Annotated in this window: 40 protein-coding genes and 2 pseudogenes; 5 read left to right on the top strand and 37 right to left on the bottom strand. The window is 42.5% G+C overall.

What is annotated here, in order from left to right; translation table 11 throughout:
• A partial coding sequence (locus tag ADIAL_RS11520) for a hypothetical protein (RefSeq protein ID WP_034300174.1) occupies positions 1-349 on the top strand: 349 nt, incomplete at its 5' end.
• A gap of 11 nt (positions 350-360) precedes the next feature.
• On the opposite strand, the gene ADIAL_RS03635 is transcribed toward ADIAL_RS11520, so the two are convergent.
• The 9 genes from ADIAL_RS03635 to ADIAL_RS11435 all read right to left on the bottom strand — a co-directional run bounded on the left by ADIAL_RS03635 (position 361) and on the right by ADIAL_RS11435 (position 11,653).
• On the bottom strand, positions 361-1,038 hold the full coding sequence (locus tag ADIAL_RS03635; protein ID WP_034300176.1) for an N-acetylmannosamine-6-phosphate 2-epimerase: 678 nt from the start codon (positions 1,036-1,038) through the stop codon (positions 361-363).
• A 933-nt stretch (positions 1,039-1,971) separates the two neighbouring features.
• A complete protein-coding gene (locus ADIAL_RS03640; RefSeq protein ID WP_034300179.1) occupies positions 1,972-3,120 on the bottom strand; it encodes a plasmid pRiA4b ORF-3 family protein in 1,149 nt (382 codons plus the stop codon).
• Between the two features lie 245 nt (positions 3,121-3,365).
• Entirely contained in the window at positions 3,366-4,430 is a 1,065-nt protein-coding gene (locus ADIAL_RS03645; protein ID WP_034300181.1) for a bifunctional glycosyltransferase family 2/GtrA family protein, read from the bottom strand.
• Between the two features lie 277 nt (positions 4,431-4,707).
• Complete coding sequence (locus ADIAL_RS03650) at positions 4,708-7,047, bottom strand: glycoside hydrolase family 31 protein (RefSeq protein ID WP_231492074.1); 2,340 nt, start codon at positions 7,045-7,047, stop codon at positions 4,708-4,710.
• Positions 7,048-7,064: 17 nt separating this feature from the next.
• On the bottom strand, positions 7,065-7,748 hold the full coding sequence (locus ADIAL_RS03655; protein WP_034300183.1) for a DUF624 domain-containing protein: 684 nt from the start codon (positions 7,746-7,748) through the stop codon (positions 7,065-7,067).
• A gap of 118 nt (positions 7,749-7,866) precedes the next feature.
• On the bottom strand, positions 7,867-8,712 hold the full coding sequence (locus tag ADIAL_RS03660; RefSeq protein WP_034300186.1) for a carbohydrate ABC transporter permease: 846 nt from the start codon (positions 8,710-8,712) through the stop codon (positions 7,867-7,869).
• Entirely contained in the window at positions 8,712-9,572 is an 861-nt protein-coding gene (locus ADIAL_RS03665) for a carbohydrate ABC transporter permease (RefSeq protein WP_034300188.1), read from the bottom strand. Before ADIAL_RS03665 ends, ADIAL_RS03660 begins: the two co-directional genes overlap by 1 nt.
• 102 nt (positions 9,573-9,674) lie before the next feature.
• On the bottom strand, positions 9,675-11,009 hold the full coding sequence (locus ADIAL_RS03670; RefSeq protein ID WP_034300191.1) for an ABC transporter substrate-binding protein: 1,335 nt from the start codon (positions 11,007-11,009) through the stop codon (positions 9,675-9,677).
• A 188-nt stretch (positions 11,010-11,197) separates the two neighbouring features.
• A complete protein-coding gene (locus ADIAL_RS11435; protein WP_197017754.1) occupies positions 11,198-11,653 on the bottom strand; it encodes an alpha-amylase family glycosyl hydrolase in 456 nt (151 codons plus the stop codon).
• Between ADIAL_RS11435 and ADIAL_RS03680 the strand changes: the two genes are divergently transcribed.
• Entirely contained in the window at positions 11,609-12,412 is an 804-nt protein-coding gene (locus ADIAL_RS03680) for a substrate-binding domain-containing protein (protein ID WP_197017755.1), read from the top strand. The genes ADIAL_RS11435 and ADIAL_RS03680 overlap by 45 nt on opposite strands.
• A gap of 111 nt (positions 12,413-12,523) precedes the next feature.
• Here the strand turns inward: ADIAL_RS03680 and ADIAL_RS03685 are convergent, their stop codons facing one another.
• The 21 genes and pseudogenes from ADIAL_RS03685 to ADIAL_RS03785 form a co-directional block, all read right to left on the bottom strand.
• The gene (locus ADIAL_RS03685; RefSeq protein WP_034300196.1) at positions 12,524-13,450 is read right to left on the bottom strand and encodes a nuclease-related domain-containing protein; all 927 of its coding nucleotides are present in this window, start codon (positions 13,448-13,450) and stop codon (positions 12,524-12,526) included.
• A 670-nt stretch (positions 13,451-14,120) separates the two neighbouring features.
• On the bottom strand, positions 14,121-14,684 hold the full coding sequence (locus ADIAL_RS03690; RefSeq protein WP_034300198.1) for a D-sedoheptulose-7-phosphate isomerase: 564 nt from the start codon (positions 14,682-14,684) through the stop codon (positions 14,121-14,123).
• An 11-nt stretch (positions 14,685-14,695) separates the two neighbouring features.
• Positions 14,696-16,684: pseudogene (gene tkt / locus ADIAL_RS03695) on the bottom strand (transketolase).
• A 15-nt stretch (positions 16,685-16,699) separates the two neighbouring features.
• Positions 16,700-18,055 carry a PTS ascorbate transporter subunit IIC gene (locus tag ADIAL_RS03700; protein WP_034300200.1) on the bottom strand — a complete coding sequence of 452 codons (1,356 nt, stop codon included), beginning with the start codon at positions 18,053-18,055 and terminating at the stop codon, positions 16,700-16,702.
• Positions 18,056-18,093: 38 nt separating this feature from the next.
• Positions 18,094-18,360, bottom strand: a complete 267-nt coding sequence (locus tag ADIAL_RS03705) for a PTS sugar transporter subunit IIB (RefSeq protein WP_034300203.1) — start codon at positions 18,358-18,360, stop codon at positions 18,094-18,096.
• A gap of 20 nt (positions 18,361-18,380) precedes the next feature.
• The gene (locus tag ADIAL_RS03710) at positions 18,381-18,959 is read right to left on the bottom strand and encodes a D-sedoheptulose-7-phosphate isomerase (RefSeq protein WP_034300206.1); all 579 of its coding nucleotides are present in this window, start codon (positions 18,957-18,959) and stop codon (positions 18,381-18,383) included.
• Positions 18,956-20,935: a BglG family transcription antiterminator gene (locus ADIAL_RS03715; protein ID WP_034300208.1), complete on the bottom strand. Its 1,980-nt coding sequence runs from the start codon at positions 20,933-20,935 to the stop codon at positions 18,956-18,958. The genes ADIAL_RS03710 and ADIAL_RS03715 overlap by 4 nt, the downstream gene beginning before the upstream one ends.
• Positions 20,936-21,415: 480 nt before the next feature.
• Positions 21,416-22,636: an MFS transporter gene (locus tag ADIAL_RS03720; RefSeq protein WP_034300211.1), complete on the bottom strand. Its 1,221-nt coding sequence runs from the start codon at positions 22,634-22,636 to the stop codon at positions 21,416-21,418.
• Between the two features lie 201 nt (positions 22,637-22,837).
• Positions 22,838-24,871: a bifunctional metallophosphatase/5'-nucleotidase gene (locus ADIAL_RS03725; protein ID WP_051503689.1), complete on the bottom strand. Its 2,034-nt coding sequence runs from the start codon at positions 24,869-24,871 to the stop codon at positions 22,838-22,840.
• A 242-nt stretch (positions 24,872-25,113) separates the two neighbouring features.
• Positions 25,114-27,102 (bottom strand): 5'-nucleotidase C-terminal domain-containing protein, encoded by a 1,989-nt coding sequence (locus ADIAL_RS03730; RefSeq protein ID WP_051503690.1) that lies wholly within the window; start codon positions 27,100-27,102, stop codon positions 25,114-25,116.
• 503 nt (positions 27,103-27,605) lie between these two features.
• Positions 27,606-27,890: pseudogene (locus ADIAL_RS03735) on the bottom strand (transposase); the annotation flags it as partial.
• 57 nt (positions 27,891-27,947) lie between these two features.
• Positions 27,948-29,837, bottom strand: a complete 1,890-nt coding sequence (locus tag ADIAL_RS03740; RefSeq protein ID WP_051503696.1) for a nucleoside-diphosphate sugar epimerase/dehydratase — start codon at positions 29,835-29,837, stop codon at positions 27,948-27,950.
• Positions 29,838-29,900: 63 nt separating this feature from the next.
• Positions 29,901-31,079, bottom strand: a complete 1,179-nt coding sequence (locus ADIAL_RS03745) for a glycosyltransferase family 4 protein (RefSeq protein ID WP_034300216.1) — start codon at positions 31,077-31,079, stop codon at positions 29,901-29,903.
• 31 nt (positions 31,080-31,110) lie between these two features.
• Positions 31,111-32,331: a DegT/DnrJ/EryC1/StrS family aminotransferase gene (locus tag ADIAL_RS03750; RefSeq protein WP_081757639.1), complete on the bottom strand. Its 1,221-nt coding sequence runs from the start codon at positions 32,329-32,331 to the stop codon at positions 31,111-31,113.
• Positions 32,332-33,448: 1,117 nt separating this feature from the next.
• Positions 33,449-34,063, bottom strand: coding sequence for a sugar transferase (locus ADIAL_RS03755; protein ID WP_034300219.1), 615 nt, complete (start codon positions 34,061-34,063; stop codon positions 33,449-33,451).
• 76 nt (positions 34,064-34,139) lie between these two features.
• Complete coding sequence (locus tag ADIAL_RS03760; protein ID WP_034300221.1) at positions 34,140-35,258, bottom strand: GNAT family N-acetyltransferase; 1,119 nt, start codon at positions 35,256-35,258, stop codon at positions 34,140-34,142.
• Positions 35,259-35,270: 12 nt separating this feature from the next.
• The gene (locus ADIAL_RS03765; protein ID WP_034300223.1) at positions 35,271-36,224 is read right to left on the bottom strand and encodes an ATP-grasp domain-containing protein; all 954 of its coding nucleotides are present in this window, start codon (positions 36,222-36,224) and stop codon (positions 35,271-35,273) included.
• A 1-nt stretch (position 36,225) separates the two neighbouring features.
• A complete protein-coding gene (locus ADIAL_RS03770; protein WP_051503691.1) occupies positions 36,226-36,951 on the bottom strand; it encodes a PHP domain-containing protein in 726 nt (241 codons plus the stop codon).
• A gap of 336 nt (positions 36,952-37,287) precedes the next feature.
• Positions 37,288-38,154, bottom strand: coding sequence for a metallophosphoesterase (locus tag ADIAL_RS03775; protein WP_034300224.1), 867 nt, complete (start codon positions 38,152-38,154; stop codon positions 37,288-37,290).
• Positions 38,155-39,025: 871 nt separating this feature from the next.
• Positions 39,026-40,078: an ATP-binding protein gene (locus ADIAL_RS03780; protein WP_034300226.1), complete on the bottom strand. Its 1,053-nt coding sequence runs from the start codon at positions 40,076-40,078 to the stop codon at positions 39,026-39,028.
• Between the two features lie 93 nt (positions 40,079-40,171).
• Positions 40,172-41,149 carry a polyprenyl synthetase family protein gene (locus ADIAL_RS03785; RefSeq protein WP_034300260.1) on the bottom strand — a complete coding sequence of 326 codons (978 nt, stop codon included), beginning with the start codon at positions 41,147-41,149 and terminating at the stop codon, positions 40,172-40,174.
• Positions 41,150-41,438: 289 nt separating this feature from the next.
• Between ADIAL_RS03785 and ADIAL_RS03790 the strand changes: the two genes are divergently transcribed.
• Positions 41,439-42,389: a 1,4-dihydroxy-2-naphthoate polyprenyltransferase gene (locus ADIAL_RS03790; RefSeq protein ID WP_034300227.1), complete on the top strand. Its 951-nt coding sequence runs from the start codon at positions 41,439-41,441 to the stop codon at positions 42,387-42,389.
• 307 nt (positions 42,390-42,696) lie between these two features.
• On the opposite strand, the gene celB is transcribed toward ADIAL_RS03790, so the two are convergent.
• Genes celB through ADIAL_RS03815 form a run of 5 tightly spaced genes read right to left on the bottom strand, consistent with a single transcriptional unit; the run spans position 42,697 to position 47,251 of the window.
• Entirely contained in the window at positions 42,697-44,061 is a 1,365-nt protein-coding gene (gene celB / locus ADIAL_RS03795) for a PTS cellobiose transporter subunit IIC (RefSeq protein WP_197017758.1), read from the bottom strand.
• Positions 44,062-44,071: 10 nt separating this feature from the next.
• On the bottom strand, positions 44,072-44,572 hold the full coding sequence (locus ADIAL_RS03800; RefSeq protein ID WP_051503693.1) for a hypothetical protein: 501 nt from the start codon (positions 44,570-44,572) through the stop codon (positions 44,072-44,074).
• Between the two features lie 3 nt (positions 44,573-44,575).
• Positions 44,576-44,899: a PTS cellobiose transporter subunit IIA gene (locus ADIAL_RS03805; RefSeq protein WP_034300230.1), complete on the bottom strand. Its 324-nt coding sequence runs from the start codon at positions 44,897-44,899 to the stop codon at positions 44,576-44,578.
• A gap of 15 nt (positions 44,900-44,914) precedes the next feature.
• On the bottom strand, positions 44,915-46,912 hold the full coding sequence (locus tag ADIAL_RS03810) for a BglG family transcription antiterminator (protein WP_034300232.1): 1,998 nt from the start codon (positions 46,910-46,912) through the stop codon (positions 44,915-44,917).
• A 21-nt stretch (positions 46,913-46,933) separates the two neighbouring features.
• Positions 46,934-47,251, bottom strand: coding sequence for a PTS cellobiose transporter subunit IIB (locus tag ADIAL_RS03815; RefSeq protein WP_197017759.1), 318 nt, complete (start codon positions 47,249-47,251; stop codon positions 46,934-46,936).
• A 522-nt stretch (positions 47,252-47,773) separates the two neighbouring features.
• Between ADIAL_RS03815 and ADIAL_RS03820 the strand changes: the two genes are divergently transcribed.
• The gene (locus ADIAL_RS03820) at positions 47,774-50,020 is read left to right on the top strand and encodes a glycosyltransferase family 2 protein (RefSeq protein ID WP_051503694.1); all 2,247 of its coding nucleotides are present in this window, start codon (positions 47,774-47,776) and stop codon (positions 50,018-50,020) included.
• Positions 49,995-51,812: a hypothetical protein gene (locus ADIAL_RS03825; protein WP_034300239.1), complete on the top strand. Its 1,818-nt coding sequence runs from the start codon at positions 49,995-49,997 to the stop codon at positions 51,810-51,812. Before ADIAL_RS03820 ends, ADIAL_RS03825 begins: the two co-directional genes overlap by 26 nt.
• Before the next feature lie 133 nt (positions 51,813-51,945).
• Here the strand turns inward: ADIAL_RS03825 and ADIAL_RS03830 are convergent, their stop codons facing one another.
• Both ADIAL_RS03830 and ADIAL_RS03835 read right to left on the bottom strand, forming a co-directional pair.
• A complete protein-coding gene (locus ADIAL_RS03830) occupies positions 51,946-52,569 on the bottom strand; it encodes a class A sortase (RefSeq protein WP_197017757.1) in 624 nt (207 codons plus the stop codon).
• Positions 52,570-52,621: 52 nt separating this feature from the next.
• Positions 52,622-54,035 (bottom strand): MSCRAMM family protein (locus ADIAL_RS03835; protein ID WP_034300242.1); only part of this gene is annotated, 1,414 nt, incomplete at its 5' end.

A 54,035-nucleotide genomic window follows, 5' to 3' on the forward strand; every position in this document is an offset into this window, starting at 1 on the left:
CTCTCGAGGTGCCGCGCAAACTCCTTTTCCGGCGCAACTCGTAGCCACTTTCTCTCGAGGTGCCGCGCAAACTCCTTTTCCGGCGCAACTCGTGACCACTTTCTCTCGAGGTGCCGCGCAAACTCCTTTTCCGGCGCAACTCGTGGCCATTTTCTCTCAAGGTGCCGCGCAAACTCCTTTTCCGGCGCAACTCGTGGCCATTTTCTCTCAAGGTGCCGCGCAAACCCTTTTTCCAGCGCAACTCGTGGCCTATTCTTCTCGAGATGCCGCGCAAACCCTTTTTCCAGTGCAACTCACGCACAGTTCCTCTGGAGTTAAACAATATTCTCTCGTTACGAAACCTGTTTAATCCGATGCTAATTAGTCTATGAAATCAGTGAAAGCCTGTGTGATCCTTTGAGGACGGGTAATTGCGCTACCTACCACTACAGCATGAGCTCCCAGATTCAGGCACACCCTCATTTTTTCAGGACTGTCTATCTTCCCTTCTGCTATGACCGGAACATTGATATGAGTCAGGTATTGCTTCATCAGTCTATAATCATCCTGGAAAATATCACGGCTTCTTGTATAATTTGTGTAGCCAACTAAAGTTGTTGATATAACATCAAATCCAAGCTGCTCTGCCTTTATCGCTTCATCTAAAGTAGCGGTATCTGCCATTAGAAGGATTTTACCATATTTCTCTCGTATGGCTTCAACAAATTCAGCTAGTGTCTGATTTGAAGGACGATTTTGACTGGTTGCATCCAAAGCAATCATATCACAGCCAGCGGTCATCAGTTCATCGATTTCTTTCATCGTTGGAGTAATATAGACAGACGAGTTTGTATAGTCTCTTTTGACAATACCTATAATCGGCAAAGAGACCTCTTTTTTTATTGCCAGTATATCTTCTTGGGAATTCGCTCGTATCCCTACAGCTCCTCCCATTTCAGCGGCTTTGGCCATCTTACCCATTATGAAAGAACTATGCAGTGGTTCGTCTTCAAGAGCCTGACAGGAAACCACAAGCCCGCCTTTAATTTTATCCAGCATCCTCATGCTTCCTCCCCTATGTGTTATGTATAAACTATTTAAAAGTTAACATAAAAAACTGCCCGGTCAAAGGCTTACGCCTCCCTATTTCCTAGGCAGTTAATAAACTAATACAATGAAAGATGACCCTTGCATGGAAGAGGATTCTTGACCAGTAAACAAGGGTCGAAGTTCCTTCAGTAAACTTGGGGGATTTCTTGAAGTTTATAAACGGGTAAAACAGAAAATAAACAAGGATGATTAAGCGGGTAAGCTGTCTGGTGGGTTCAGTGTCGATAAAAACGAATGTCCCTAGTTCATTTACTTAGTCACCTAAGGTTAAAATAACGACATTTAATATTCATTAATATCCACTACTGACTGTTTTAAAGTGCAGCTGCGAGGAGTGATTGGTTGTTTTTGAATTAACCATATTCTAATCCTAATCAAGTAAAAATGCAATCAAAATACTTATATTTTTACTAGAAATATTATTAAAAAATTATAGATTAAAACAAAAAAATAAACTTAGTAACTATTTTTTATTTAAATAAGATATTTTTGTACTAATATATAAGCTTTACTTACTTTACAATAGTATTTCAAACTAAAACATATGTATTAATAATCGAAAAATAAATTAAAATACTCTCATATATTACGGCAGATCACTTTTTTATTTGATCTGTTCTCTATACTCAGCTAAAATATATATACTTATTACTGAATTTTATTCATAATTTTATTCAATATAAAATAATACATTAACTCTAAATTAACTTGATTGTCTCTGAATCATTCAAATGAGCCGAATTCAGGATAAACAAATTAGACCTATTATAAACAAGCGTTATAAAGTATCACTACAAAGCGAATTTTATTCATGTCTCCTTCACATTTTTTTCATAATTTGGGAGCAGAACCCTTTACAGTGTCTGCCCCCTTTAACTATATTCAGCCCAACCCGAATGTGCTTAGACGACTGTTCAGTACGTCTACGCTATTAAAGAGCTGCTTTTTCTTGCTGAAAGCCTTATTCCAAAGCGCAAACTGCTCATGATCGGTGTGGTCTGGACTACTAAGGGCTTCCATAAAGTACGCATACCCTGCTTCTCCACCAATGTCTTCAGGTACTGGGTCTCCAATCATCATCTTCAGTTTCGGTTGTGCGGGAGTTTCTTGAGTCCACATTCTTCTCACATACACCTGATGTTCCCAGTAGTCACCAAAATCATAGACATAAGAAAAATGTCTGTTGTCATCATAACCAATCAGATCAGCCAGAAGATACGCTTCTTCTGGCTCACTGTCTTCTTCGATATCATAGTACAGCTGCCTTGCCAAATACAGCTGCTCTGAGTCAGTCAATTGCAGGCCATCTTCCATGATAAACTGGTGTCGATGGTTGTTTTCCCACATGAAAACGGTCTGAATAATTGAATGTAGAGCCTTGTACGAAACGTGCATGGGGATGTCAATTATTCGGATAATATCATTTTGACCAGTCAGTTTGAGGCGCACTTCAATCTCCGCCATCCAAATATTCAACTTCAATGCAGTCAAGTGCTCATGACACTGATATTTAAATAACCCCAATGCATTAGTACTCTTCCTTTTGCCAGCATAAAGGGTGTTGACCTCAAAAGACCAGGCATCCTGAAAGCAGTCATCATCGTTCAGCAAGTAGGCATAGTCTTTTACTCGCTGTGCTGAAGCAATATTTTTACCTATAAGTGTCAAGTCTTTCCCGGCACTGGCGCTATAGTTCTCGAAGGCAGCAAAAAACAAATGGGTTGACTGGTCAGAAAAGCCTAAGCGCTGCATCGTCCGGTCCAGAGCCTCTGATATATGATCTCCAAATTCGTTATAATCTTCGTCGTAGGGATTAAGAAAAATCAGTGTCAGCCCGTGACTGTCATTTGTCAAAACAACGCATTCATTCTGATCAATTTCAAACACATTACCGTGCCAGCAGTAAAAAGGGGATAGTGGTTTTTCTTCCTCCAGATGAGCATTGAACTGCACCGTGCTGTTCGCTTCATTTGTAGTCTTCTCCGCATTTCTAAATTTCTTTAACAATTTTTTTGTTAGAAAAAAATGCACGTCCTCACTCCTCCGAAATAATCTGTACCGATAGTATAACATGCAGCAGGATGAAAAAACTGCGGAATTCTAAGTCCAGACAGATACTGGTGTGCAACAACTGGCTTTAACCATAAGAGAGCCCTTATGCCTACCTTTATACTGGAAGGCAACAAAAAAGTCTGAAGCCAAACAGGCGACAGACTTTTCGTCATCAAAAAATAAGTTATCCGGCACGGCAGTTGAAACGTACCAAATAAAGGGGATCAGTCCCTAAAAATCAAAAATTTCTGTATCCGGTAGCTGACAAAAAAGATACAGGCATCCGTCAATATCTTCAAATACAGCTCACGTAAGCCAGTCAACCCAAATAACAGGCTGACTCCATATGCTGACACAAGCGCTTCGACAGCGACCAAAGCATAATAAAAGAAAAGTGTCTGTTTAAAGCTCTGCTTGCTTTTAAACACAATAGACCGGTTCATCAGATAATTGTACAAGGAAGACCCTGCTCGAGCTATTATAGTAGCCAGTAGAATACGGCGGCTAGAGGGCAGTATACCCAGAAGAAGAATAAATACTTGGAAAAGTGAAATGTCGATTAAAAACGAAGATAAAGACACACTCATGAAAGCAACAAAATTTTTTACAAGGAGCCAGTAGATCTCTAGAGAATCTTTCAAAGGTCTGAAATGAGTTCCTTGATTGTCATTAATATAAATCGTCTCGATTGTACATTCAGATATGGTCATTTTTTTCCGCACTGCTTCAATCAGCATATTTGTTTCATAACTAAAGCGTTCGCCTTCTAAACTCACAAAATACTGCAGAATATCCAGAGTCAGCCCTCGCAAACCTGTCTGAGTATCCTTGAGCTTGCGGTTGTAGAAAAGTTGAAATACTTTACTCGTCAGCGTATTACCCAGTCGACTCTTGAAGGGGACCTGACTGCCTGAAAAAGAGCGGCTGCCGAGGATCAAAGTTTCTTGCCTGCTTCTCAGTTCCTCACAAATATGTATAACATCATTTAGTCGGTGCTGACCATCTGCATCTACAGTAATAACTCCCTCTGCCTGAGACAACTCTTCGTTTTTTAATATGTAGTCAAAAGCCGTTTTGAGCGCCCGCCCTTTTCCTTGATTAACCACATGCTGAAGAAGCCTAACGCTTTTGAGTCCTGCACACTGAGTGAATAGCTCTGCACTTTCTTCGCTGCTGCCGTCGTTGATGATGATGACCGATAGGAATTCTTCGCTGACTAAAGATTTGACATATTCAAAAAAGCTTTCTTCCGGATCAAGTACCGGAATAACGATAACACAGTTTTTCATAAAGGACCTCTCAACTGTCTGTTGTATTTTGTCAATGATTTTAGCTTATTTATCAACTTACTGGTTATATTTATCATCATAGCATATTTTACTGGGTTAAAACATAGAGAACACTCATGTTTTAAACCCAATTTGGGACGTTTTGCTTGCACAAAAAAACCTCCTAACCACTGAATCAAACAAGTGGTCAGGAGTCAGAGGGTCATAACTCCCAACTGCCGGGCATGTCAGGCACAGAGGGCTCTAAATTTATATTGTCTGTATCGATTCAAGGTACTTAACTATTTTTTATATAGAGCAGTTCAAACAATGACCGGCTGAGGTTTTCTTCCTCTAGCTCGTTGATCATAGCCAGTAAGCTGTATTCTTCCAGATCCTTATTAAACTCTTCATACAAGTGATCTTTTAGAAAATAGCCAACTTGGGCAATGTTCAAACGCTCAAAAAGTTCCTGATTGATGTCCTGCTCTCCCACAGCACTGAATCCTTCGAAAAAGATTTCCAGGTTGCAGTTAAGGCGACACTCTACCGTAATCGATGTCCGATTGAGCTCCTTTGAATAGGTTTTATTAATCAACTTTCCGTTTTTTATGTGTAGAATCGTGACCGGCTCTGAAGCATTAAAATGAATCGTATGCCGGCGTCCTTTAGGCATGATTTGACGGTCTCCAAATATGTTCATACAGATTGACTGCTCATTAATGTTCATACTAAAGTCCGAATTCATACGAAAACCGTTCTGATCTTCAACCATACTATACCCATTGGACTTTCCAGGGTAGACCAACCATTCGATTTCTTCCGGAAGTTCGCCGTTGACCGTTTCTGTCGGCCTGGCATCCAGCGGGATAATTGCACCTTCCTTAGCGAAGACTGGCATGTCCTCAGGCTTTCTGAAAATCTGAAGTTTGGCATTTCCTTTATAGCGACGATTGGAAAAAATATCAAACCAGTACCCTTCAGGGAAGAATATAACATCGCTGCCGTATAGAGTCTCATCATCTTTTTTAGAAGTGATCGGTAGGACTAGCAGTTCACTTCCAAAGAAATATTCGTTCTTGATATCGTAACTCTGCTGTTCAAAAGGATAGTGATAGTAGACAGGCTGGACTAGCGGAATGCCTTTTTCATGGGTCAGAACATTCGCTGTATACAAGTAAGGCAGCAGCGCATGTCTCAGACGTAAAAATTTAGTCATATTGGCTTTGACCGGGTCACTGTAATTCCAAGGTTCTTTGCTTGAAAAAGCACTGTTCGAGCTATGAAGGCGATTGATTGGACTAAAGACACCGAACTGGAACCAGCGCTGGACCAGCTCTTCGTCTTTGTAGCCTCGATAATGCCCCCCAATGTCGTGACTCCACCAGGTATAACCGATATTGGACGAGGTTGAAGTCAGGTACGGCTGGAAATTTAAAGAGTCCCAGGTTATCATGGAATCTCCCGAAAAGCCAATCGGATAACGGTGGCTGCCTGGGCCAGCATAGCGGGATAAAATCAATGCCTTCTCCCCACGGTCTTTTAAATCATGAAAATGATAATGATTCAGAAGCCAGAGCGGATCAATGTCGCTGGAGCTGTACTCTCCCTGCTGCCAGTCAATCCACCAGAAATCGATACCTTCCTCTTCAAGGGGATGATGGACATCCTCAAAGTATGCTGCTCTAAAATCCGCATCCATCAGATCAAACTGGGCCGGTTCCTCAATTACCTGATTCAAATCAAGACGCCTCGCTACGGTTTCGTACGGGTCTTCAAACGCTCGAATTCCATCTGCCGGGTGAACGTTCAAGGTCACCGCCAGGCCCCGTTCATGAAGGTTAGACAGAAAACGCTTAGGATCAGGGAAAAAATCCCGATTCCAGGAATAACCCGTCCAGCCACTGCCGTACCTGCTTGGAACATCGGTTTTGTGCCATTCCATGTCGATGACACTCACCGACAGTGGAATCTTTTCCGCCTCAAAGCGATCAATCAGTTTCAAGTAAGACTCTTCCGTATATTTCCAGTAACGACTCCACCAGTTCCCCAAAGCATATCTGGGCAGGAGTGGCGGAAAACCGGACAGGCGGTAAAAATCCTGAATAGCCTCTAAGTAGTTACGTCCATAGGCAAAAAAGTATACATCTGTGTGAGGATTGTCTTTAACCCCAATTACCTCTTTTTCGTCAAAAATAAAGGATTTAGAATCATTCAAAGCAGCATAGCCGAACTCGGAAATGATACTTTCCTCCAGCTTAGCATGGCCGTCAACACGGTCCAGGGTTCTTAACGTTCCTTTAAGTGTATCGACTGACTGCCCGTAATACCAGCGGTTCGTGTAATTGGAGTAGTTATAGCGCACATCGATGTGCAGATTTCTTGGCGAGAACTCTTTTTCCTTGATGTATTTAAGGTGGAAAGTCCTTGTTGTGATTTCAAGTGTATGCTCTGTTTCTTTAAGCTCATACTCGACTTCTCCCAGTCCCCGATGCTTGACGAGCTGCGTCGCCCGGTCCTCAAAATAGCCGGTCTGAGAATATTCCATGCGGATCAGTTTTTCTGTGATTAGGGTGAAGCGGTAGTACTTCCCTTGTATGATTTGTTCCTTTCCTGGCATTAATGCTTCTTTTTTCATATGTATCCCCTCTTCTATTAGTGTGTTTGCTGGTTCTTGATTTTTTTCAGTTTCCATAAAAACAGATAGTAGGTAGAATAAATTGTTACTGCGGTGCCGAACAGGATGAAGATAATGACGCTCAAAGAAAATATGATGTACTGAATACCGATGAAGAAAACAAAATTCAGCAAAGAGAAAACCGGCTTTGTCAAAATGAGGACCATCACCTGTTTGAATTTCCAGCTAAGTGGCATGTCATAATGGGCGTCAAAGTACAGCAGATTGAATGCTGCCAGATTAAGATAAAAAATGACCACGACGGGCAGTAACCAGAAAATAAAATGACTGTCCCTTAGACTATAGACCAGGCTACCGGCAAGCGTCATTAGTCCAGCATAAAACATCCCAATGACAAAGCTGTTTTTATACCCAGAAAAGAAGCTTCGGAAGAAATCAGAAAAACTGAAACTGCCGTCATTCTTGACCAGCTTTCTAGTACTGGAAATCAGTGCCTGCAAGCTGGGGAAAAATAGGACAGGTAAAAGCAGACTTACTAAAGTCAGTAGAATATAAAGCTGACTGGTTTCAGTTGACAGCCCGATTTGAATCATGGTCGCCATAAAAGGCATATTTATGACAAACCAGACAACATTTAAAACAATCAGCTGCAGCAGCAACTTGGAAAATTCATTAATGGCCAGATATACTTTTCCGCCCAATGGCCTCGACTCCTTTGTATATAAAGTAATAATAGCATAACTGTCTCAATAAAAAGATTAAGACCGCTCGCCTGCTCAAAAGCTGAACAGAAAAGCAGTCTTTGCAACAGATGTCAGCTTACTTGACTGCTCCTTCAGTCACCCCTTCAACAATGGTCTTCTGAGCACTAAAGTAAAAAATGATGACTGGAAGAATGGCAATCGTCAAGCCTGCAAGGGCAAGGTGCCACTGCCGTGTATACTGTCCGAAGAAATAAAACATCCGAATCGGTATCGTTTCATTTCGACGGCTCAAAACTAGTGACGGAAGCAGGTAATCGTTCCAGATCCAGATCACATTTAATATAGCAACTGTGACTGATATTGGACTCAGTAATGGAAAAACGATGCGGAAAAATATCTGGAACTTGTTGGCTCCATCGATAATAGCTGCCTCATCCAGTGAAGTGGAAATCCGCGTCATCGCTCCGTGGTAGAGGAAAATAGCCAAGCTGCCACCAAAGCCCAAATACATAAAAATCAGTCCAGCCCGGTTCAGCATACCAGCGCGACCAAAATTAGCTGTTAGCGGAATCATAACCGACTGAAAAGGAATCAGCATAGCTGCAACAAAAGTAAGCAGAATAAAGCTGCTTAAACGACTTTTGTTTCTTGCCAGAGCATAACCGGCCATCGATGAAAAAAGAATAATAACGCCGACACTGACCAGCGTGATCAAAAGTGAATTAAAAAATGACCGGATAAAGTTCAAGTCATCGAACGCCACGACATAATTGTCAAAATTAAATGCGCTGGGAAAATTCAGTACATTAGCAAATATTTCTCTTGGGACTTTAAAACTGTTGACTAGCATCAGGTAAAAAGGAGAAATCCATACCAGCCCCAGCAGAATGCCCAGGATCTCAAGAATCAGGTACTTCCGGTTTTCCCGGGCCCGGTAACTTTGTGCTTTTCCCTTATCCATTACAGATCGACCTCCCTTTTCTTATTGTAGTAAACTTGAGTCAATGAAAACAAAGCGACGATAAAGAAGAAAACAACCGCTTTGGACTGTCCATAAGCCATCTGGTTGCTGGAAAAGGCTGTGTCGACAATATTCATGGCGACCATCTGAGTGGAGTTGAACGGTCCCCCACCGGTCAGCGATAAATTCTGATCATATATTTTAAAAGAACTGGACAAAGTCAAAAACATGGAAACAGTAAAGCCAGGTGCAATTAAAGGAAAGATAATGAAACGGAATTTCTGGAAAGGCGTAGCCCCATCGATATTGGCCGACTCAATCAGTTCCTTGGGTATGCCCTGCAAATAAGCAATGTAGATAATCATAATGTACCCAGCCTGCTGCCAGACCATCAGGATCACTAGTCCCCAGAATCCCGTTGTTGGTGTAGACAGCCAGCCCATAAGCCCGTCTATGCCTGTAAAGTTTCCTAAAGCTGCAAAGACCCGGATAAAAATGAACTGCCAGATGAATCCTAAAATTAGTCCACCAATTAGATTAGGCATGAAAAACACCGTTCTTAATAAATTTCTAGATTTCAGCTTACTGGTCACCAGAACCGCCAGGCTCAACCCCATGACATTCAAAACGATGACACTCACAAAAGCAAAACGAAAGGTGAACCACAAGGACTGCCTGAACTGACTGTCTTCCAGTAGACGACGGTAGTGCGTCAGTCCGATAAAATTATTGAATCCTAGTCCGTTCCAGTCCGTAAAGGAATAAAAGAACCCCATAAACACCGGGAGAATAACAACCAGGGACAAACTTAATATGACCGGTGTAATAAACAGCCAGAAGCTTAATTCTTTATTTTTCATAAAATCATTCCTTTCATGCATTGATACTAAGCTTTAACAGGTCCTGCTTTAAGTAAAAAAGGAGCCATATAAACACACAATATATGGCTCCTTTCCCAAAATTTACTGAAGAGATTCCCAAGCTGAAATAGAGTTATCAATCATTTCATCCCAGCTCATTTCGCCTCCGATATAAGCCTGTATATTCGGACCGAATTCATTGTTGGTCCAGCCTGTCGGATAGCCATTGAATACCCAACCGATGGTTTCCCCTCTTTCTGAATAATCATAAACAATTTGTGACAACGGATCAGCGATGTCCATGTCTTCATAGCCTTCATAGGAAGGAATAAAGTTGAATTCGTTAATGACAAAGTCCTTTCCTTCATCGGACAGATACATCCAGTCTAGGAAATCTTTCGCTGCTTGAACGGTTGCATCATCGCTGTTGCTGTTCACGCCCCAGTAGTTCGGAATCCCAACAGGCAGGTGATTTTCGTGCCCTTCCAGTGGAATGGGGATCATGCCGACACTGTTTTCAGCAAAGTCCGGATCCATCTGTTCGAGAGTTGGATACACCCAGTTTCCCTGCTGGATTATGGCTACCTGACCTAGTGAGAAATATTCCTCCACTTGCTGGGAGTAGTCCAGGCTCAAAACAGGTTCGATAGAATAATCTACCTGAAGATCAAGCATGCGCTGGAATTCGTCTCCTCTTTCAAAGGTTACAGTATCAGCTGCATACGCTTCGTTGACGCTTTCGTCAAATTCATGTGCCAGGAAGACGTTGGACAGGTGGTTGCCCGGCACCCAGGCTTCAGCACCAGGGAAAGCAAACACAGCCTGTATATCCAGCTCGTCGAGATTTCCGTCAATTGTCTGGACCGCTTCTTCCAGGTCTTCATAGGTACTGATTTCTTCAGCATCGATTCCTGCTGCTTCAAAAACATCTTTATTGTAAATAAAGCCGTAACCTTCCAGGTTGTATGGCAGCGCCGTCACGGTCCCGTCGTCTTCGGTGACGTCATCAAGCGTACCCTCCAGAGCAGCCGCTGCTGCTTCCGTGTCGGAAAGGTCAGACAAATACTCTGCCATCTGCTCAAATTCATTTGGCCCCGCTACACTGAAAATATCCGGCTCATCGCCGGCTGAGAAACGGGTTGTTAACTGTGTGAAATAATCGGTGCCTCCTCCGACAGATGTGATGTCGATCGAGATATTCGGGTTCTCGTCCATATACATTTGAGCCAGATCATTAAACTGGCTATTGAATTCGACTTTACCCTGCATGATTGTCAAACTTATGTCTTCACCGGATGCCCCGTTGCCATTGCCGTCATCTCCATTACCGTTGCCGCCGTCTGTACCCGGAATATCCCCCTCGTTTCCACAGGCAGCAAGCAGCCCAGCTGCAGAAAAAAGCAATAGACCCTTGTAAAAATAATTGCGTTTGAACATTATATTTCCTCCCTTTTATTTGTTTATTTTTAACTCACATATAATCATGTAAGTGTATACAAAGTTAATATATAGCAAAGAATAGGAATAAGCAATCCATTTACGCCAAAATGATAACGTTAACATTTTACTCTAATATAAACACTACGCTTTATTTTGAGAGAGCGGACATATGATATAGAGGTTTATCATTCGGCTCTGGCTGCTGGCAGAAAAATCGCAGCCTTATAGGGCCTCAGCTCACATGTATTGTAAGCAAACGGTGTGGCGTCGCTGTAGTTGGAGTGGATCAGGCCTGAGAACTTTCGGTCATAAGCAAGAGACACTTTTTGATCAGAGTAATTGACAGCCACAAGCAGGCGCTTTTCGCCCAACACCCGTCGAAAACAGATCAAAGGTTTGCCGGGTGTATGATACGGCTCGAAATTCCCGTAGACAATTAAACCACACCAGCGGCTACGGGTCCGCAATTGGATCAGTTCCTTGTAGTGGTTCAGGACCGACTGGCTGTCTTCTTTCTGGTGAGCGGCATTGAGGTCTTTAAAATTGGAATTCACCTTCAGCCAGGCTGCTTCCTTACTGGTAAAACCTGCCTGCTCTTGGTCGCTCCACTCTTTGCCTACCTGGTTGATGCCATCGAGCATACCGTAACGGCACTGAACTACCGGCTTGTTATTCTGCAGACTCGCGGACGGGCGGAACTTGAGCATTTTTACGTTGAACTTATTCAGAAGAACCAACTGGACGGACTGATCATTACCAATCTGGAAGCAACGACCCCCTTGATCGATCAGTTGATTTTAGAAGGTAAAATCGTTTTGTGCAACCGATATCGGGGACAGACCAGGCAGACTGTTATCGGCATAGACGAAGAACAAGCCAGCTATGAAGGGACGGATCTGCTGCTTCAGCATCGTCACAGAAAGATTGCCTACTGTACCGCAAAAAAGGAAATCGAACAGGATGACCGCTTTACTGGCTTTTTAAATGCACACAGAGTACATGATTGCCGCTTTGATCCTCTACATTACTATACTGAAGTCCGTTCCATCGCCGACGGACGCCGACTGATTCAAGAGTTGGATCTGGACTGCCCCTACCGTCCAACAGCTTTCTTTACTAACAGTGATGAAGTTGCAGCCGGGATGGTCAGTGAAGCAGGCCGGTTAGGTATACCCATTCCTGACAGTCTATCTATTTTAGGTTTCGATGATCAGATGATCGCCAGCTTGACACAGCCGGAAATCACCACCATCCGTCAGCCCATTCAGCCGATGGGTGAACAGGCAGCACGCCAGCTGATCGGTAAGCTGGAAAAATTCGAAGAGAACTCTGATGAAGCAGCTGAACTTACTACCGAGCTGATCATTCGTCAAACTGTCGGGTATTTGAAGGGGTTTTGACCTGTCTAATAAATGAATAAGAAAGGATTTGTACTCCCTCTGATCTATAGCGTCATTTTTTGTCAACTCTGGCTAGTAGTCAAGATTCTGTTCAGCTGAAGTCCTGAGTATTCAGCTGTAATACCTGTCTCTCTTGCTGCCGTGCTCTGCATAGTTTTTCTTGAGGAACTGTCTGATTGAATAAGGGGATACTTTCTTTTTCGCCCAATCGTGTATACTGTTTACTGTCAGCTTTTGTTCAGGAAAAAGGATGCAGTATTCCCTGACTAGCTGACTGATAGAATCATAGACACATTGGCTTTTTTGGCATAATTGACAAACGCACTTCTTATATTTTTGTTGTATTGACAGCTGCCTGCAGCTACTGCAGTAGACTCCCTTTAGTAAGTCCGTATAATAATAAAGGGGAAAAGTCTGATAATGATTCGGATCATTCTCCTTGCTGTGTTCGGTTAGTAATTTCACCAGGGCAGCATCTTTGGCTCTGGCATTGTTTTCGCATGGCAAGCTCTGAATCTTGCTAGCATGCTTATTCATTAAGCTAAGTAACAAGATAGACCGGTCTACTGTACTGGTATAAAGGGTGAAATTCGGATGAATATAAACGACAAAAGCTTCAATACTGTAACTGATTTTGCGCTGGGACAAGAGCTGTCTGAGCAGTATACTGCTTCTCTCAAGCTGCACAGTCGGGTTGAGAATCTCGACTTCAGTATCATACTTGAGCAATTTATTTCCCTTTAGAATGTACTCACCTTCATAATTTTTCACCTCATACATAATGATTCTTTCATTAGTTATCAGCAAGGAGTCTACTTGAAATGTCGTACCATTAACTTTAAAGGTAAGATCCTTGAGGTGAACTCCCTTAGCCATGTGCTTTTCAATCCAATTGTCGAATGTTATCTCTCCTTCAAATCCTTTAGTGAGCTGCCTCAGATAGTGCTCTTCCTGTGCCGTAAATGTCTTACGCGTCTGAAGCACTTCCATCACCTGTAAAATTCTAGCCTTTTCTCTGATCTCCACAAATTGCGTCAATTTCTCCACCCCTTCATTTCACTACCTCTACTATGTATACTCCCTTTTTATTCCTAAAGTCATTATTATTGTGTAAAAATCTGTCAAGGCAGATTTTTTCAACTATAAGAGGCTCTGATTTTAGAGGGTTGGGCTTTATTTTCAATAATTGGCGCTTTTCTATCCCTCTCCTATAATTAACTGCAACTTTTTTTGAGGAGATGTACCCACTTCTGCCGGCTCCTTCATTTATCTGCAGCTTATTTTAAGGAGAAACACCCACTCCAGCCAGCTCCTTCATTTATCTGGGCTTTATTTTGAGGAGATGTACCCACTTCTGCCGGCTCCTTCATTTATTTGAACTTTATTTTGAGGAGATGCACCCACTCCTGACAGCTCCTTCATTTATCTGCAGCTTATTTTGAGGAGAAACACCCTCCCCTGATAGCTCCTTCATTTATCTGGGCTTTATTTTGAGGAGAAACACCCTCTCCATACAGCTCCTTCAAATATCTGTGCTTTATTTTAAGGAGATGCACCCACTCCTGACAGCTCCTTCAAACAAATAGCCTTGGTAATAAAGAAAGGACCGCTAAGCGGTCCTCACACTTAAGTCACTTCCTCAAAGAAGAAAAACAACCGCTCCCACCCGTGTAAACGGGAGAAGCGGTTGTTTACTCACTATAAAACGCTACTTACTCTGACTAATATACTGCGACAGCACGTGGGCAATATACATATGCACGTCTTCTACGATGCCGTAGTTTCTGGAAGGCACAGTTAGAGTCTGACCGGAGACTTCTTTGAGCTCTCCGTCGTAATCTCCAATTATGGACAGGGTCTTTCCTCCATTGACTTCGGCATATTTGACGGCGTCCACCAGGTTTTGCGAGTTACCGGATACCGACATGGCAATCACCAGGTCATCCGGTTGCAGGAAATTCTTTAGCTGTTCTAAAAAGACTGAATCATAGGATACATCATTGCCCAGTGCCGTCAGGATCGGTGTATTGTCCGACAGGCACAGAATCTTAAATCGCGATTTATTCTCGACCGTCGCGCCTTTGTTGAAGTCGCAGACCCAATGACTGGCACTGGCTGCACTTCCTCCATTACCGAGGACGAATATTCTTCGGTCATGGTCGCGTGCCTCGAGCATCAAAGACAAGATATCCTCGATGGCTTGTGAATCCAGCTCCGACAAAGTCTGCTGATAGTCTTTTCTGTATTCATCAATAAAAACTTGCAAACTCATTGTTGACCCCCTTACATTAAAGACTTGTATTCACTGACCACACGGTCGACGGTAAAACCGAATTTATCCATGACATCCTAAGGGTCTCCCGAGTAGCCGAAATGATCCACACTCAGGCTGCTTCCGTGATCGCCCACATAAGTTTTCCAACCAAAGGCAGAAGCCATTTCAATACTCAGACGTCTCGTCAGATGTTTAGGGAGTACGGTTTGCTTATACTCCTCAGATTGGGCTTCAAACAAATCAAAACTTGGCAGACTGACCACATTGAGCTGAATGCCTTCTTCAGCCAGCGCAGCCTCTGCTTTCAAGGCCAGTTCAACTTCTGAACCGGTCGCAATCAGGATACCTGAAGGTTCTTTGGCCTCCTTGACAAGATAGCCGCCTTTAGCTGTTCCCTGACGTGCTTTTTCAGGAGCGATAGACAGCGTTTTTGTGTCCTGCCTGCCCAACACTAGGGTTGTCGGCTTATCTACAGCATTGAGCGCCGCCTGCCAGGCTCCAGCTGTTTCGTTGCCGTCGGCGGGACGGATTACTTGCATGTTCGGCATGGACCGCAAAGCAGCCAGTTGTTCCACCGGCTGATGCGTCGGCCCGTCTTTCCCGACAGCAATGCTGTCATGAGTAAACAGGTATATCACCGGCAGTCTCATCAGTGCCGACAGGCGCATGGCCGGTTTCATGTAATCTGAAAACGTGAAGTATGTGCTGACGAACGGCAGGAGTCGGCTTAAAGCCAGTCCATTCGCAATTGCTGCCATGCCAAATTCACGTACACCAAAATAGATGTTGCGGCCGGAAAAATCATCCCGTGTGATCGCATGCGTCTGCTTGATTACAGCCTTGGTCGAACCACTTAAATCAGCCGCTCCTCCGATCAGTTCCGGTACAGCCTCGCTGATGGCATTCAACACTTCAGCGGAAGCGACCCGGGTAGAGATCTTTTTGTCCGTCTCTGTGAACTCAGGCAGCAAGTCGCTGACATCCAGTGGCTTACGGGCCTCACTAACTTGCTCCAGCAGACTATACCGCTTAGTATCCCTCGACTTCAACTGTTCTGTCGTCTTAGTCCAGCGCTCGATTTTTTCCATCACCCGTTTTTGTGATTCTTTAAAAGTCTCATACACCGAGTCCGGTACATAAAAAGGGGTATCATAGGTCCAACCCAGTGCCTCTTTAGCTTTTCTGATGTTCGCTTCACCGACTGGATCACTGTGCGCATCGCTTGTGCCTGCGATGTCCGGCAGACTGTATCCGATTACGGTATTGACTTCGATCAGAGAAGGTCCGGATGAGGCTTTGGCCCTCGTAATCGCCTGATCGATAGCTTCCAAATCATTGCCGTCTTCTACCCGGCTGTAGTCCCAGTGAATTGCTTCAAATTTTTTACGGATGTCATCACTGAAGGAGGCATCGATGGATTCATCTAGAGAGGTGTGGTTTGAATCATACAAAACAATCAGCTTGTCCAACTTCAGATGCCCTGCCAGTGACAAGGCTTCGTGACTGACGCCTTCCATCAGATCACCGTCTCCACAGATCACGTAAGTGTAGTGGTCCGAAACGGTCAGCTCATCATCATTCAAAAGGTCTTCCAGTTTGCGTTCGGCCATCGCTGTCCCGACTGCCATCGATAGTCCCTGTCCTAGTGGGCCCGTCGTAACTTCGACCCCCTCTGTATGCTTGTATTCTGGGTGGCCGGGTGTCTTGCTTTCCATATCCCTGAAAGCCTTCAAGTCATCTATCGACACATCGAATCCGCTCAAGTGCAGCAGGCCGTACTGGAGCATCGAACCGTGACCGGCTGAAAGAATAAAGCGGTCGCGGTCGAACCATTCCGGCTGACTCGGATGTATGTTCAAGTGGTTTTTCCATAAAATATAAGCCATAGGGGCTGCCCCTAAAGGCAACCCCATATGACCACTCTGCGCTTTCTCCACTGCATCCATTGCTAAGGTACGAAGCGTGTTGACTGCCAGAGTATCGTGATGGTTATTCAAACTGATTCCTCCTAATTAAGCAGGCTTTTTGCCAGGTAGATTGATCTCTTTAGGCTTTCTAATGATGGATACGATAAAGTATACAGCTACAACTGCAACAATCGAATAGATTCCGAGTCTGCCGAACCATTGGAACAAGTACCCTAGAACAATACCCACAAAGGCAAAGTCTGCATCCCCGAAGGTTGAGTTGGCAAATCCAAGCTCACCCAACAGCGGCAGCAAGATGGCCGGTAGTAGAATCAATAGGATCCCGTTCACCAGTCCACCGATGACAACCCCGCGGCGCCCTCCAGTAGCGTTAGCCAATACCCCAGCACCGGCCCCCACGAAGAAGAGTGGAATCAGGCCCGGAATGATCACTGGCAGGTTTAATAGCGGTAAAATCAGGAACATAATGAAGCCCCCGACTACGGATACGACAAAGCCAAGCAGGACCGCATTTGGCGCATAAGGGAAGATAACCGGTACATCAAGTGCAGGCTTGGAGTTCGGCACCAGCTTTTCAGAAATCCCTTTAAAGGCCGGTACAATTTCAGCGAGCATCATACGCACACCCTGTAGCACAATCACAAAACCAGCTGTAAACACGAGGGCCTGAACGATGGCGAACATGATGACGTTGTCTCCACCGGACATTTCCATAATGACATCAGCATCTGCAAACAGGAAGGTAACCACGTAAATCAAAATCATGACTAGCGCAGTTGAAATCGTGTTGTCACGGAAGAATCCCAGACCTTCAGGAATCTTAATGTCTTCTGTGGATTTTTCCTTGTCTCCGAACCATCTGCCTAACAGACCGGCCAAGGCATAGGTCACCGCATTGAAGTGCCCCATGGCGATATTGTCATGCCCCGTCACTTCACGGTAAAATGGCTGAACGATCGCCGGAGAGATGGACATGAATGAACCAAGCAAGAAAGCACCCACTGCAATCAATTCGACTCCTTCAAATCCAGCTGTTCCCAGTACAGCAGCCAGCAAGGCAGCCATGAAGAGAACATGGTGACCGGATAAGAAGATATATTTGATATTGGTGAAGCGGGCAATTAGAATGTTCACGACAAAACCAAACGCCATAATCAGACTCATTTCTGTCCCGAGAATGCTCTCAGCCAGTCCGATAACGGCCTCGTTTGCCGGAATAACCCCTTGGACATTAAAGGCATCTTCAAAAGCAGGACCTAAAGTCTCCAGGGCTCCGGCAATGATTCCCCCACCGGATGACAAAATGACAAAGCCAATAACCGTTTTCAGTGTTCCAGTAACAATTTTACCTCGGGGCTTTCTGAGTGCAACCAGCCCGATGAAAGCAATGAGCCCGATAATGATAGCCGGCTGGTTAAAAAAACTGTAAATAAAGTTCATGAATATGACCTCCTAATCAGAATAAAAATGATATTAATTTACTTCAGTGCCTCCATAACCTTGACTTTGATCGCGTCTTTGTCCACGACATTATTAACAAAAACTTTTTTAGCCTCAAAATCTTCAAGTTTACTGGCCAGCTCCTGAGTAGAAATAATCATATCTGCTGCATAACCTCCGACTGAGCCTAGATCCACTGCCTCGACTTCTGCTGAAATTCCCTCTTCTTCCATGATCTGATCGACATTCATTTTGAGAATCAAGCTTGATCCTGAACCCATTCCGCATACTGTTAAAATTTTCATCTTTATTTCCTCCTATTGGATTATTCGTTGTTTTTATTTTCCGTCAGTTTCTGTTCCAGATCCATCAACATGATATGGAACAGTGTCATGGCTGTTTCTTCTACCAGATCCGACCCCTTAAACGCAAAGGTCAGACCCTCATCCAAATGCTCTATGATCCCTCCTCCGTGGTTGCCTAAAATACCAACTGTTTTAATGCCTTTTTCCCCCGCTGCCAGAACAGCTTTAATCAGATTCGGTGACTGGGCACTACTTGATAAAACGACCAGCACGTCTCCTTCTCTGCCTAAACCTTCGACTTGGCGGGCAAAGACTTCATCATAACCATAATCATTGCCTGTTGCCGTCATGACGCTCGGATCGACCGTTAGGCTTAGTCCAGCGAACGCTTCTCTTTCGATCTTATAGCGTCCGACGATGTCGCCCGTAATATGCTGCGCATTGGCAGCACTGCCTCCATTCCCGCAAGTCATGACTTTGTTCCCGTTTTTGATGGCTTCAAACATCAGCGCCGTGATTGCATCCAGCTGACTGAACGCTTCTTCATTCAGCTCCTGAAACACACCGATCCGCTTGTTCAACTCATCCCGGTAGTTCATACGCTCTCCTTTCGGTTGATTTCACTTAAAATATCATCTTTATTTCCTGTTTTTAGCAAGTCAATAAAGGTTTTGTCATTCAAAAATCCCATCAAGTCCTTCAAAGCATTGAGGTGAGACGTGTGATCAGTAGCGGCCAGGCAGATAACAATATCAACCGGATCATTATCCGGATGACCAAAGTTGACCGGTTCCCTTAAAGTCATCAAACTCAGACCAACTTCATGAACCCCATCTTTAGAACTGGCATGCGGCATTGCAATACCCGGTGCAATAACGATATATGGCCCAAGTTCTTCAACTGAGCTGACCATCGCTTTGGTATACGTATCTTCTATTTTTCCGGCTTCTTCCAGCAGTCCTCCTCCCAACTTCACTGCATCTTTCCAGTCTTCTGCATGTACCCCCAACTGAATTGTTTCTTCTACTAACAAATCTTTTAACATAATGGGCTTAGCGCTCCTTTCTATACTCATCGTAATGGTGGACTTCGTCTGTTCAGCTTCTTCAATCGCTGTCAGATTCTGCTTGTCTTTTTCTGTCAACAAAGGGGAAACAACCAATATTGGTACCGAATACATTTCTCTTATCGGCAGTGTCGATACAATATAGTCGACCTCTTCTGCATCAATCCAGCTTTGATTCAGCTCCCTGACAGATAGGGTCCCTTTGATATCAAAGTCGAAATACTTTAAAAGCATCGTTTCCAGTAATTTGGCTGTCCCAACGCCGTAGTTGCAGACTAGCAGGATTGTTTTGTTCTTATTGGTCAAAGCCTCTTTTTCGATGTAAGAGGCGATATGAATGGTAACGAAACCTATTTCATCAGCGGTAAAGACCAGCCCCTGAGTGCTGCCTAAGTCATTTAGAACCTTTTTGACGATTTCGAACACTTCTTCATACTGGGTCCTAATATAATCAATGATTTCATTTTTCAAAGGACTCTCATTTTTCGCCCGATTGATAGCCGGACCCAGATGGAGCACTAGCGCATCAAACAAATCTTCCGACTGATTCAATGGCAAATTCAAGATTCGACTCAGTTCGTTTAGAAAAGCAATAATAAACAGGTTGAGATCAATCCAGTTGTCATCAATGATTGATTCTGCCTTAATTAGAGAGCTTTCCAAGAAGAGCTGCTCCAGGGCCTTCTTTTCTGCTTGACTGAACTCAACCCGGCACTCTTCTTCCAGTAAGTGCACATGGTCATCAATACTTTTATATTCCGGGGACAAGGCTTTGCCGTTAAGGTATGATGCAAGCAGACAACCTGACTTGACTCGGGAAACGGCGATGATCAGACCTTTGAGGATGTAATTGAAGGAAATATCGGAATAGGCTTTATTCACGTCCGCTTCAACCCCGGACACAAACTGCTCTAATACGCTTACAAATGTATGGTCCGTGTCATCTAAATACTCTTCCGCCAGCTTCTGATCACTCAGGTTCAGGTCTCTGGCATTCAGGCTAATGATTTTCATCCCGGTTTTTCTGATATGCTTTTCGTCACCACTGAAGTAATAACCTTGAGCTGATGTGTACTCGATGGTGATGTCTTCATCCTTGAGTAACTTGCGCAGCTGCCGAATATCGCCCACAATCGAGCTCCGACTGACTTCACATCTGTTCATTAAAGTATGGATATCGACAATATCCTGTGACAAGAGAATTTCGATAAAAATCAAATGCTGTCTTTTTTTGGGCAAGTAGTAATCAAAGCTCTTGTCCAACTCACTTGTCAGTTCCTTCAGCTTGTCCAGCTTACTGTCTTCTGATTCCAGAAAAACTTCGACTTTTGTCTGACGGGCCAGTGGCGGCAGATTCTTGCTGATCAGGAAAGCATCAATTTCTTCCAGATCATATCTGATTGCCCGTTCGCTGACACTGAATTCATCAGCTAGCTCATCGTAGCTTTTCTTAGCATCGTCGCTCAGTAGCTGCATAAGAATCTTCTGTGATCGTTCCGATAACTGCATTAGCATCTCCCCTTGTATCTACAGTGTAGCTCCAGCACCGAAAAAGGAGAAGAGTAAATCGCTTCCAAAATTATGAAAGTGCTTACCCTTCTCACGGCTGACGGCATTGTGATTTAGTTGTGGTTTATCTATTCCTATTATAGCTTATTTATTTAAAAACGGACAGAATGACACCTGGATAATACCCGTCATCAAAGCATTTAACACATCAAGCAACAAAGAACATATTGTTGTTCATTCCTTGTGAATTATTTTACCATGTATCCAAAATGCTTCCCTTTATCACCTGAATGATTTAGTGCTGCCTCATTTTTAAAACAAAAAATGATTGTAACTACAAAAAGGCCTGCTGATTTATAAGGCTAGTGACCTTTTTAAATCAGCAGGCATACATGAACTTTAGCCAACAGTCAGCACTGAATCAATAAACTCATTCTTTTTAGTATCTGGCAAGGTAAAAAGTTCACCTCGACTCTTCACTTAGGACCAGTCCAGGCGGACCATGACCCAAATGACGAACAGGTTAAACAAGTTGATACCTAAAGAGAAAATGAAAGCCGAAATATAAGACCCCGTGAAGTCAAAGATATAACCGACCAGTGAAATCGACACCGCTGCTCCCAGACTGGTCGCGAAAGCCAGTATAGGATACAGCCGGACAAAATGATACCGGCCAAAGAGTTCCTTGGTCAGAAGGGTCACACTCACAGACGGAATCGAAAAGATTCCTCCATATAAAAGAGCTGCTGCATAAAGCGCCCACTCTGAACGGAAAAAGATCAGCATCACACTGGCCGTACCAACTAGAACAATCATGGTAATCGTACTTTTCATTGGACCAATCTGGTCACTGATGTAGCCCATGCCCAGCTTGAAGACAATCGAACTTAACATAGCCACAGACAGCATCGTGGCACCAACTTGGTTGGACAAATCCACCGTGCCTGAAAAACCAGGAAAGTGCTGTGGCACACCGATCAGCATCGTCTGAAGCAAAGTAAAGGTAAACATTAACGCGAAAAGGGTCCCATTGACACTCTTTTGTGCTTCCCGCTTGACGGCTTCTCTTTTAACAGTGGTCTCAGCGGCCTCACTCTGTTTTCCATACGGAAGGTAGCCGGAGTCTTTAGGATCGAGTGTAAAAGGAACGAGCAGAGCCGGTAGAGAGAACAAAATAATCAGCAAGCCCATAAACTGGTAGGACAGCTCCCAGCCAACCGACTGGATCAGGCGGGTAAAGACCGGCGAAAAGACGGCTCCGGCCACACTACTAAAGCTCAAAACGATACTCATGACGAGACCATGCTTTTCTTCAAACCATTCATTGACGACAATCGTTACCGGCACCCAGGCCAGCATCCCGGTCCCGATTCCCCTGGTCGTTCCCAAGACATTAAAAAGCCAGATTGATTCGCTGAACCCCATCAGGATATTGGAAATCCCTGCCAGAAGGACTCCCGTCAGCATTACCAGCTTGAAGGGATACTTTTTGACCAGCACCCCGGCATAAAGAGACATCACGGCTTTCATGAAGAGTGTCAGGGTGTTGTGCATCGCGACTGATCCACGGTAGACTCCTAAACTGTCTGCAATAGGTGAAATAAACACTCCGTTGGTCATAATGGGCAAACCGATGGCACTAATGGTGACTCCACATAAGGTTGCTAAAACAATCCAGTGCTTTAAACTTTTATTTTTCAAAATATATACTCCTCTACTTTGTTGCTTGTCTACAATATTTCTATTATACGCTTTTCTTCATTTAATGTGTAGGAAGAGTTTTTAAGAATGGTGCTACATTTCAGTTCCTCTTTAAAAGCTCATAATTTTGCCTAAAAACGAAAAATAGCTTTCAATAGACGACTAAGTCTCTTGAAAGCTATTTTTCAACTAGATAGATGCCTATCTTTTCTTCTTGACTGCACGAACAGCCATACCGGCAACTGCAGTTCCCATACCTGTCAGACCTATAGTCCAAGTAGCCGTTGCTGTATCAGGAAGCGTTTCTTTTCCGTCGTCGGCCTCTACACTGCCTTCTTCAAAGTTACTAATGCTCTGCTCTGACTCATAGTCAGAACCGCCTTGTTCTTCATTCCCATCAGCATATGTCTCATTGTCTTGACTGATAATACTTACTGGTTCCTCGCTTGCCTCACTTGAAGTCTGATCGCTTACACCGTTATTCTGTTCATTGGATAAAGCATCAGATTCCAATTCGCCAGTATCTGTATCCGTTGTCGATTCAGTCACCTGTTCTTCCAAAGATTCGCCAGTCGACTCTTCCACTGCGTCTTCCTCATCGTCAGTCAGCTCTTCATTTATGTCTTCAGTTTCTTCAGATTCAGCTATGTCATCTTCCTCATTTTCTTCGACTTGGGCACGTTCTGAAATAGGCAAGATTTGAATACGTCCTTCAGTTTCCAAGTAGTCTACCGCGCCCAAAGCAGCTGTAACATCCTGCAAGTGCTGAATAATCGCACTAGTAATCAGACCTGCATCTTCCTGAATCACTGTAGCCTTTGAAAAATCATACCCACTTCCTCCAGAAGCGATAAAGTTATTTGTAGCCAGACGGTATGTCTGATCCAGATCGAGGGGTTCTCCATTCATGTACAGATCAATCTCAGCAAAAGAGTTGTCTTCATTTTTGTAGACAATATACTCCATACCTGATGTTTGAAGGTCTGTTCCTGGACCAGCATCAGTTGAATAGCGGTTGACTGCATAAGTCATGACTTCCAGCAAGTCATGACCGGTGATTTCTAAAATAGTCAATTCATTTCCAAATGGATCGACGGTAAAAACATCTCTTGCAGTGATATCGCCAGTATCAATGCTTGCTCTAATTCCGCCGTTATTTGTGACTGCAATATCTGCATTGACGTAGCCTCTAATCGCATCGGTAATCATATTTCCCAGAGCCACATCTCCTTGGTCACGTCCATCCCGGCTCAGACCAGTGTTGGTGAAGCCGACCACTTGTTCAAGCAGTTCTTCTGTTGCTTCGTTATAATCATTAACTAAGTTCTGGACCGTCTCATCTACTAAAGCTTCATCCAGATCAGCTACCGACTGAACTCGCCCATCAACAGATACTTCTTTTGTTTCTCCATCAACTGAAATGTCCAGCACTCCAATATGACTGGAATTACTGCCTGCTTGAACAATCGGCGTCCCGTTGACGATTTGCGGCTCAGTGAGTAATGTGTGGGAATGACCTCCAATAATTAAATCAAAGAACTCCACTTCTTCTGCTAGACGGCGGTCGGCTGAATAGCCAATATGGTTCAGGGCAATCAGTACGTCTACTTCATCTCTTAAAAATTCGTATTCACGTGCTGTTTCAACATAATCGCCAAATGACAGACCTACAATACCTGCCGGATTAGTTGCTGGCGGATTTTGAGTCAGGCCAAACACCCCGACGCTAATGTCCCCGAATTCAAAAATCTCGTAAGCATCGGGCTGCTCAATCACGATTGACGAATCAACGACTTGTGTATTGGCAGAGATCCAGTTGAATGTTGACTGCTCCACACGGTCTCTAAATACATCTTGACCATAGTCGAATTCGTGGTTGCCGATAACCATCAAATCCAAATTCATGTGATTCAGCAAGTTTACAATCGGCTCCCCATCCTGCAAATCAACAACCGGATTACCACTAAAAATATCTCCAGCATCCAAATACAGAGAGTGCTCTACAGCTGCACGCTGCTCCGATAAAAAGTAAGCCATCTTCCCAAAATTATCGATACTCGCATGTATGTCATTTGTATGAAAAATGGTCATTTCAAAATCATTGGATACTGATTCAATCAGTTCCTGTTCATTGTCACTGCTGGTATCTTCTTCCGCTGACACTGTCAGAGGCGCTGCCATCAATAGGCTTGAAGACACTAAACTAAGTACAAAGGTTCTTTTCCCAAAACGCATTCTATCTCTCCTTAAGTTATATTGAGTACTGCCTAGGGCAGTACTCAGCGTATGTATGCATGCAATACTTTTAAAGCTTACCTGAATATCTATTCAAAATCTACCCAATTACGTAAAATTTTAGTAATTTAATTGTAAATGTTCGCCTTTTATCCATTTAGCTTCCACCTATCAAAAAAAGGCCTCTCTCACCTGATTAAGTGGTAAGAGAGGCCTGCAATTCATTTACTGTAGTTGAAGTATCATTTTTTCTTAACGAAATAAGCAGAAATGCCGGCAGCAAGACTTCCCATTCCAGCAAGGCCAATAGTCCACGTTACTGTAGCTGTATCCGGCAGACGTTCGCCTTCTGCATCAGCTGTTTCTTCATTTTCTTGAGTGTCTGGTGAGGGTTCATAGCTAGCCGTGTCATCGTCATCCTGGTCTGATTCAGGCTGTTCTAATGTCGACTCATTTTCGATCCCATCACCAGCGGTATCATCAGACTCGGATTCATTTGGCTCATCCTGATCTAACTCGTCACCCGTTGAGTCATTCTGATCATTGGACCCATCGACGATAGGACCTGTTGCTGTAGACTCATCGTTCTGGTCTGTGGAGTCATCCTCATTGCTATCATTAGTTTCGTCGCCATCGGTTTCAGTGTCCTCTTCCTCGTCCACTGGTTCTTCAGGAGTCCGTGTACTAACTGGCAGCACCTGGATCCGCCCTTCGGTTTCTTCGTAATCAACGGCACCTTCAGCTGCTGTGACTTCCTGAACGAATTGAATCAGAGCATTGGTGACCTGTCCGGCATCTTCTTGGATGATTGTCGCACTGGAAAAGTCATAGCCGTCACCACCGGAAACGATAAAGTTGTTGGTAGCAATTCTAAATGTCTGATCCATATCCATTGGTTCGCCATTAATGAACAGATCGGAGTCTGCATAGCGTCCGTCATCGTCTATATAGACAATATAATTCAAGCCGGAGGTCTGCAGGTCGATTTGTGCTCCAAAACTGTCAAGCGAGCGCTCGTAAGAGTAAGCAATAATCTCCTGCAACTCATGCCCGGTCATTTCCAAAATAGTAATGTCATTTCCGAAAGGATCCACTGTAAAGATGTCTCTGGCAGTAATATCCCCAGGCGCAATACTGGCTCGGATTCCCCCATTATTCGTGATTGCAATTTCTGTATTTGCAAATGTTCTAAGAGCATCAGTGATCATGTTACCGAGTGCGACATCCCCACTCCAGCGATTATCTCTGCTTAGACCAGTATTGGTCACACCCAGTACTTCTGACAGCAGTTCATCTGCATCAGCATTGTACTGGTCGACTAATGCCTGAACTTCCGGATCAACGTTTTCAAGTTCATTCATTGACTGAACGCGGCCATTGACAGAAACAGCTCCTGATTCTGAATCAATAGATAAATCAAGGATACCCAAATGTCTTAGGCTGCTTCCTGCCTGAACGACAGGCGTACCGTTCACTATTTCAGGCTCTTCCAGTAGAGAGTGGGAGTGTCCACCAATGATAAGATCAAAGAATTCTACTTCTTCAGCCAGTCGGCGATCCGCAGGCAATCCAATATGAGTCAGTGCAATAAAAATATCCACTTCGTCTCGTAAATATTCGTACTCCAAGGCGGTGTCTACATAAGATCCGAATTCAAGACCTACAATACCCGCGGGATTAGTAGCTGGCGGACTCTGAGTCAGTCCAAGAACACCTACAGTCTTATCTCCAAATTCAAAAATATCATACGCATCTGGCTGTTCGATCACGATAGACGAATCAACAACACGGGTATTAGCTGAAATCCAGTTGAAATTAGATTCGTTTCTTCTGGCTTCAAAGGCTTCTTGACCATAGTCAAATTCATGGTTACCAATAACCATTGAATCCACCTCGACTGCGTTCAGTAAATTGATCAATGGTTCTCCCTGACGAAGGTCCACGACTGGATTACCACTAAAGATATCTCCTGCATCCAGGTATAAAGTATTTTCAAGTGCTGCTCTTTGTTCAGTTAGAAAATAAGACAATTTACCAAAATTATCTATGCTCGAATGAATATCATTCGTATGGAAAATGGTCAGGTCAAAGTCTCCTGACGTTTCTGCTGTAACAGTATCTTCTACGCCATTATCAGCTTCTTCACCCTCTGCATGGGCCATCATCGGCGCTGAAAACAGCACTGTCGAAGACAGCAAGCTAAGTACCCAATTTCTTCCCTTGTTGCTCATTACACCACTCCTAGTATGATTTGAACCCGCAAAAAAGCCATGGTGCCGTGCTTCTTAAAAACGTATTCGTTTACATAATAGCTGAATGCCCCCCCTACTTCAACTGCCCTTTACTATTTGTAAGGTATCGACATGCTGATATCATGCTATATATATTTAAATCAGTTTATCTTCATTCTATATTAATTGCTGTCAAAAAAAGATTCATGCGTATCTTAGCACGAATCTTTGGATAACTTATAGGAATAATTGTTATTATTTTAATAAATTAAATATTTTTTGTATAAGTAAACATGCGAATGTGTATCCCGCCAAGTAGTCTAGTACTGTTAATAAAAATAAGATACAGTCATCATCTTATAAATGCCTATAAATATTAAGCTATCCTGCGATAAATGATTTGAAGCTGCATGGAGAGTTTTTTTTCATAGACCGGTTCAGCCTGCATAAGTGTGGCCGTCACCTGGTATCAGTTTCGCCGGTCATGAATACTATTTAGCCATTCGGCCAAAAATCAGTGCGGCTTGCTTCAAAACTTCATTTTCCATTCTCAGTTTAGCATTTTCTTTTCGCAGTTCTTTTAGCTCTCTTTGTTCCGGCGTGAGATCTTTATCCACGTTTTCCTCTTCGCTTGTTTCTGAAAACTGCCGGACCCATTTGTCGAAGGCAGAGGGGGTAAGGTCATATTCCTGGATGATTTCTTTGCGGCTGCGCCCGGATCGGTAGAGAGCAACCACTTCTTTTTTGAAATCTTGAGAAAAAGATCGGCGTTTTTTCCGTTTATCCATAAGGGTTTCCTCCTGTTTTGAACCTTATCCGAAATGAAACAAGATTCAAGAAAAGTGTCATGCTCTAGCATACTCTTCTTTTACGTGATGCTCACTATACTGTTCATTGGATTGGACGGTATATTTGGAAATGTCCTTACTGTCTTCATTTGCAAAAGCTATTACTTCTTTCTTAAGATCTTCAGGTGACAGACCTCTCCAGCTTTCCACTTTGGACATAATTTTAAATAGAGGTTTATTGACTACTTTTCCTACAAATATTTTATCAAACACTTTTTGCTCGGTTACTTCACTGTCTACAAGTAACTCTTCGTATAATTTTTCTCCAGGTCTTATGCCTGTTTCCACAACTGGGATTTCTTTTTCTGTAAACCCACTCAATTTTACAATTTTCTTTGCTAAGTCTAGAATCTTCACAGGTTTGCCCATATCCAGTATAAAGATTTCTCCCCCTTGTACCAGGGTACTAGCCTGAATGACTAATCTGCTTGCCTCCGGTATAGTCATAAAATATCGTGTCATTCTAAAATCGGTAACCGTTACGGGGCCACCTTTTTTAATTTGTTCCTGAAATAAAGGCACTACACTTCCGCGACTACCCAAGACATTCCCAAATCTTACTGCAGCAAATTTTGTACCTCCCGGCTCGTTCAAACCTGTTACAATCATCTCAGCTATACGTTTTGTGGCCCCCATGACATTCGGTGGTTTAACTGCTTTATCCGTTGATACCATGATGAATCTCTCAACATGAGCTTGTTTGGAAGCTTCTGCCATATTCTTAGTTCCATAAACATTGTTTTTTACTGCTTCGTAGGGATTATACTCCATCATAGGTACATGCTTGTGCGCTGCCGCATGATAGACACGATCGGGTTTGTGAACATTCATAATTTCAAATATTCTCTCTCTATCCTGGATATCAGCAATCATTGGTACGATTTCGATAGAGCGCTGATATGTTCCTCTTAATTCTCTATCAATATGATAGATTGAATTTTCTCCATGTCCCAATAAAATCATTTTTTGGGGATGAAACTTAGCAATCTGTCTACATATTTCTGAACCAATTGATCCTCCAGCACCACTTACTAAAACTGTTTTTCCTTTTAATTCAAGTGATATTTTTTCCATGTCCAATCTTACTTCATCTCTACCAAGCAAATCGACTACATTAATTTCTCTAAACTGATTTATGCCTAGTTTACCTTGCAGAACATCCTCAATATAGGGCATTTTATTGACCGTCAAATTAGTCTGGTTACACAAATCTACAATTTCTTCATATTTTTCTGCGCTTAGGGACGGGATGGCTATTGTGATTTGATCGATATCTTTACTTCGAGCGATAGTCGGTATATCTCTTATATTGCCAATAACAGGTACGCCAAACAAATATGACCCTTGTTTAGTTATGTCATCGTCGACCACCCCCACTACATTTAGCTTATTTGGGAAGCTCTTTAGGCTTCTTATAAATACACTGCCCCCATTGCCTGCACCGACCACTAATGTTCTGATTTTATTTTTCTGCTCAGGTTCTTTCTTTTTTCTGAACATATACTCGTAATACAAACGAATAACCAATCGACTTCCGACAATCCCAGGAACTGAAAATATATAGGTCAAGAAATAAAATCGTAAGCTTAATAAAGGTTCTTCAACAAAGTTAAGCGACAGACTGTTTGCAATGACAAATGACATAGTGATTGTAGCAACAAGCATAAATACTTCAGTTAAACCTGTACAATGATTTATTTTTAAAAAAATATTAAATAAATGTCCAAGAATCAAGTAAACTAGACAAGTTATTCCGATACTGATTAACACAATTTGTGAGGGAAAATAAACAAACGGAATGAAAAACAAGATGGATAAAGCTGCTGATAATATGATCGTAAATGTATCAAAAGAGGCTACCAAAAATCTTTTTATATGTCTGCTCATCATGTATCCCCTCTTCCTATCCAAGAAGCCTTTGCGTTTGACTATACAAAAGTTGTCATCAAGCTAAGTCTTCACCTCGTTGCATATATATTTTTTATAAATAATAGTCATTTGAGGATTGACATTTTTGGTTTCAAACGGCGTAATGAAGTATTTGCTTCTCATCCCATACATCTTTCGCAAGTCCTTTCGCTCAATCAACCTGAGTAGCTTATTGCTCATTTCCCTGTCATTATCAATTCCAACAATATAGCCATTTACACCATTTTGTACAAGGTCCCTATTCCCTCTGCAGTCTGTTACAACTAAAGGTAAGCCGGTAGCCATCGCCTCCATAATATTTACTGGCAACCCTTCCTGACGTGAGGTTGAAACAGCAATATCGGCCATACTCATCAATTGAGGTATATCTTCTCTGTATCCCAACAAGAAGACATGATCTGCTAATGAATATTTATTTATCATCTCAGCGTACTCGTCATAATTGCTGCCATCGCCCACAAGGAGTAGTTTAGCTTGAGGGGCAGCATCTACTACATCTCTCATCATTCTAATTGCCTGGTACTGATTTTTCCGTTTGGACAATTCGCCAACATAAATCAATAATACATCGCTATTGGAATAGCCAAATTGTTTTCTCAGATGACTTCTTTTCATCTCATTAGTCGGATTGAACTTACTGAGATCAATGCCCACTCCGTTAATCATTTCAATATCTTTTGTTTTAAAATGCTTGCTCAGCGCAATATTGTAATCCTCTGGATTAATTGTAATCAGACAATCTGTCATAGAAGATAGTGCTTTCTCTATCGTGTAGTAGACCAGCCAATTTTTCTTCGGTGCCCCCTTGTAAAAATGAAATCCATGAGCTGTATATATCAAAGCTGTACCAGTTTTCTGTGCTTCTCTTGATGCAAGCCTTCCCAGTAATCCTCCAACAGGCGTATGGCAGTGTATAAGGGAATACTGTTCACTTTTGATTATATTTTTTACTCGATTGTAAACAGCTACATTTATAGGGGCAAGAGGGTTTCTCTGTATCGGAAGATCATATACTTTGATGTGACGTCTTTCTAGTTTCATTTTGAATTCTTCATTCATTCTTTTTTTTTTGATATCCTGGTCATTAAAATTGGCCATGACATGTACTTCTGCACCTTCGCTTTGCAAGATGTTCAAGTTCTCCTGGTTGAAACTTTCTATCATAGAGACAACCGATGCCATCATCAAAACCTTTTCCATGTGGAACCATCCTCTCCAGTTATCTAAGCCATTAGTTGACTTTATGCTCTAGCTTTGCACGCGTCCCTAATTGTTTGTTCCAGATAAATACGTGTTTTCTTTTTCTGCTAGAGGCTAATATAGTTTTCAATTCAGAGATGACTCTATGCTGATCATATTCTGTCATGTTGGTTCCGGATGGCAGACATAATCCTGTTTTAAACAAAGACTCACTGACTGATTGACTGTACTGAGGATTCTTGTAAAATACAGCTTGTTTGAACAGAGGCTGTAAATGGAGGGGTTTCCATAACATTCGTGTTTCAATGTTAGACGCTTCCATTCGTTTTATGATTTCAATGGGGTCAATAGTATATAAACGTAAATCAATCGTCAGCGTTGTCAGCCATCTGTTGGAAGTTGTTTCAGTTAACTCTGGCATAAATACTACGCCTGGGAGCTCCCCCAAATGATTCATATATGTGTCGAACACTTCTCTACGTCGTTTGACCCGGTCATCTAAAACTTCTAATTGCGCCCTGCCTATTCCTGCCAGGATATTGCTCATTCGATAATTGTATCCTAACTGAGAATGCTGATAGTACGGCGCTTCATCTTTGGCTTGAGTAGATAAAAATGTTGCTTTTGCCAAAAGATCTTCGTCATCACTAACAAGCGCACCTCCACCTGAGGAAGTGATGATTTTATTTCCATTAAATGAAAAGATACCCAGCTTTCCTAGTGTCCCACTCTTTTTATTCTTGTATGTTGAACCAAGCGACTCTGCAGCATCTTCCACTATAGGAACATTAAATGTTCGAGCAATAGCATTCAGTTCATCCATCTGGGCACTCTGTCCATATAAATTCACTACGACAATCGCTTTTGGCAAAGTTTTACTGGCCTGTGCCTCTTTTAGAGCTTTAAGTAAAGCCTCAGGGGACATATTCCACGTATCGGGTTCAGAATCTATAAATACTGGTTCTGCACCAAGGTATAAAACTGGACTTGCGCTGGCTATAAAAGTAAAAGAAGAAACAAAAACTTTATCTCCTTTTTTGACATCGAGAACGGCGAGAGCCAAATGTATAGCCGCCGTACCTGAAACAGTTGCTGAAGCACCTCTTACATTAGAATATTCAGCTATCTGCTTTTCGAAGGTATCCACGTTATGCCCAAGCGGTGCTATCCAGTTGCTTTCAAATGCTTCATCAATATATTTTCTTTCATTACCAGACATATGTGGGGTCGACAATAGAATTCGATTATTCATAGTTAAGCCTCTCTTTCCCAAATTCTGAATTTTAGTAGTCGTTTAATTTTTCATATGAAAAAATACTTTTGTCTGTAAAGTATTCCAGCATGAATGAACGTGTTCGATTAGAGTAGGTCACTTTATTACACCCATCAAAGATATAATCGTAGGTCATTTATTTTTCAAAATTCCAAAAGATGACATTCCAGAAACATGACCTGAATGGATTGACTGCACTACGCAAATTTAAATTTGCGAAGAGTATGCTTTGAATAAAATAGAAAGATTTTTTGCCGTATAAGAGTTAGACTCTATCCTTGCACAAATAAGCCCACCATTCCGGAGGCAATCATATGCATTTTTGTGATGAGTCAGTTGGCTGATACAAAAATATGGGGAGGATAATTTTAAAGAGAAGTACAAATTCAAGTGGATATGCTGGAGGTTTTCTGAGGTATTTCTATGAGGTAATCTTTGAAGTAAAGGTATAGCAAAGAGAAGTGACTGAAGTGTAAGTTAAACAACAAGGAAGATAGTATGGATGAGTGTAAAGTAATTCATGGGTGGGAGTGTAGAAAGGAATACTGAGGTTCGATTTAGAGGAGAATTCATTTGAGGTTGATAAAATAATGGGTAGTGATTGTGGTATCTATAAGGAGAAAAATAGGAGAAAATATATTGCCTTAGGGGGTAATTTAGTGGTGAAACGTGGTAAAAGAGGATTTTTATAAGGGTAGTATATCATACTATTACAATTATACAACTATAACCCCCTGGCAATAATCATCATTTTTCTGAAGTCAGGTTACAGTCCCCTCATTGAGATAAGCATGCTGTTCTGAGTTAAATCAGCTGTCCCTATGAAAAATTTAAACCCCTTGTTGTTTCCCGTATCTTTAAAACCTGCATCTGTCTTTGGTATTTCGTGTATATCATTCAATCAAACACTTACTTTAATTAATCTAGATATTCATATAGATTTGAACGTAGCATTTATATCTATACTACAAGCGAGGATTACAGCCTTATTTGCTAGAGAGGAATTAGAGCCTTCACTACAATTCTCTTTTTATATAAGCTACGAATATAAGTTAAATAGCGCTTTTTCAGTTATTAATCTACAGTCAATGTATATCTATCGACTACGGTATTCCGAAAGTGTCTGGGTCAGCTCCTCTCCAGAATCATGCACAACATCTGCACCTAGTAATACTTTTTTTAAAGTCAAAATAAATATTTTCAAGTCTAGGCTAAATGAAAAGTGTTTAACGTAATAGACATCCATACGTAATTTATCATCCCAGCTGATCTTATTTCTTCCATTAACTTGAGCCCATCCGCTTAGTCCAGGACTAACAGAATGTCTTAATTTTTCTTCCTCCGTATAGTAGGGAAGATAGTCTACAAATAAAGGCCTTGGTCCAATAAAACTCATTTCTCCCTTAAGAATATTAAACAGCTGGGGTAATTCATCTAAACTTGTTTTGCGTATAAACTTTCCCACTTTGAGCATTCGTTCAGTGTCCGTAAGCATCACTCCATTTTCACTATCTTGAATACGCATACTTCTAAATTTATACAGGATAAAAGGTTTTTCACACTTCCCAAGCCGTGTTTGACTGAATAGAAAAGATCCTTCACTATCCTCTATGAAAATAATTAATGGGATGATCACAAAGAAAGGAGAACTAAAGGCTAATAGGGCTAATGCCATCATAATATCTAAGAACCGCTTAACCTTTTTGTACATATTATTACCTCCTTTTCAAATAAACCACATCTATACATTATCAACCTTAATAGTATAATTTTCTACTTAGTCATCGCTATCTTGCCTCTGGAGATCTGTATTTAGGGAAAAAACTGGAGCCCGAATCGAATGGTCCTTTAGACATACGAATCTGTATCAACTCATCATAAACATCTTTAATATGCACAGTGTTACCAACAAAAAATGGAATCTCTCCATTCATAGAAAATTTCTTTTTATACTTATATAATCCGTCATTCCCGTTATGCCCTCCTCCAAAAATATACTTCGCCACACCTTTACCCTTCAACTCATTAAGCAACATATAATCCAAATACGTGCCAGACTTTAAATCGTAATAATTTGCATCGTTCCCACCTAAAAAATAATATCCATAAGACCGATCAAACAAAACAAGTCTGGTCGAAATAATTTTTCCGCTCAACCTGGCATTGGCAAAGACGTATTGGCCCTTCAGCCTGTCCCTGAGATTATTTAAAAAAGAATGATCAATATAGTAATAACGTACTGCATGATGTCTATCCATCGTTTCAGTGTAGAGGCTGAGAAAGTCAGTTTGCGTGTCCCCGACATAATCAAATTCTACAGAAATTTTTGCATGCTCAGCTTTTTTTACATCCTTGAGTATCCTAGGTTCCATCTCTTTACTTATATTTTTATCTAAATCTTTATAAATCACTGAATTGATTTCAAACGTTTCGCCACTGTAGTATTTACAGACAACCGCATTATCAAATATATGAAATCTGACAAATTCACTGACTATGTTATTCTCAATACAATAGTGGTGGAAAGCATCAAAATACTCTTTCAAAAGCTTCTCTACATCAGTTGTATGAATAACGAGGGGGCCTCCGAAACCATAAGGCGTAGTGATATCAAAATATTCTTTTCCCTCCACCTCATAGGGCAGTTGTCGCTTAATAAAAGTATGAATAACGGTTCCATTTTTTGACGTATAAACAAATTCCTCTGGTATTCCCGTATCCATTTTCTCGAATACAGAAGCATACTCCGCAGAAAAACACAAATGACTGTGGCGTGAAATCAATTTAGAGTGGTCATAGTTTGATGTGTGATTAACTGAATTATCGTGGCTAAATACTTTCATACTATTCATCCCTTTTAAAACTGCTTTTATATTTATAGTATTTTTAATATGTTGACCTTTCAAAAGTGAGTGATCTCAAGAATCAGGAATAATCATTTCCTCATAGTAGCGTATGATGTCAACAGGTTTGATTTCAGGTTGAGTCACGTCTTTTTTGTTGACTAAATAATCGATGCTCAAGGCGATCTCGTTGACATTTGACAATGTTCTAAAGTAGGTCGTCCCTGATAGACGAGCATTGATTTCAAACAGTTTGACTTTCTTATCAACTAGTCGATATTGTAAATTGACCGGACCAAAAACACCTAAAGTTTCAGCCAAGTGTTCCAAGTATTGGTTCACTTCGCCATACGGCTCTGCACGCGCTATGGAAGTATTCCCATGCCGAAGTTCTCTTTTCATAGTAATAGATGATACGGCCTTCCCTCCTAAAACGAGTACGCCTGCTGTGTATTCTTCTTCACCTGATCCAACACATTCCTGGATGATGGGATGGGGAATGACCTTTATTGCCTTTTTTAATTCGTCTATAGAATCGACCTTTTCTACACCTACTGATCCTGATCCAACCCTAGGTTTAACAATTAAGGGAAAGCCCACTTGTTTAATCAGCTTATCCTCTGCGCCGGGAAGACAAGATAAGGGATGATCCAGACCGTTTTTTTCCAGAAACTGATGCGTGAGCCATTTGTCTGCTGCCAATTCAATGACTTCTTTTGAACTGACAAGAATCGTTGTCTGATATTGGCTTTCCAGTTCCTCTTTTGAGGCTGCAAGGACAGCGTACTCATGTCCTGTGCCGACAATGACCAGATCCGGTTTTTCCTTTCCAAGTATTTGAGCTATTTCTGTCAGATAATCAGGCTCATTTGCTCTGGGTACAATATAATAGCGATCAGCCCAGTAAAGACCCGCACCTGCTCTGCTGGCATTCAAAGCTATGATAGTAGCTTCGATTTCGGCATACTTGATGGACTTGATTGTTGCTTGGCCCAATATCTCGCCTGCTCCTGTAACCAGTATTTTCATCTCAGTCTCTCCTCTGAAATTTTCTAAAATCGAAATCAACCAGCATCTGCCGACATTGCCCGACGGCGCCCGCTTCGTGTGCATCAGACCCAATAGATACTTGTGGGTTGATTTCCCCGCAAGCAGTAAGGAAGTCATAAGGGTTTTTAGTATATTTAGAACTAAATTCGATTGCCTTATCATTGACTTTCGCCAAGTACATCAGTTCTTTAAAGTAGTGTACAGGAAAACCGCCATAACGTGAGGCATACATGCCTCCAGGATGTGCCAGAACATCGATTGGGGCATGCTTGAGCATACCTTTGGCCAGCTCAAATTCTACAGAGGCCAGTTCTCTTGGAGAGAGGTCTGAAAAAGGAATGACTCCTCCCTTGCTGTCAGGTATACTGTGGACACTGCCCAATATAATGTCCGCTTTTGATAGCACATCAACTGAAATATCCAAATCCCCTTTCAAGTCGATCGCTTTTGTTTCCACGCCAATCAAAACGTCTATATCTGGATACGATTCAGCTGCCTGCTTTACTCGAGCCTTAAACTCATCAAACCAGCTTGAATCAGCTCTTATATGTTCAGTAAAGGCTAACTGTCTGATGCCTTTATCAGATGCTGCACGAAGCATCTTTTCAATAGAATCTTTTCCATCGGTCTGATTTGTATGCAGATGGTACTCTATATTTAGATTTTGAACCGAAAGGTCATTGAAATGATTAAATGAAGGTTCCATAGATTTCTCCTTTTCAAAGTTGATATGCTGCAGAGTAACCACAACTGACTTTAATAATGTAAGAAATAAGGAAATGAAGATCATTGCTAGAGGTGCTAAGCTTTAAGGTGTCGAAATGTTGCGGAGTTATACGAATAGGCTTGACAAGATACTGTCAGGACGGGATCTGCCTGGAGGAAAACAATATTTCTGTAAATCTATTTTATTTGATTAGATATTACCACACTTTCATAAAAAATACACATATATTAAAGAGAGTGTAAAATATCTTGTGTAAATAGAAAAAAGGCTCTCTACTTAGTAAATAGAGCCTCCTCAAATAAGTTAGACTTAAAATCACCTTTGACTACTGTCCGACTCTAACGTCACAATAACCAGTTCAGGTCTATTATTGATTCTTAGGGGAAACGCACTGTTGCCTAGACCTCTGCTAACGACCATCGCCGTATTGTCCTGTTCGTATACACCACTCGTGTACTCGGGAAGAAAACCTTGAGTAGGAGCAAATAGACCGTTCACAAATGGAAGCCTGATTTGTCCGCCGTGAGCGTGACCTGTCAGTGCCAAGTCTATGTCTGTCTGGGCATAAATCTCCATCAGTTCAGCACGGTGAGAAAGTAGAATGTTATATGAGGTATTAGACGCTTCTTTGAGCTCTTCTAGTCGATTGATAATCAGGCGTCCACTAGACCCTTCCATTTGAATCTCTTCGTAAGTGAAGAATAGCGGATCCTGTATGCCCAACAAACCAATAGTTGAACCCTCTCTCTCAATCACATTAAAATCATCATCCAAATCGACGACTCCAATATCAAGCATTTGTTCCAGCAGCTCTGGATAGACCCCCGACGCAACCTCATGATTACCTGATACGAAATATACCGGGGCTATGTCTATAAGCTCTTCAAGGGCCTCTATTGCCGTATCTATATCTGTACGGTTGCGATCAATTACATCTCCAGTGACCGCAATGATATCTGGCTCATGGGTGGCTACTTCTTCTGATAATCGTCCCCTGAAATCTTTATTGTGCAGGTCTGACACCTGCGCGATAGTGAACCCGTCAAATGATTCGGGTATGTTCTCATGTGTAAATGAGTAGTGAGAGGTTTCTATTGCATTGTTCTGATAATAAAAATAGCTAGGTAAGGCTATGAAAAATAGCAATAGCAGGGTTAGACGTACTTTCTTCGAAAAAAACATTTTTATTTCTCCTGTTCTTTGATATCTGATATTTATACACAGATCTAGTCCAATGAGTAAGACCTATCGATAGTTGATTATATCAAGCGAATGTAGGCAACTTGGGCAGTTTAAGACCGTTCTATGATTAACCACAATTATATAGCAAATAGCGTAGGGAGTTAATCATTATTTTATCGGCTGATGAATATGTCTCACGGCTATCTTGTCGTTACACCTTTTCTTTGTACAAAATAATGACTACTGTTAAAATAAAGAGCTTTTTCATGTTAATTTAAACACTAAACACATCAAAAGGAGCTGCAAAAAATGAATGAACACCTGTCAGAACTCAAATAAGAATATATCACGTCAATAGAAGAAGATCACAGCGGCAGTCTGGATACGTTTCTCAGTGGCTTTTTAAGTCGTTCCTGTGACGATAACCGTCAGAACATGGAAAGATCAAAGCCGTCTTTGCAGACTATGAACGTGGTGACATCTCTAAAGATACTTTTAGCGAATCTTTTAAGGAAATAACTCTCTGCCTGCGCGAAAAATGGCGCGAGCTTAATCCGGGAAAAGACTATCCTCTACTTCATTCAAAAGAAGCTGTATCGCTAGTCGTGTCACTGGTGGATGGCCTGGTGCTACAGTAATCTATCGGCCTCTATGACATAGAAGAGCTCAACAAGCGCACATCCAAAGTGAAAAATGTCCCGCTCCATGCTTTACAGACAGAGGACTAAACAGCCCGTGAACTTTAGCGCTCTTTTGTGCTGCTTAGCTTCGGGACTTAAAACAGACTTAAGGCACCGATGGCTTGAAGCCATCGGTGCCTTAAGTTGTTTCCATTTAAATGCATATACGTTGTGTCTTACGTCCCTTTTCTTTAGAGGTCAATCCGGTCAACGTTTCTTTCATAAAATGCCAATACCGGTCCTGCCATGTCGATGGGCTCACCTTCCCACGGAAACATGCTGACGGGTCCTGGACTGAACTCTACTTCAGTGACCACATGGTTTTCACTTGTCGGTTCAGCAGTAATATCTTCTGCAATCATATCTACACCGGCATAGTTCAAGCCCGGGATCGCGTTGACCGCTCTAATAGCCATTTGTTTAAAGCCTTCACTGACTGTATAGGTGAAGTCGATGCCTTCGCCTCCGCTGGCGATATTGGATTCATCCCGCAGAATGACTTTCTGGTTTTCTTCAGGTACAGAGGCCATGGTCAGTCCGTTTTTAGACAATCGGCTCAGTTGAGAGGGATCTGTTGGTATCGGAAAATTACGTAAATCTCTGTCTTTGGCCCGCAGGCTGTTTTTGTGTTGGATGAGCTCTAGTATTGTCTGTTTTCCGTCCCCTACTACATTTGCACGGGCTCTCTTGCTGACTGCAATCACCTCACTGTCTACAATAACGAAGCGAAAGTCTTCTCCTGTAAAGTGTTTTTCAATCAAAATAGGTGTTGAGCGGTCACCTACGATGGCCTCGATTTTTTCAAGCGACTGTCTAAGCTCTTGTTCGTCTGACAGGTTCATGAAAACACCCTGTCCTCGAGCTAAATTGTTAGGCTTTAATACGACCGGATAGCCGAAGGATTCAGCAAAGCCGACAAACTGTTCGGTTTGAGATATTGGCAAGTAAGTGGATGCCGGTACCGTGAGTTTTGCTTCTTTTAAAAATGATCGAGTCAGCTGCTTGTCATCCACGACTGTATTCAGACTGGCCGACGATAGGGGCCCGTTCATGTCTTTGAATAATAGTTCCTTGCCGCCCATTGTCACCAACGTGGTATCAAAACTAAGCCGGGTTACACTATAACCTCTTCTGAGCGCTTCTTCTTCCAGTAAACGGGACTTTAGACCTTCCCTTTTTTCGTAGTCTGTTAGATTACGGTCCAGTTCAATTGCACTACCCTGCCTTGATTTTTCTTCTTGCATCAACTTACCCTCCCAGTTATCTTGTCACCATCTTAATTGACTCTTTGCGTATTGAGCTACATTATATCACAATCGGGCTGACTTACCGCTGTTTTAACTTTTTCTCTGCAGCAGCGCACGTGTGAGTTGTTCAATCTGATTTCTTGGTTCCCCACTTGGAAGCTGGCTAATCAGCTTTAGCGCCTTACGGGTATAGCGTTCGGCTAACTGCCTGGTTTTGTCGATCCCACCCGCTTCAACGAGAATCTGCCGGACGCTGTCTGCTTCATCTTTGGACCATTCCTCTTGTTTAAGCATGTCAGCAAAAAAATCAGCTGCCTTTTCTTTAGATAAAATGACTGGGGCTGTGTATATACCATTAGACAAATCCTGCAGAAGGCTCTTGCCCCACTCCTCTTCAGACTGGGTATATTCCAGTAAGTCATCCAGCAGCTGAAAAGCCATGCCGATCTGCAAACCGATTCTGAAACTCAACTGCTGATTCTGTTTGTTCAGTCCGCCTTCCTGGGCTCCACTTAGGCAGGAAATAGCAAAGAGTTCTGCTGTTTTTCCCTTGATTTGTGTCAAGTACTGCCTGAATGAGACGTTTGGATTATAGCTGTTACTGAGCTGCTGCAGCTCACCCTTGATGACTTGTTCCATTGCCCGGGTCAGCAAACCCTGAGTGTCCAGCTGCTGACTATAGGGTAAGGTCATTTTAAAACAGGCTGAAATCAGATAGTCTCCAGCATAGACCGCTGCTTTTTTGCCGTAGACGGACTGGACAGTCGGCAGTCCCCTTCTGATTTTGCCGTCATCAATGATGTCGTCATGCAAAAGAGTCGCATTGTGAAACAGTTCAATCGATGCCGCCAGATGTCTGGCCCTGGCTGGTTCACTTTGGTTACCAAGACTTGAAAACAGCAGACAATAAGCTGGCCGGATCATTTTTCCATGCGCCTTAAATATTTCTTTCATCGCCTGATTTACGGCTTTATTTCTGACGAACAAAGTCTTTTCAATCAGATTTGTTGTCTCGATTAATGCTTCTTTTAATTCTGGGTACTGATTCCATAATGGATAGGTACTCATGCTGACCACACTACTTTCTGTCCTTTCAGTGTGAAGAAAACTGACCCTTTCACGCCTGAAACCTATATTTGTCGTATTTATCTGTTTATAGACTGAATTCTAATAGACTGAGATGATAATAATTATACAGTGACTGTACCACATTGTCTAAAATTAGAGAGGTTTACTTTCAGGATAGTTAAATCTTTTTATAGAGAAAGCCAAATGACCTGGATTCTGCTATACTGTGAAAGTAGAGTTTGAATTTATTTTTAAATATTCTACCAATTTATACATAAAGGAGAATACTATGTCCCCCTCTCAATTTTTGCGTTTTGTCGACATCCGGACCAAATTTACTAGCATGCTGCCGGTCTGTCTAGGTGTTGCTCTATCAATCTATTATTTTGAAGCCTTCAATTTTCTCAATACACTGGTCTTTTTCATAGCTGCGGCCTTTCTTGATTTTTCAACGACAGCCATTAATGTGCTGATTGATTACCGTACAGCCGCCACTGATGCGTTCCGTAAAGAGCACAATATCATTGGCATCGAAAACATTCCTGAGTCCATCGTGGTCAAGTATATCTACGGCATGCTGACTTTTTCCTTTTTGCTAGGAATGTTTCTCGTCTTTCGGACCAATCTCATCCTGCTGCTGATTGGACTGGTCTGTTTTATGATTGGTATTTTCTACACATACGGCCCCATTCCCATTTCACGCATGCCTTTGGGGGAACTTCTTTCGGGACCGCCTCTAGGCTTTGGAATTATCCTTATCGCTGTTTTAATCAATGCACCTGACCAGCTGGTTTTAGATTTGAGCTTTAATCAGACAAATTTTATTCTTCAAGGTGACTGGTATGCCCTGCTCGTGGTTTTCTTTGTTTCTCTTCCACAAGTCCTTCTGATCTCCAATATTGTTTTAGCCAATAACATCTGTGACCTGGAGCAGGATCTGGAAAACAAGCGGTATACTCTGGCTCATCATATCGGTGTAGAAAAAAGTATTCGCCTGTATAATGGACTTACTTACGGAGCATACGCAGCCTTGGCCATTCCCATTGTCTTTGGTTGGCTGCCTCCTGTGATGATTGCTGTTTATGCGACTCTGATTTTTGTCCGCCGACAAGTCAAGTTGTTTAATGAAAAACAAATCAAGGCTGAAACTTTTGTGACTTCAGTGAAATCCTTTCTTGTGTTCACTTTTAGTGAACTGACCCTGCTAATTCTCGCTATTATCTGGAACATATTTGTATAAACGGATACCTTTACGCAATGATTATCTGACCGCCGCTTCTGAAAAGTTGGCGGTTTTTGTATGCAATCTTTGTGACGTGTCCCTAGCCAGCTTCTGCTATACGATATTTTAGGGTTTAGTTTAAAAGTAATGTTTCTGCTGAACTACATTATTTATTCTAGTGTGACCCCAATAAATCAGGTTGAGTTCAGTATTCAACCTAAGGACCAAACTACATCTTTGTATTTATGGGCGTAGTTTAGACCTTATCCCTTATCACAAAAAAACCATCTGCCCGAATTGGACAGACGGTTTTTTATTAATAGAACTAAGCTGTAACAGCTTCTCCAGAGGTTTCTGTGTCAGCTTCTGCAGCTCCGGCTTCTTGACGGACCAGTTCTTTATCGTATGCTTTGATGAATGGATAGTAAATCACAAAAGCAGAGACTACACCAATCAGTGCAACAATAATGGCTCTCCAGTCACCACCTGTACCGATATAGGCACCGATACCAACCGGCGACGGCCATGGAAGCAGGGCAATCAGCGGATTGATCAGCTCAAGCGAAATGGCAAAGTAAGCAATCGATGCACTCACCATTGGCGCCAGGAAAAATGGAATCGCCAAGTAAGGATTGTAGATCAGCGGCAGACCGAATACCAGCGGCTCATTGATGTTAAAGAGCGATGGGATTAGGGCTGCTTTTCCGATTGCTTTCAGCTGTTCTGATTTAGCCAGGAAAGCAATAAAGACAGTCATCAGAAGAGTTGCTCCGGACCCACCGACAGTTACGAACGCATTGTTGAATTCTCCGGCTAGTGGGATGTTGGCTCCGGCTGCATTAGCAGATAGGTTGGCCAGAGTGATTGGCGTGATCAAAGCAAAGATGATGTTCGCTCCGTGAATACCGACCAGCCACAATGCGTGGACCAGGAAGTAAATCACCATGACACCTAGCCATGTGCTTGTCAGTTCAGTAACAAAGCCGAATGGAATCTGAATCAGCTGGAAGATATCTGTATTGAATACAACCAGAACCCCGTTGATCACAATAACTGCAAAGGCAACAAGAAAAGCCGGGATTAGAGCAGTGAAGGCTCTGGATACACCTGCAGGCACTTCATCCGGCAGCTTGATAATCCAGTTTCTGGCCACACACAAGCGGTAGATTCTGACAGCTAGAACAGCCATGATGATACCTGTAAAGATACCCGTAGTTCCCAGACGTTCGATACTGCCGCCGATGCGCCAGCCATTGACGATACTTTCTTCATCGGTCAGGCTCGTGATGGTATTGACTACGCCCCCTTCAAAAATCAGTTCAGGAATGGTCATGAAGAAAGCGAACATAGCTAGGAGGGCGCCGTTCAGGCCATTCATGTTCAAGTCGTCTTCTTCACCGATGATCTGGGCATATTCATACCCCAAGCTGACATTAAAGAACAGCGCCAGAATACCCATAGTCATCGTATTTGCCAGCATGTACAAATCACTGAAACGGAAGAATGTCGCGTTAAAGATATTCTCCAGGAAAGGGAAAGTCAGGGGCAAAACGTTAAAGACCAGAAACATCGACCCGACGATTGTAAAAGGGATGGTCGCTAGCCCGGCCCCCATGATGGCGCGGACAACTTTTAGCTGCGCCACGGTACCTAAAGGCCCCATCAGAAATTTTTCTAACAGTTGAAACAGTTTATTGTTTTCATTCTCCATATGATTCACTCACTTTCATTGATTGTTTAAAGGTGTTGAATAGTCTGAACCCTCTGTCTTTATTCCTTGCGATCGCCTGTAATTTTTTCAGGCAAAGCCCGCTGATCAATAAACCAAGGGCCAATAAACTGACAATCGCCGTCCTCCCCTGACTGCTGTCATTTAAAAAAGGGAAAACCCTAGAATAAAAGCCGCTGTGAAATGAAAAAACGATGAGCAGACTATTCATGATCAGCTGAGACAAAAAATAGAGTCTGGTTTTCTTTAGAGTGATCTTCTGAGAACTGCTGTACAGTACGATAAATTCATGAATTGAAAATAAAGCCAGGAAAATCATGACAACGGGCAGAAGGACAAACAAGTTTCTTCCTGGAAGACTGAAAATCATCCAGTTCAGATTGGCAAAGAAAAACAGTGCCAACGCATACCTCAGCATAATGTAGCGGTTAAATCGCATGTTCTTCATTGCCAGTTTCTGTCTTGCATCCATTTTTTAGCTCACCTCATCAAGTTTTTGGTAGAGATACAGCATCTCCAGAGCTACCTCACGAATCGTCATAGTAGTCATCAGATGATCCTGTGCATGAATCATGATGACATCCATGTTCACATCTTCTCCATTAGCGTAGTTATGCAGCAAAGACGTCTGTGACTTGTGTGCTTCCGTCAAGCTGTCATTCGCCTGCTCCAATTTTTCCTTGGCATCTTCAAAATCACTTTCACGCATGGATTTGAAGCCAGCATGCACCAGTGTACGGGCATCTCCGCTCTCCAAGATAATTTTAAATGCGACTTCCTGTATTTCTGCTGTTTCCATAATAATCGTCTCCTTCTATACAAGTAATGATAATAGTGTTTCTTTAAATGTTGGATAATCTTTTGCCTGAATCAGTTCCTCCAAGTAGGACTCATTTTCTAGTACTGGAAGCAAGGCCTTACTGACCTGGTCCAGATGAGAATGACCAAACCGGTCAGGAACCATTAAAATAGTCAGCTGGACCTGTTCGCTGACCCCGTCCCAGTTGATTCCATTGGGCGTGACTAAGACAGCAACTTTGGAAAAGTCCCCTACCCCCTCAACCGGATGCGGAACCGCAATATGCTTAGTGAATACAACCGAACTGAAGCCTTCTCTAAGCCTAAGCTGGCGATTCAAAAAGTCAGCATCAATCTGCTCATCTACACGCGTACATTTTTCGATGAGTACTTCTACCGCTTCTTCGCGATCCATAACCGTATCAGAAACCTCGAACAGCTCCGGGCTGAAATAGGTGTCAATCAGTCGGCTGAGCTGATGGCGATTCTGTTTGTTCTCAGAAGAATCCATCTGCTTGAATGCCTTCTGCTGGCCGATGATCCGGTTGATGGACTGGATATCTTCCTGATTCAACAGCACACTCACATTGACTACAGGGATATTGAAGACGACATTGGATAAATCAATGGATGAGACAATCAAATCCACACCTTCCAAAAGCTGATCACTGATTTCGTAATAAGAAATCACATTTTTAATATCCAGCTTCGAACCGAGCTCATTTTCAAGCCGGACCTTGAGCATCTGGGAACTACCGACACCCGTCGCACAGATTACCAGTGTATTTAGCTTGTCTTTTCGGCTGTCTCTTTCCAGCGCGGCAATGATATGCAGTGATACATAAGCCCATTCGTCTTCTGTGACTTGAAAGGCTTGAAGTTCAGGCATCTTAGAGAAGTAATGTTGGGTCAGATCCAGCTCCGCCTGATAATTGGCTTTCATCTCACTCAGAAACGGATTCTTCATTTTGTTCTTGTTTCTAAGCCGGTTTAGAAAGGGGCCAAAGTGATCAGACAAACCATTTAGTAATACCGGATCTCCTATCAGGTTTACACCTAAATCCTTGTCCATTTCCTGAAGCACATCTAGAAGCTGCTGCTCAACAGAGCGCTCCTCAGCCCGCTCAGGAGCTGACACGATCTGTGCCCGCTTGTTTTTCAAGTGCAAGGCAATATTATAAATTTCTTCATCCGGCAGTTCGATATGAGCACTCTTTCTCAGACGGTCAACAATCCGTCTGGACGTCTCATGTTCTGCTTGGTAGCGCGTGGGATCAAATTGCTGATCGAAGTTGATCTGATACCCTTCTTCGACCCGCTTGAGCGCCAGTGCAATATGGATCACGATATTTAGCATAACCGTATCACTCAGTTTCAAATCGGCATTGCGGCATTCGTCCAGAACAATCAGAAGAATTTCTTCCGAACTGATTGTGGTCAGAAGTTTTGAAATTTCGCCCAGACACTTCAAGTTGTTCTGCAAGCGTTCGACAAAAAAGTAGTTCATAATAAAGTGCCGTTTGTTCTGCTCTTCTCCCTCAACGGACATCCCGCTCTTTTTGCTTGTCTTAAGGAAAAGATCATAAGGCTTAAGTTTATGATTAATTTCAAATACATCGTTCAGCAGAGTGGAATAAGAAACAGCTAAATCAGACATCAGTTCCTCAACAAACAGCTGATTATCACCAAAAAAGAATCGCCTTAAAATAAAATACTGCCGGTCACCTGTTTCTTCTATTCGGCTGATATCTGCTTTTTCATTGAGAGCTTCTTTGTTGGCTTGATAAAACAGTCGGAAAGCGTTCTCATTGCGGACCTCAAAAGTGAACCCATGACCGGGTATCGACACAATCTGAGCGATCTTAGCGTCCATCACTTCATTTAACTGACGAATGTACTTTCTTGCCGTCTTGTCGGTGACCCCCAGTTTTTCAGCAATCGTCTGACTTTTCAGGTACGTTTCCTTGGACTGTTTCATCAGTTCCAGAATCATAATATCTTTTTGATTCAGCACATTTCTTCATCCTCTATTGATTTAGATGTTCTCTTCGATCAGTTTTGCCATTTTTTCGATACCCATTGGGATCGGAACATAAGCCTGTGGCGGAATGTTAACGATGGGCTTGTTTTTCTTTTTGGTCAGTTTTTCCAGGTTGTTGAAGTACATTTTAGTCTGCGGGCTTACCATGTAGAGGTCAAATTCGTCTTTTTCAATCATTTTAGCCCCTTGCGACTGGCTGGTTGCATCCAGTTCGATATCTTTACCTTGCGCTTTAAAGTGGTCTGTGGTTTTTTTAGCAATCAGTGACGATGACATGCCACCTGCACAAATAATCAATGCTTTTTTCATAATGTGTTGCCTCCTAAGATTTGATAAGTCAACTATATAATGAAACGGTTTCAACGTATACATAAGCATGTTCCGTTACGTAACGGAACCTATTTATCCAAGCAAGAAAACGCCCAGTTACAATCTGCGAATAATTTTATATCCGGTGTCCTGATTTAAAAGGTAGACCACAATTAGGCAGTGGTTCCTAGCTATCTATATAAAATAAGCCCTATACAGTATACCTATCCCGTCTGATAAAGACTACCCTTTAAGCCATTCTTTAATGACTGTCATTTTCTGGTCCTATCCCCCGTTTACTCAAGAATACCTTATCTGAGTCATATTATCGGTGGTCCTTGGTCAAATCTATGTCTTCGTGCTGCACTCAAGTTCCACATACATGTCATAAGCATTCGCTTTGCATGTCAAAGAACGTGTTAAAAAAGTCATATATTACTTGCTTATTGGATCCCTTGAGCGCCCTTTTCTTGCTATAATCAAAGTAACTTAATAAAGGAGGAATAATTAAAGGAGGAATAATTAATGGAAAAAGTCCCGCGAAGAAAAAAACTGATTTATCTGGCAGCTTTTATATTCTCCGGCATTTACTTAACCTGGCGAGGTTTATATACACTCCCAATCAACGAAACACTTTTCGCCCTGGTCTTTGGCGTATTACTGTGGCTGAGTGAAATCGTTTCAAATTTTACAGCGATTATTCTGATTTGGAGCCGAAACAAAGCTAAAGAGATTGAGCTACCAGTCATTGCAGACGAGGATTATCCCCATATCGATGTGCTGATTGCGACACACAATGAAGAACCCGAGCTGCTAAGGAAAACGGTCAATGCCTGTACCCGCATGACTTATCCTGATTCCGCAAAGGTTCATATCTATATCTCAGATGACCAGTCAAGAAAGGAAATTAAAGCGCTCGCTGAGTCTTTTAATGTCGGCTATATTGGCTTAACTGGAAACAAACATGCCAAGTCAGGTAATTTGAATAATGCACTGAATCAGACAGCCTCTCCTTTGGTAGCGACTTTTGACGCCGATATGATTCCTTATTCCAATTTTTTACTTGAAACAGTCCCTTACTTTGTTGAAAATGCTGCACAAATCAAAGAAGGCGAGTCCGTCAAGCCCCTTGGCCTGGTCCAGACTCCCCAGAGTTTTTATAATGCAGATTTGTTTCAGTATAATCTTTTTTCTGAAAAGTCCATCCCCAATGAGCAGGACTTTTTCAGCCGCGAAGTAAATCTAATGAACAACGCCCATGATGCAGCCGTTTACACAGGCTCCAACACAGTTATCTCCAGACAGGCGATTGAGGACGCTGGCGGCTTCCCTACCGATACCATAACAGAGGATTTTGAACTGGGTGCGCTCATTAATACAGCCGGCTATAAAAACATCTCGACTAAAGAGCCCATGGCCAGCGGTCTGACCCCAACAGACATCCCAAGTGTGTTAAAACAGCGCATTCGCTGGGCCAGAGGTGTTGTACAGAGCGTACATAACCTGAATCTCTTATTTAACCGCAAGCTGTCAACGGCCCAAAAACTGGTCTATTTAAACGGTTACTTATACTGGTGGTCTTTTTTCAGACGGATCATGTATATACTGGCTCCGATTTTGTTTACCGTCTTCAGTGTACGCGTAGTGGATACCAGCTTTTGGATTCTATTAGTGATGTGGCTGCCCAGTTACTTCTTTTTGCATTTGTCCATGCAGGATATTTCCAGTATGATCCGGACCCAGAGATGGGGAGAAGTGCAAGAAACCATTTTTGCTCCTTATTTGATCCTGCCCGTTTTTTTACAGACCATCGGCTTCAAGGAAACAACCTTTAAAGTCACCAACAAAAACGCTACACAATCAAGGCGGGACTTGCTTTTTATCATTCCCCATCTAATTCTATGGATTCTGGCTCTTTATGGTCTAGTCTCATTCAATTGGGGAAAGTATGGTTCAGAAATGATGTATGGAAGTATCATCAGTTTCTGGCTACTGACCCACCTGTTTAACTTAACTTTTGCAATATTGTTTTACCTGAACCGGCCTTATTACCGCAAACAGGAACGCTTTCCGAGAAAAGTTCCTGTAAAAATAGAGTCAAGCAGCCGCACACTTGATCTCTTTACACATGACCTATCCGAAAACGGCCTGTCTTTTAAGTCCGACTATCCCTATTATTTTGAACCGGATGAAGAGCTGAACATAACCATCGAGCAGGCTCCTTATCGGTCGACCTTTACAGGCAAGCTGGTGCGCGTGTTCAAGCAGGATGACCATTGGGTTTACGGCCTGGAAACGTGTGAGATTGAAGATGAAGACGAACTGAATTACCTACAGATTATCTACGATGGCTTCAACGAGTACTTGCCGATGTTTTATGACAAATGGGTCACACACATCGATCGCCTAGTAGAAAATGTACAGCGACGGGTTAGCAAAAATAAGACAGGACCTTTGCCTGTTTCTCTTTATCCTGAAATCCAGTCGGGCCTTCCTGTTCAGTGTCAAGGAAAAGACTATCGCCTTCTGTCTTTTGACTACCATACAATCACACTGGATCGCCCTTTGGCGTTTGAAGGCAAACAGAACCTGACTGCTTATTGTGATGGCTTCAAGCTAGAGCTGAGCGATTCCCTTTCGACAGCCTCACACGCGACAACATACAAAATCAATAATTTAAACCAATTAAAAACATCCGGCGCATTGAACACGTTAGTGAGTCGAATGATGAAAGGAGATTCTCTGCATGGCACTCACACTGTTGAGGTATAGTCTGCTTGTTTGTATTCTTTTCGGCTGGTCCAGTCTGCTCGACCGTTATTTCCCTCTTGACCGGCATATCCGTTTGTTCTTTACTCTAAGTGTCTTGACTTTGCTTTTGTATATCGGCAGTCTGCTGAATGTACTGCTTTACACGGTCTACATCCTTGCAGCTGTAGGCTTCGTCTACGGCATTTTATCCGCCAGGCAGCGACTGTATACCCAGTCGTTTCACTGGCCAAAATTTTACCAATGGTTTTTCATGCTCTATGCAGCTGTTTTTGTCACTACACTAGCCCGCACGCCCCTTGTGCACTATGATAACTTTTCGCATTGGGGAACTTTTGTCAAATTTCTATTTACGGAAAACCGGCTAGCGACGCCGGCTGACCCTTTGATCGAGTTTTTCTCATATCCGGTAGGCAGTTCCTTGTTTGTTTATTTCACGACCGTGATTGCTGGCTTTTCCCAGCAGACCATGCTGATTGGACAGTTTATTCTTATCCTTTCAGCTCTTTACACCTGCTTTGCCGTAGTCAAAGACTTGAACAGAAGACTGCTTGTCAGTGTGGTTTTCATCTTTTTCAGTCTGTTTAATCATTTCAATATTGCCATTCGCATGAACAATTTGCTTGTAGACTTCCTGCTTCCTTTAATCGCTCTAGGAGGCATTGCTGGAATCATTACCTTGAAAAACCAGCCTCAAAAAATCGTTTTATTTACTGCTGTCACGGCAGGATTTTTGGGTATTATAAAAAACAGCGGGCTATTCTTTGTCGCTCTGCTACTTCTGTACGGACTGGCCGCTATATTCAGTCAACGCAAAGTAATCAAGTGGAAAAGGACTCTCGTTTATAGTCTTGTAATGACTGCTGGCAGCTTCCTTCCCTTTTTATTTTGGCTCATACACTTGAGCCGTTTTCCCGCTCAAAGCAAGCATGGTGTCAGCCTGGATGCTTACCAGTCCATCTTTGAAGGAAAGAATAGTGAGATCATACAGGACATCAGCCGTAATTTTTTGACCACCCTTACTAGCCTCTCTACTCCCTCTACTCAGGGACTAATTCTGGGCGCAATGATTTTGCTTCTTTCTTCATTTGTGTTCAGCAAATATACCGACCAACCGCATAGACTGTTAAGAACAGGCATGCTTTTACTGGGGATTACTGTCCTGTATTATCTGGGCATTTATGCGATGTTCCTGTTTTCCATGCCGATTGATGAAGCGCTGGTTTTGGCCGGCTTTGAGCGGTACGCTTCCAGTATCGTTATATTCAATTTAGGCATCATCCTCTTTGACCTAATCAGAACATGGGACGCCGCTTTTTATGTCCAAGAGATAGAAGCCAGAGACCGGACAGCTTACAAGTCCATATACAGCAAGAATGTTTACCAGTATGCCACTGTGCTCATTACAGCTTTGGCTTTTCTGGGTATCCAGTCTGAAAATAACGGCATGCTTTATAATTTGTCTGAGGTAGACGCCTTGCCTCAAGGTCAAATCGCTGCCACTGTTGATGAGCAGTTTGTATTGTCCGATCATGCACACTTGATTGTCAGTACGGATACTGAAGCCGTCGATAACTTCCTTCTGTCAGTTGTTGGCCGTTACTATCTATACAGTCCTCATGTTACTGGGCGGGAAGACTTTGATATGGACCCTGATTTCTTTGAACGCTACTTGAATGAATATGATACAGTCGTTCTTTTGGAGCCGCACTTCACTTTCCAGGAAATGATCTATCTTCAAACAGGACATATGATTGAACCGGGCCATTATTCAGTAGATTCCTTGTTGAACTAAAGCTTTCGATTCACATTGAGCTGGTATAATGAGCTGAATAAACTGTTCCTTTGCTCTTTTAAAAAGAGGAATAAGTAAAGCACGATCAAATGAGAGGATGGGTATCCTTCCGTCATTTGATCGTGCTATTTTGTTACACTAATGTCCCTTGAATAATCAGTCTTTCTGATCCATCATGATTACACGTAACCAAGGTGATCATTGATTTTTCCGTGTCTTCAATTACGTCAATACGCGAGGGATCGACTGTAAACAATTCAGTAATAATATACTCATATAGCTGACCTTTAATTTCGACTATAATCAGCATGCCTTTTTCTGCTCTATGCAGAGGAGAAAATAGCGTTTTTCGATCTCGCCAGTTATGACCGGCCAATGCATAGTTGCCTTCTCCAGGCTCCTGGTTAGGCTTCATTGTCCCAGCTCCGACCATCAGATTGTCAGAAGATAAGCCTTCCAAAATCGGCAGTGATAAGTCAACTTCTGGAATATAGATCGCTCCCAGTGTATGGATGCCTTTTATGTCAGGCAGCGTCAGCAGCGAAGTCAAAGATAATTCCTCAACTTGTTCAAAGTCGAAAAGTGTCTCCTCATTGGGTTCACGCTGTTCAGCAATTCCTTGCCCCTCGTCAACGGCATTTTGGATAACTGATTCGGAAAAGCGGTGCAGTCTCCAGTCAATCACTGACTCATGAAAAAACAAGGTTATACCTAATAGAATAGTTAGACCGCTGACAAGCACTTTGAACCTTTTCAACCTTATGCCTCCTTTTCAATCACTAACAATCTGATGAACGATTCGAAACTAGTTAGAATGCTGTCCCATCATCTTTTTGTTGATGTCTGGACCGGCTTAAAAGCAACAGCCCGAAAACTAGCAACAAAAGACCCAGAATTCTAATGATTGAGGCAAATGAAACCACGTTTGTCTGCGGAAGAGCGCCTGACGACGTTCCGTCCTCACTGGAGGGCGTCTCACTTGAAGGACGGTCCGGTGTTGACCCATCATCTGAACCTTGAGAAGACTCTTCAGATGGCTCATCGTTGTCAGGAGTGTTGGGCTCTTCTTGGACCAATATTTCATTTATTGCCTGAACAGCTATCCGCTCAGGTTTGCCTCTAAAGGTAACAGGTATAGAAAGTTCAATCGGTGTAGAATCCAATTGGTACCCTTCAGGTGCCTGCGTTTCAATCAGATAGTAATCTCCTGGAGCCAAATCTTCGACAAGAATTTTACCACTGGAATCTGTGATAAGCTCTCCAAGGACCAACTGATTTTCTTGATCATACAGCTCAAACACTGCATGCGGAACTACCTGGTTCGATCCATCCGTTTTAGTTAATTCAAACGACCCCTTATAATTGATCCAGTCTCCTAGTTCAATTAGTTCTGGTTGACCTTCCATACCATCCCCCACAGCAAAACTGATTGGAGAATCATCCAGGATGTAGCCGTCAACAGATTCTGTTTCAACTAAGTTATATGAACCCGGTGAAAGGTCGCTGACATATACTTCTCCGGCTTCGTTTGAGGTCAGGCCGGTTTGAATGACTGACCCGCTAGAATCTTCCAGGCTGAATACCGCCCCTTCAAGGACTGCTCCTCTTGCATCTGTTTTAACTAGGACGGCTTCGGACTGATAATTCACAAAATCATCAAGTACAAGTGTATCTGGCTCTCCATCTGCAGCAGACGAAACAGTAAACTCAATGCTTTGAGTATTGATCAAATACCCTTCAGGCGCCGAAACTTCGATTAGTAAATAGTCTCCGGGTGACAGATCGCTGATACTGACCTGTCCACTTTTGTCTGATTGAATACCTTTCAAAAGTGTATTTCCACTCGTATCCATCAGATCAAAGTGGGCGCCGCTTAGAGGCTGCCCTTGCGGGTCAACTTTTTGCATGTGTACATCTGCTTTATAGTTGACAAGCTTACCCGCATCAACTTGTCCTGGTTTTCCTGCCGATGCGGATGAAATATCGAAAGTCATCACATCTGTTGTGTTTAAAAGATAGCCAGCAGGTGCTTCAACCTCTATGAAGCGGTAAGAACCAGGTGCCAGGTTTTCAGCTGAGACGACCCCGTTTGAATCCGAAGTCAGTCCTGATTGAATCAAATAATCAGATGCATCTCGAATGTCAAAGACAGCTCCTTCTAAAGCATGACCTAGTGCGTCAACTTTAGTCAGCACTGCTTCTCCTTGATAGTTGATAAATGGA

It is taken from the genome of Alkalibacterium sp. AK22, from assembly GCF_000585255.1.
GTDB lineage: Bacteria > Bacillota > Bacilli > Lactobacillales > Carnobacteriaceae_A > Alkalibacterium.

Excerpts from the sequence above, each read along its gene's own strand:
- ADIAL_RS03635 (WP_034300176.1), bottom strand. The coding sequence starts at position 1,038 with ATGCTGGATAAAATTAAAGGCGGGCTTGTGGTTTCCTGTCAGGCTCTT.
- ADIAL_RS03645 (WP_034300181.1), bottom strand. The coding sequence starts at position 4,430 with ATGAAAAACTGTGTTATCGTTATTCCGGTACTTGATCCGGAAGAAAGC.
- ADIAL_RS03650 (WP_231492074.1), bottom strand. The coding sequence starts at position 7,047 with ATGAAAAAAGAAGCATTAATGCCAGGAAAGGAACAAATCATACAAGGG.
- ADIAL_RS03660 (WP_034300186.1), bottom strand. The coding sequence starts at position 8,712 with ATGGATAAGGGAAAAGCACAAAGTTACCGGGCCCGGGAAAACCGGAAG.
- ADIAL_RS03665 (WP_034300188.1), bottom strand. The coding sequence starts at position 9,572 with ATGAAAAATAAAGAATTAAGCTTCTGGCTGTTTATTACACCGGTCATA.
- ADIAL_RS03670 (WP_034300191.1), bottom strand. The coding sequence starts at position 11,009 with ATGTTCAAACGCAATTATTTTTACAAGGGTCTATTGCTTTTTTCTGCA.
- ADIAL_RS11435 (WP_197017754.1), bottom strand. The coding sequence starts at position 11,653 with ATGCTCGATGGCATCAACCAGGTAGGCAAAGAGTGGAGCGACCAAGAG.
- ADIAL_RS03690 (WP_034300198.1), bottom strand. The coding sequence starts at position 14,684 with ATGAGTTTGCAAGTTTTTATTGATGAATACAGAAAAGACTATCAGCAG.
- ADIAL_RS03700 (WP_034300200.1), bottom strand. The coding sequence starts at position 18,055 with ATGAACTTTATTTACAGTTTTTTTAACCAGCCGGCTATCATTATCGGG.
- ADIAL_RS03705 (WP_034300203.1), bottom strand. The coding sequence starts at position 18,360 with ATGAAAATTTTAACAGTATGCGGAATGGGTTCAGGATCAAGCTTGATT.
- ADIAL_RS03710 (WP_034300206.1), bottom strand. The coding sequence starts at position 18,959 with ATGAACTACCGGGATGAGTTGAACAAGCGGATCGGTGTGTTTCAGGAG.
- ADIAL_RS03715 (WP_034300208.1), bottom strand. The coding sequence starts at position 20,935 with ATGCAGTTATCGGAACGATCACAGAAGATTCTTATGCAGCTACTGAGC.
- ADIAL_RS03725 (WP_051503689.1), bottom strand. The coding sequence starts at position 24,871 with ATGCGTTTTGGGAAAAGAACCTTTGTACTTAGTTTAGTGTCTTCAAGC.
- ADIAL_RS03730 (WP_051503690.1), bottom strand. The coding sequence starts at position 27,102 with ATGAGCAACAAGGGAAGAAATTGGGTACTTAGCTTGCTGTCTTCGACA.
- ADIAL_RS03740 (WP_051503696.1), bottom strand. The coding sequence starts at position 29,837 with ATGAGCAGACATATAAAAAGATTTTTGGTAGCCTCTTTTGATACATTT.
- ADIAL_RS03745 (WP_034300216.1), bottom strand. The coding sequence starts at position 31,079 with ATGGAAAAGGTTTTGATGATGGCATCGGTTGTCTCTATGATAGAAAGT.
- ADIAL_RS03750 (WP_081757639.1), bottom strand. The coding sequence starts at position 32,331 with ATGAATAATCGAATTCTATTGTCGACCCCACATATGTCTGGTAATGAA.
- ADIAL_RS03755 (WP_034300219.1), bottom strand. The coding sequence starts at position 34,063 with ATGTACAAAAAGGTTAAGCGGTTCTTAGATATTATGATGGCATTAGCC.
- ADIAL_RS03765 (WP_034300223.1), bottom strand. The coding sequence starts at position 36,224 with ATGAAAATACTGGTTACAGGAGCAGGCGAGATATTGGGCCAAGCAACA.
- ADIAL_RS03770 (WP_051503691.1), bottom strand. The coding sequence starts at position 36,951 with ATGGAACCTTCATTTAATCATTTCAATGACCTTTCGGTTCAAAATCTA.
- ADIAL_RS03775 (WP_034300224.1), bottom strand. The coding sequence starts at position 38,154 with ATGTTTTTTTCGAAGAAAGTACGTCTAACCCTGCTATTGCTATTTTTC.
- ADIAL_RS03780 (WP_034300226.1), bottom strand. The coding sequence starts at position 40,078 with ATGCAAGAAGAAAAATCAAGGCAGGGTAGTGCAATTGAACTGGACCGT.
- ADIAL_RS03785 (WP_034300260.1), bottom strand. The coding sequence starts at position 41,149 with ATGAGTACCTATCCATTATGGAATCAGTACCCAGAATTAAAAGAAGCA.
- ADIAL_RS03790 (WP_034300227.1), top strand. The coding sequence starts at position 41,439 with ATGTCCCCCTCTCAATTTTTGCGTTTTGTCGACATCCGGACCAAATTT.
- ADIAL_RS03800 (WP_051503693.1), bottom strand. The coding sequence starts at position 44,572 with ATGGATGCAAGACAGAAACTGGCAATGAAGAACATGCGATTTAACCGC.
- ADIAL_RS03805 (WP_034300230.1), bottom strand. The coding sequence starts at position 44,899 with ATGGAAACAGCAGAAATACAGGAAGTCGCATTTAAAATTATCTTGGAG.
- ADIAL_RS03820 (WP_051503694.1), top strand. The coding sequence starts at position 47,774 with ATGGAAAAAGTCCCGCGAAGAAAAAAACTGATTTATCTGGCAGCTTTT.
- ADIAL_RS03825 (WP_034300239.1), top strand. The coding sequence starts at position 49,995 with ATGGCACTCACACTGTTGAGGTATAGTCTGCTTGTTTGTATTCTTTTC.